Origin of the sequence: Actinoallomurus purpureus (assembly GCF_024055795.1) — a bacterium.
Lineage (GTDB): Bacteria > Actinomycetota > Actinomycetes > Streptosporangiales > Streptosporangiaceae > Actinoallomurus > Actinoallomurus purpureus.
The window spans coordinates 55,534-111,707 of the sequence record NZ_JAMXMY010000020.1 but is presented as its reverse complement, the minus strand read 5'-3'; the positions used below and the strand labels follow the sequence as shown (position 1 = coordinate 111,707).

The window sequence follows — 56,174 nt, the reverse complement described above, 5'->3', positions numbered from 1 at the left end:
CGTGGTTATCGTGGAACCGCGTTCGGTAGCAGAAGAGGGGAGGCAGCGGCGGCTCCTCTCCGACCAGACGGCCGGAGTCTCCACGCCGCGAACAGGATGAGCACACCGATCCCGCAGTGGCCAGGGGAACTGGTCCGGCTGGGCGACCGCGAAGTGTTCGTGCGCACGTCGTCCTCCCGGCGCGACGACGCCGATGCGGCGCTGTTCGTGCACGGGCTGGCCGGCTCCTCGGCCAACTGGACCGACCTCATGGGGCTGCTGTCCGACGAACTCGTCGGCGACGCCGTCGACCTGCCCGGATTCGGGCACTCGCCGCCGCCGCCCGACCGCGACTACTCCGTCGACGCCCACACCCTCATCGTCGCCCGGCTGATCGAGAAGCGCGGCCGGGGGCCGGTCCACCTGTTCGGCAACTCTCTCGGCGGAGCCATCGCGACACGGCTCGCGGGCACCCGTCCCGACCTGGTGCGCTCCCTCACGCTGATCTCACCGGCCCTGCCCGACCTGCGGCCGAGGTACGGCCCCGCGCGGATCCTGGCCACCACCGTCCCCGGAGTGGGGCCGTGGGCGCTCCGGCGGCTGGCCACGCTCCCCGCCGAGCAACGCGTGCAGGTCACACTGGAGATGTGCTTCGCGAACCCGGCCGGCCTGCATCCCGACCGGGTGATGGAACTCGTCGAGGACGTACGCCGCAGGGACGAGCTGAACCACAACGCCGAGGCGCTGATCGCGTCGTCGCGCGGCATCGTCACCGCCTACATGCGGCGCTCGCTGTGGCGCTACGCCGCCCGTGTCATCGCGCCGACGCTGGTGATCTACGGTCGGCACGACCGGCTCGTCGATCCGCGGATGGCCGCCCGCGCGGGGCGCGTGTTCAAGCGCTCCCGGGTGGTCGTGCTGCCCGACGTCGGCCACGTCGCGCAGATGGAGCGCCCCGAGGCGGTGGCGCGGGAGTTCCGGGCGCTGCTCGAGGACGCCCGCCTGCGCCTGCCCGACACCGCCGCGGGCTGACCTCCCGGAACCCGGCGTCGCCGGCGGCGGAGGGCACCCTGTGGGAATGCGCGGGCGCATGACAGAGTTGTCATGAGTTCAGGACGACGGCGTCCGCACCGAAATTCCAGCACGCGCAGGAGACAACCGTGTCGTTGCCACCCCTGGTAGAGCCCGCGAGCGAGCTCTCCGTCGACGAGGTCCGGCGCTATTCGCGTCACCTGATCATTCCGGACGTCGGGATGGCCGGGCAGAAGCGGCTGAAGAACGCCAAGGTGCTGTGCGTGGGCGCCGGCGGTCTCGGCTCACCCGCCCTGCTCTACCTCGCCGCTGCCGGCGTGGGCACCCTCGGCGTCATCGACTTCGACATCGTCGACGAGTCCAACCTGCAGCGCCAGATCATCCACGGGCAGTCCGACGTCGGCCGGCCGAAGGCGGAGTCGGCGGCCGCCTCGGTCCGGGAGATCAACCCGCTGATCAACGTGATCGTCCACAACGAGGCGTTGTCCAACGACAACGTGATGGACATCTTCGGCGGCTACGACCTGATCGTCGACGGCACCGACAACTTCGCCACCCGCTACATGGTCAACGACGCGGCCGTGCTGCTGGGCAAGCCGTACGTCTGGGGTTCGATCTACCGCTTCGACGGTCAGGCGTCGGTGTTCTGGGCCGAGCACGGCCCCTGCTACCGCTGCCTCTACCCCGAGCCGCCGCCTCCCGGCATGGTCCCGTCGTGCGCCGAGGGCGGCGTGCTGGGCGTGCTGTGCGCGTCGATCGGCTCCATCCAGGTCAACGAGGCCATCAAGCTGATCGCCGGGATCGGCGAGCCGCTCGTCGGACGCCTGATGATCTATGACGCCCTGGAGATGACCTACCGGAGCGTCAAGGTCCGCAAGGACCCCGAGTGCCCGCTGTGCGGCAAGAACCCCTCGATCACCGAGCTTCTCGACGACTACGAGGCGTTCTGCGGCGCGATCTCCGAGGAGGCCGCGGACGCGGCCAAGGACTCCACGATCACCGCCACCGAGCTGAAGGACCTGCTCGAGACCGGGGACATCTTCCTGGTCGACGTCCGTGAGCCCAACGAGTACGAGATCGTGAACATCCCTGGTGCCACGCTCATCCCGAAGGGCGAGTTCCTGTCCGGCGCGGCGCTCGAGCGGCTGCCCCAGGACAAGCGGATCGTGCTGCACTGCAAGTCCGGCGCCCGCAGCGCCGAGTGCCTCGCGATCGTCAAGGACGCCGGTTTCTCCGACGCCGTGCACCTCGGCGGTGGCGTGCTGGCGTGGGTCAACCAGGTCGATCCCTCCCAGCCGACGTACTGATCCGATCACGGCGTGACGCGGGACGGCGGATACTCCGTCCGGTGACGTCACGTCACAGGCCGAGGTGAGGCTCCGGGGGCGATGCCGCCCCTGGAGCCTTCTCGTGTGTCCCAGTGGTTCACCGGCGTCACAGTTCTGACCGGCTACGGGGGATGGCCCAGTAACCTTGTCAGATATGGCGCGAACCTCCGATCCGAGCTGGCCGACGACCGGGCCCGGCGGATGGGGGGCATGGCGCGAGCCGGACGAGCCACCACCACAGCCCGTGCCCTGGTACGCCCATCGCCGCCTCTGGCTGGTGGTGGCCGTGCTGACCACGGTCGGCTATGTCGTGGTCGGAGCCCTGTCGACCTCGCGGGTCTACTGGGAGTTCCACCGCAAGCCGACGGCCTGGGAGCTGTATCGCGCCGCCGCCGAGGAGGTCCGGAGCCGCTGGCGCACCTGGCCCGCCGAAAAGATCTTCCCGGAGTCCGTCCCGTACACCTCCGAACAGGGCGGAATCGAGCACGCCAGCCGGGTCGGCATCGCACCCGAGACGGGGTGCGCCACCGGCATCGACGCCGTCCCCGCCGCGGTCCTCGCGAAGTACGGCTGCCGGGCGCTGCTCCGGGCGACCTACGTCGACCAGATGCAGGGCATCGTCCTCACCGTGGGCGTCGTCGCCCTGGCCGACGATCGGACCGCGGGCCTGGCCGAAGAGGCCCTGTCACCCCCGGATCCCGACCGGCCGGGGCCGTTCCTGCACGCCCTGGCGTTCCCGCAGACGATCACCGCCCAGTTCGACGACGCCGCCCGGCAGTACGCCGCCGCGGGCCGGAGCGGGCCGTACGTCGTCCTCACCGTGGCGGGCCAGACCGACGGCCGGCCCGCCTCCGCCATACGCAAGCCGCACGGCGGCTGGTTCCTGCTCGCGCCGGAGGTCGGCCGGAACATCGCCGACGCCCTCGCGCTCCCCGTCCAGCCCGACTGCTCCGAGAAGCGGGAGTGGAAATGCTGAGGCGCGCCGTGACGGCCGGCCTGGCGCTGACGGTCGCACTGCTGCCGGCCACCGGACGCGCCGACGGCGTACGCGACCGGGAAAAGTGGGTGCTCGACGCCCTGGGGACCCCGCAGGCGTGGCGCACGACCAAGGGCAAGGGCGTCACCGTCGCCATCCTCGACACCGGCGTCGACGGTTCGCATCGCGACCTCTCCGGCACGGTGACCACGGGCCCCGACTTCATCAGGGCCGTCGCGCCCGACCCGGGCCGGCTCCACGGCACCTGGATGGCGTCCCTGATCGCCGCGCACGGGCACGGTGCGGGCGACGGGGTGATCGGTGTGGCACCCGAGGCCCGCCTGCTCTCCCTGCGGGTGATCGCCGACCCGGCCGAGAAGGGCTATCGGTCGTTCCGCGACACACCGGAGTACCGCTCGGCGCTCCCCAAGGCGGTCCGCTACGCGGCGGATCACGGCGCCGACGTGATCAACATGTCCCTCGGCGGTCCGAGCGCCGGCCGCGATGAGCGCACCGCCATCGCCTACGCGATCTCCAAGGGCGTCGTCGTGGTCGCCTCGGCGGGCAACGACGGCGACTCGAAGAGCCCCAACAAGGTCGACAAGGACGGGTTCACGCGGCTGTCCTACCCCGCCGCGTTCCCCGGTGTGATCGCGGTGGCGGCGGTGACGCGTCGCGGCGCCCCGGCGAGGTTCTCCGACCGCAACGCGAGCGTCCAGGTCGCGGCACCCGGCGCCGACGTCGTCGGCGCCGGCCCGGGCAACGGCTACTGGATCGGCGAGGGCACGAGCCAGGCGGGGGCGCTCGTCTCGGGCGTCGTCGCGCTGATCAGGGCGCGTCACCACGACATGCCCCCCGCGCTGGTCGCCCAGGCGATCACCGCGAGCACCAAGGGCCGTCCGGCGGCCGGGTACGACGAGAGGGTCGGCTTCGGCGAGGTGAACGCCGCCGACGCGCTGGCCGCCGCAGACCGGCTGCAGGGCTACCGGCTCGACGCAGGCGGCAAGACCGGCCGGTTCGACGACGGGCCGATGCGGCCGGTGCAGGTCGAGCAGCACCCGCCGGGCCTGGTCTTCCTGGGCGGCTGGGTCGGCATCGCCGCCATCTTCGGGTTCGCCGGCGCCCTCACGACGACCGTGCTGTACATCCGGCGCGTCCGAGTCCGCCGTGAGTCGGAGGCGGACGGTGCGGGCTGACCCCACGGATTTCGCCGAACGCGTCCTCGACGTCGTCGATCGCATCCCGCCCGGCCGCGTCATGGCGTACGGCGACATCGCCGAATACCTCGGCGAGGGCGGACCGCGGCAGGTCGGCCGGGTGATGGCCCAGTGGGGCGGCGGCGTGCCCTGGTGGCGCGTCATCCGGGCCGACGGAACGCCCCCGCCCGGCCACGAACAGCGCGCCTTGAAGCACTACCGCGCCGAGGGCACCCCGCTGCGCGGCGACCGCGTCGACATGCGCCTCGCCCGCTGGACCGGCGACGCCACCGAGCGCGCCTGAACGCGCATCGACGCGCCTGACCACAGCCGGCCCGGCGGTAGCGGCAGAGGGCGGGAAAACCGGAAAGGGCCGACACGGCCCGCATCGGATCAGACGGAACCGGCTGCCGGGCCGCCCCAAGCGCGTCAGCGCGGTCGATCTCGACGGCGAGGAGCCCGCAGCGGCGGCGAGGACTCCGTGGTGGAGGGGCTTCAGTCCGTCTCGCTGCGGAGAGCGGCCGCACGGGAGCGGGCGGCCGCCATGGCCTCGTGGTAGCGCGTCTCCCAGTCGGTTGCGTCCGCCGGGATCTCGGCGACGACCTGGCGCCCCAGCTCCCGCCCGCCCGCGACCTGCCGGACGAGCACGACCGTGACGCCGTCCCGCAGCTCCGTCGCGGCCTCCCAACGCGGTCCTCGGTCCGGGTCGGGCCGGCGGAAGACGGCCAGGAGGAGTGCGGCCAGTAGGACCGCGACAAGGAGCACGAGCGGGAGCGCCAGGACGCGCATCGGGATCCTCCTATCGGGTCGGGATCGCCACCCGGTCGTTGCCCGGGGCGTAGACCGTGATGCCCTGGGGGAGCGCCTTCAGCTTCTCGATCTCGGCGCACGTCGGGCACTTGTTGTAACCCTCCTGCCGGGCGCGGTTGGCCTCCGCATCGGCGCGGGCCTGCGCGACCTGCGCCTGCGACTCCGTCACCTTCGCGAACGCCGCCTGCGCGCTGTCCACGGCCCGCTGCACCGACGCCGGCAGCGTGATGCGCGCCAGGTTGAAGTGCAGGTTGGTCAGGAAGGGGAAGCCGAGGGTCTGCTCCAGATCCTGCTCGAGGCTCGTGTTGATGGCGGTCTGCACCTTGGCGATGTTGGCGTTGTTGCTCTGAACCTTCAGCGACGTCTGCTGCTGCTTGCCGCCGGAGTTGTTCTGCACGAGCGCGCAGGAGGAGACGAGCTCCGCGCAGCGGAAGCTGTTCACCTGGGTGCGGAGGTCGTTCTCGATCACGGGCCGGACGATCTGGTCGAGGAACCCGGACCAGCCCTCGTCTCCTTCGTAGGCGTACCGCGTCTTCCCGTCCGCACCGGTGAACTTGCGGGTGCCGAACTTGTCGTCGAACGTGCGCAGCGTGGCGTGGTCGAGGTTCAGGGTGAAGTAGAGCGTGCCCTCGATGCCCATGCTGACGCCGTCGCTGCTGGGCACCGTCACGACGTCCACGCCGGTGCGGTCCCCGCGGCCGGAGTCGGAGGTGATCGTGTAGAACCGCTGCTGCGCGGGGTACTTGTGCGTATGCGACCACCACCCGATCCAGGTCATGCCCGACCCGGGATCGATGATCTGACGAATTTTGTTGTTGTCGAGCATTCCGCCGTTGCGGACGACCGCGACCTCGCCTCCGGAGGTGCGCTCGAACGACCCGAGGAAGCCGTTGAGGGTCGGTACCGCGACGACGAGGAGCACCACCGCCGCCGCGATCGCCTTGGCCCGACTGATGCGTCCGGAGGGACGGGGAATCTTAGAGACAGGCACCAGTACTCCTGCAGAGCTCGTAAAACGGGATGAATCCGTATTTGAGACGCGATCCATTAGAACCCGGTTCCGAGCGCCGCATCCGTCCTTCTCCGTGACTCCGCCGCCGTTGTTGCCGGTACAAGGCGGGCATCGCGGGCGCCGTGCCGTCAAGGGCGGCGGCAATGAGTCAATGCCGGCGGCAAGGTGACCGTGGCCTCACAGAACCTTGGTGCCGTACATCTCGCCGAGGGGGTCGGCGAGCAGCTCGACGCGGGCGCCGTCGGGGTCGCGGAGGTACAGCGAGGATCCGCTCTCCGCCTGGTACGGGACGCCGGCCGCGTCGAGCCTGCCGCGCAGTCGCTCCCAGGTGGGGCGGTCGACCGAGATGGCGAGGTGGTGGAGACCGCCGAGCACCTCGGCGTACGGGCCGAGGTCGAGGCCCGGGAAGTCGAAGAAGGCCAGCAGGTTGCCGTTGCCGAGGTCGAAGAAGAAGTGGGTCGAGCCGTGGTAGTCGCGGTTATCGATGACCTCCGTCAGCGGGAACTCCAGGACCTCCTGGTAGAAGCGGATGGTCCGCTCGACGTCCGAGGACAGCAGCGCGACGTGGTGGACACCGGCCGCCGAGCTGGCCGGCCGGTCGGCGCGAAGATAGGTCTCGCGGATCCGGGCACGTTCCGCCTCGATCATGGTCAGGTCGACCATCGCACACCTCGCAGTTGAGAAGTTCCACTATCGGCCGCCCTACCCGGAGGTGTCCACCGGACACCGTCCGTCGCCGACCTAGAATCCGGCATATGCGGCGGACGAGCAGCACCGTAGTGGTGGTCGCGGGGGACGGTGCGGACAAGGTCGTGTCGGGGCTCGCGGCCCTGCACAATGTACGTGCCCTCGTCGCGGGTGACCGCACGCCCGCCGAGCTGACCAGGGCCGTCGCCGGTGCCGGTACGACGTACGTCGTGCACGACGCCGATCCACTCGCCGGCGTCCGTGACGCGTGGGTCGACTTCTTCGACCAGGCCGCCCCGCACGGCGGCCTGGAGGTCGCCATCGAGTCGGCGCTGGGCGGGCTGGCCGCCGAACGGCTACTGCTGCCGGACTACTACGTCGTCCTCGATCCGGAGGGCATGGCGCCGACCCGCCGGCACTGGTGGCTGGGCGTGCTGGCGGGGGCGGCGCCGAGCCGGGTCGTTCCGGCGGACGCGTCCGCCGCCGCGGTGGGTGACGCCCTCGCGCATCTCAGCGCCGGCCGCTGGTGGCCCGCCGACGTCTCCGGATGGCTGCGCGGCCTGCCCAAGGTCGTGCCGGACCGGGTGGGTCTGCGGCTCTCGTCGCCCACGTGAAGGACCTCACCCGGCCTCGACGGCAAGAGGTCACGGCAGTGGCCGGTCCCGTGATCACCCGGTTGTGACGCCGTCCGCCCCGGCCGGGCCGCGCAGGCAGGGGCGGAGGTCGCGGGGTGGTCTGACGCCGCCGAGGAGCAGGCAGAGGGCGGCGACGAGGAGTCCGCACAGGGTGGCGAGCAGGTGGCCCAGGGCCCAGATGGTGTGGTTGGAGATCACCGGCCAGACCACGCCGACGGCGAGCATCGTGATCCCGATCACGAGCCACCAGCCGCGCATCAGCAGCACGGCCGCGACGACCCCCGCGACCATCATGTAGCTCACCCCGACGTCGGTGGTGTGCGCGAGCCGGTGCGGCGCACGCCCCGACTCGATCGCGTGGAGTTCCACCAGCGCGGTGAGCAGGGTGCCGAGGACGTGGCCGGAGACGCAGATGAGGATCATGCGGGGCGGGCCGTACCGGCGTTCGGCCCAGGCGATCACGGTGACGAACAGGAGGACGTACAGGGTGAGGCCCGAGCCGCGGTTCGCGACCCACAGGGCGCTGTCGGCCAGCACGGCGAGCGGGGCGTGGCGCAGGCGGGACAGGCTGGTGCTGTTCACGCGGGTCAGCAGGTCGATGAGGCGGGGCGGGGTCGTCCGCTGGACCAGAGTGAAGGCGGTGAACACGGTGACGTAGGTGAAGGTCGCCGGTGCCGACAGGATCCAGGCGTGCAGCCACCGCGTGTACGGGGACAGGCGGTCCACGGCCCGTCGGGCGCCGCTCCACAGCAGACTGAGCCAGCACAGGAAGTACCAGGCCAGGGCCAGGATCAAGGCGACCAAGAGGATCATCGGCGCCTCCCGCGCACGTCCGCCGGACCACCACGATTCCATGCTCGCTCGGTGGGCCGGAAGGCGCGCCAGGCCGCGTGGGGAGCGGGGTCCGCAGTGAGACGGAAGAGCGGCCACATCGGCGACATGGCGCAACCCTGTCACGACCACCCTCGATGATCTGCTGCAATCACATATGTGTCAGCAGCGTCCTATCGGCTCGTGCGGCGCGCGGGTCCCGCGCAGTCGCCGCCGCCCGTGCTCGACGAGCACCAGCGACGGGTCGTCGCGCATGCCGGTGGGCCGCTGCTCGTGCTGGCCGGGCCGGGCACCGGAAAGACGACCACGATCGTCGAGACGGTCGTCGACCGTATCGAGAACCGCGGCGTGGACCCGGAGCGGGTGCTGGTCCTGACGTTCGGCCGCAAGGCGGCGGGGGAGCTGCGGGAGCGCATCACCGGCCGGATGCGGCGCACCACCCGGACGCCGCTGGCGCTGACCTTCCACTCCTACGCCTACGCGCTGCTGCGCCGCGAGGCTGTCCTGGACGGCGAGGAGCCGCCCCGGCTGCTGTCGGGTCCGGAGCATCTGCTCGAGGTGCGCCGGCTGGTCCACGGTGAGGTCGCGGACGGCGCGCCGGCCTGGCCGTCGCGGCTGCATGAGACGCTCAAGACGCGCGGGTTCGCCGAGGAACTGCGGGACTTCATCCTGCGGGCCGCCGAGCGCGGCCTCGGCCCGGCCGACCTGGTGACGCTGGGACGCGGCCACCACCGCGACGACTGGTACGCCGCCGGCCGCTTCCTGCACCGCTACGAGCAGCGCTTCGACGTGGACCCGATCATCGCGTACGACTACGCCGAGCTGATCCGGGCCGCCGCCGGGCTGCTCACCGACGAGGACGTACGACGGCGGGAGCGCGCGGCGTACGACATCGTCCTCGTCGACGAATACCAGGACACCGACCCGGCGCAGGAGTACCTCCTCCAGCAGCTCGCCGGGGGCGGCCGGGACCTGATCGTCGTCGGCGACCCCGACCAGTCGATCTACGGCTTCCGGGGCGCGGACGTGCGCGGCATCCTGGAATTCCCCCAGCGGTTCCGTACGGTGACGGGCGAGGAGGCGCCCGTCGTGTCCCTGCGGACCTGCCGCCGGATGGGCCCGGTGATCCTGGAGGCGTCCCGCCGGGTGGCGGGGCGGCTGCCGCTCGGCGCGCTCGCCGGCGAGCACCGGGAGCTCCTGCCGGTCGCGGCGGCCGACGATGAGGCCTCGGACACGCGGGCGGTGCGGGTCGTCGAGGCCGACAGCGCCAGCCAGGAGGCCGCGCTGGTCGCCGACGAGTTGCGCCGCGCCCACCTGCTGGAGAACATCCCCTGGTCCCGGATGGCGGTGCTCGTACGGTCCGCGGTGCGCCAGGTGCCGCCGCTGCGCCGGGCCCTGGCGGCCGCGGGCGTGCCCGTGGTCGTGGCCGGTGACGAGGTGCCGCTGGTCAACGAGCCCGGTGCGCGGCCCTTCATCGTGCTGCTGCGGGCGGCGCTGCGGCCCGCGCTGCTCGACGAGGAGGCCGCCGAGGAGCTCGTGCTCGGCCCGCTGGGCGGCGCGGACGCCCTCGGCCTGCGCCGGCTCCGCCGCGCCCTGCGCGATCTGAGCACCCTGTCCGGCGACGACAAGGCCGACGGGCTCCTCGTAGCGGCGCTGAACGACCCGCGCGAGCTGCTGCTGATCCATCCGAAGGTCCGCGCGCCGGCGGACCGCGTCGCCAGGCTCATCGCCCTGGCGCGGGAGACCGTCCGGGGCGGCGGCGGGGCCGAGGACGTCCTGTGGGCGGTGTGGCAGGAGAGCGGCCTGGCCGACCGGCTCCTCGAGCAGAGCGTCAGGGGCGGCGCCCGGGGCGCGGCGGCCGACCGGGACCTCGACGCGGTGGTCGCGCTGTTCGACATGGCCGCGCGGTTCACCGACCGGCTGCCGCAGGCGGGCCCGGAGGTGTTCCTCGACGACCTCGCCTCGCAGGAGATCCCCGGTGACACCCTGGCCGAGCAGGCCCCCCAGGGGGAGACGGTGCGCATCCTCACCGCGCACCGGTCCAAGGGGCTCGAATGGGACCTCGTCATCGTGGCTGGCGTGCAGGAGGGCGTCTGGCCCGACCTGCGGCTGCGCGGCTCGCTGCTGGGCAGCGAGGAGCTGATCGAGGCGGCCACCGGATTCGCCGACCCCGACTCCACTGGGGGGCGGCGGGGCGCAGCCACGGGGGTGGAGGCAGGGTGGCGGGGCGTGGCCACGGGGGTGGAGGCAGGTGCCTCGCTGGCCGCGAAGATGCTGGAGGAGGAGCGGCGGTTGTTCTACGTCGCGGTGACGCGGGCCCGGCGCCGGCTGGTCGTCACCGCCGTCGGCGGGGAGGACACCGAGGATCGCCCGTCGCGGTTCCTCCGCGAGCTGGTCCCGGACGCCACCGAACACGCGCAGCTGGACGAGCGCACCCGGTGGTTGTCCCTGCGCGCCCTCGTCGCGGACCTGCGCTCCACGGTCGCGGACCCGAAGACCCCGACGCCGCTGCGCCGGGCGGCGGCCGGGCACCTCGCCCGTCTCGCGCGCGCCGGCGTGCAGGGCGCCGACCCTCGCGACTGGTACGCCCTGACGGAGCTGTCCGACGACGGTCCCGCGTTCCGCGAGGACGAGAAACTGGTGCTGTCGCCGTCGCAGGTCGAGACGTTCGAGAAGTGCGGGCTGCGCTGGCTGCTCGCCGCCTGCGTGGGCGCGGAGGACGGCGGCGCGGGGGAGTTCGCGACGATGGGCCGGGTGATCCACGCGGTCGCCGAACTCGTCGCCACCGATGAGGCCGTGAACGACGTCGACATCGCCAAGCGGCTCGACGAGATCTGGGACGACCTGGACTTCCGTAGCGTCTGGTACTCCGAGAAACAGCGGAAACAGGCCGAGGAGATGGTCGGCAAGTTCATGGCCTGGCACGAGCGCGCCGACGCCCGCGACCTGGTCTCGATCGAAGAGCCCTTCAGCATCGACCTGGGCCGGGTCGAGATCCGCGGCCGGATCGACCGCGCCGAGCGCGACGGCGACGGCCGCGCCTGGATCGTCGACATCAAGACCTCCAACGCCGCCGTACGTGAGGACGACCTCGCCCGCCACCCGCAGCTCGGCGTGTACCAACTGGCCGTGATGCTCGGCGCGTTCGCCGACAAGGGCCTGATCGAGCCGGGCGGCGCCGAGCTCATCCAGGTCGGCAAGGCGTCCTACAGCGCACGGGTGCGCGTCCAGACGCAGCCGCCGCCGTCGGCGGACGAGGACCCGCAGTGGCCGCGCAAGCTCGTCGACCGCGTCGCGGAGGGCATGGCCAGTCCGGTGTTCGAGGCCCGCCGCGACGACCACTGCCGCACCTGCCCCGTCCGCGGCTCCTGCCCGGCGCACGACGCCGGCGGCCAGGTGACGCCGTGATCGGCTCCCGGAAGCGCGTGACCGGCCCGTACGACGGGGGGACACCATGATCAGCCCTCAGGAGCTGGCGCAGCGGCTCGGCGTGCCCGAACCGACGCCCGACCAGGCCGCCGTCATCGAGGCGCCGCTCGCCCCCATGGCGGTCATCGCCGGGGCGGGCTCGGGCAAGAGCGAGACCATGGCGGCCCGCGTCGTGTGGCTGGTCGCCAACGGGTTCATCCGGCCCGAGCGGGTGCTCGGCCTGACCTTCACGCGCAAGGCGGCGGCCGAGCTGGCCGACCGCGTACGCCGACGGCTCGACCAGCTGCGCGAGCATGAGGACCTCATCGACCCGGAGATCCTCGACGGCGAGCCGACCGTGTCGACGTACCACGCGTACGCCGCGCGGCTGTTCGGCGACCACGCCCTGCGCGCCGCGCTGGAACCGACGATGCGGCTCGTCACCCCGGCGGTGGCCTGGCAGATCGCGGCGCGCGTCGTCGACGCGTACGACGGGCCGATGGACACCGTGGAGTGGGGTCCCGACACCGTCACCAAGGCGGTGATGGCGCTGTCGGGGGAGCTGTCGGAGCACCTGCGCACCTCCGAGGACGTGCGCGAGGTCGGCGCCTGGCTGAACGAGCGGTACGCCGAGGTCAAGAAGCCGACGAAGAAGCACCAGGGCTCGATCGTCGCCGCCCACGCCGTACGCGAGCAGCTCATGCCGCTGGTGGAGGCGTACCAGCGGGCCAAGGCCAAACGGGAGGTGCTCGACCACGGCGACCAGATGGCGCTCGCGGCGCGGATCGCGGCCGAGCACCCGGAGGTCGGCCAGATCGAACGCTCCCGCTACGCCGCCGTACTGCTGGACGAGTACCAGGACACCAGCCACGCCCAGCTCGTCCTGCTGAAGTCGCTGTTCGCCGGCGGTCACGCGGTGACGGCCGTCGGCGATCCCTGCCAGTCGATCTACGGCTGGCGAGGCGCGAGCGCCGGCAACCTCCTGGGATTCGTCCGCGACTTCCCGCACGGCGAGCGGCCCGCGCCGATGCGGCAGCTGTCGACCAGTTTCCGCAACGGCGAGCGGGTCCTCGACGCGGCCGCCCGCATCCAGGGCGAGCTGCGCGAGGAGGCCAAGGACGTGCCCCGGCTGTGGCCCGGCGCGGCGCAGCAGGGGCGCGGGCGCGTCGAGTGCGCGCTGCTCGACACCGTCGAGGACGAGGCGGAGCGGCTGGCCGACCGCCTGGTCCGCCTGCTGCGGCAGCCGAAGGACATCGCCCCCGACGGGGAGCCGTGGGAGAAGACGAGCCGGCACGGACCGGGCCTCCAGCCGTCCGACATCGCGGTCCTGGCCCGCAAACGGGCGCAGTTCCCGCTGATCCGGGCGGCGCTGGAGGCACACGGCGTCCCGGTGGAGGTCGTCGGGCTCGGCGGGCTGCTCACCGTGCCGGAGGTGCAGGACGTCGTCGCCACCCTCAAGGTCGCGCACGACCCGACGGCGGGCGCCTCGCTCGCCCGGCTGCTCACGGGGCCGCGCTGGCGCCTGGGCCCCCGCGACCTGGTCGCCCTGGGCCGCCGCGCCCGCGAACTCGCCCGCGAAGCGGCCCGCGACCTGCACCCCGACGCCGGGGGGGAGGGCGACCGTCCCCTCTCCGACGCGCCCACCGACCCGCTCCGGCAGGTGGTCCAGGAACTGAACGACGAGAACGGCAGCCTCGTCGACGCCCTCGACGACCTCGGGCCGGCGGAGAAGTACAGCGCGGAGGGGCACGCCCGGCTCGAACGTCTCCGCGACGAGCTACGGATCCTGCGCCGCCACGTCGGCCTGCCGCTGCCCGACCTGGTCACCGAGGTGGAACGCACCCTGGGCCTGGACATCGAGGTGGCCTCCCGGTCCGGCCTGGACCCGGTGACCGCCCGCGCCGACCTCGACGCGTTCGTCGACGCCGCCGCGTCCTTCGCCGGCGATGCGGAGGATCCGACGCTGGGGGCGTTCCTCGCCTACCTCAAGGCCGCAGAGTCGGAGGAGTTCGGGCTGGAGGCGGGCCGGGTCGGCGAGACCAACAGCGTCAAGCTCCTGACCGTGCACGCCGCCAAGGGCCTGGAATGGGACGTCGTCGCCGTTCCCGGCCTGGTCTGGGGCCCGACGAAGGACGGCGCGCCCGGAGCCGGCTCGGTGTTCCCCGCCCGCCCGCAGAACTCCTCCCGGTGGACGACGAACGCCCGCGCGCTGCCGTACCCGCTCCGGGGCGACCAGGCCGACCTGCCGCCCCTGAGCGGCCTGCAGAAGGACGACGTCGAGGCGTTCAACGCCGCCACCGCCGACCGGGACGTGCGTGAGGAGCGCCGCCTGGCGTATGTCGCCGTCACCCGGGCCCGGCACCTGCTGATCGCGACGGGGTACCGCTGGGGCACCGCGAGCCGCCCGTTGCAGCCCTCGCCCTTCCTGGCGGAGATCCGCGAGGCCTGCGAGGGCGGCGCCGGCCAGGTCGGCTACTGGGCCGACGAGCCGGTGGGCGAGGAGAATCCGCTGCTCGCCGAGCAGGACACCGCGTCGTGGCCCGCCCCGCCGGAGGGCGAGCGCTACGACGCGGTCGCCGAGGGTGCCCGGATGGTCGACGACGCGATGCACGGCAGGCTACGCCTCGGGTACGTCCCGCTCCCGCCGCACGAGCGCCGCCGGGCCTCCGCCTGGGCCCGTGACGTGGAGCTGCTGCTGGCCGAGCGCGACCGGGCCCGCGGCGCGGACGGCCTCTCCGTCGAGCTGCCCGCCCACCTGTCGGTGTCGTCGCTGGTCACGCTGGCCCGCGATCCGGCCGCACTGGCCCGCCAGATCCGCCGGCCGCTGCCCCGGCCCCCGGCCCCGTACGCCCGGCGCGGCACCGCCTTCCACCGCTGGCTGGAGTCCCGCTGGGGCCAGCAACGGCTGCTGGACCTCGACGACCTGCCCGGCGCCTCCGACGAGGGCGCCGGAGGCGACGACGAACTCGGGACGCTGCGGGACGCGTTCGAGCGCAGCGCCTGGGCCGACCGTGAGCCGCACGAGGTCGAGGTGCCCTTCGAGACGATGGTCGGCGACCGGCTGATCCGGGGCCGGATGGACGCGGTCTTCCGTACCGACGACGGCGGCTACGAGGTCGTCGACTGGAAGACCGGCCGCCCGCCGACGGGTGACGAGGCGCGGGTGGTGTCCGTGCAGCTGGCCGCCTACCGCATCGCCTGGGCGGAGCTCGCGGACGTCCCGGTCGAGAAGGTCAGCGCCGCGTTCCACTACGTCGCGGCGAACCGGACCATCCGCCCCACCGACCTCCTCGACGCCGACGGCCTCGCCGCCCTCCTCGAGCGCATCCCCACGGCCTGACCGCCCCTTCGTTGACTTTCGGCGTGTCGCCCTTCCACCGGCTCCAGGAACGGCGACACGCCCGAAGTCAACGCGGGCCCCGGCCCCCTGAGGGCCGGGCGACCGTACGGTGCGCGGCGGCTGCTTTCGGACCAGGTCGGGACGCAAGGTGGCGGTCACAGACCGAAGCCGCCCGCGTCATCGAGGCGGTGGCGAAGGTCCTCGCCCAGTTCCAGGTCGGCCGCGGCCAGGGCCTCGTTGAGCTGTTCGACGGAGCTGACGCCGACGATCGGGGTGACCGGCGGGTCGCCGCCCATGAGCCAGGCCAGCACCACCTGGTTGACCGTGGCCCCGGTCTTGGCAGCCACCTCCTGGACGGCCGCCAGCCGTGCCGGCGTGCCCGGGTGGTCGTACACCGGGTGCAGCGGCCGGTCCGGGTGTGCGTACGCGCCACTGAGCAGCGGGCTGTAGGCCCACAGGCTCATGTCTGGCTCGTTCCGGGCGTAGTCGAGCGTCTCCGCGTCGACGTCCCCGAAAATGTGGGAGTCCGGGCGGGTGACGTCGAGGCGGGGGCGCAGGTAGGAATGGCGGAGCTGGAGGCAGGTGTAGCCGGGACGGTCCTGGGACCGCGCGAAGGCCCGCGCCCGCTCCACCTTCCACAGGGCGTGGTTGCTGGCCCCGACGACCCCGACCGTGCCCTCCTCGACGAGCGACGCGAAGGCGTCGACGGTCTCCTCGAGCGGTACGGTCCGGTCCTCGATGTGGGCCCAGTACACGTCGACGCGGTCGGTGCCGAGCCGGCGCAAACTGCCCTCGATCGCCGACCGGATCGCCGACGGCGAGAGCCCTTCGCCGCTCTCCCGCCAGCTCGTGCCGGGGACGGTGGGCTGCGCTCCGACCTTGGTGCTGATCACCACCTGGTCGCGGGCGCCGCGGTCGGCCAGCCACCGGCCGATCACCGTCTCGCTCTCCCCGCCCGCGCCGCCCTCCGCCCAGAAGGCGTAGTTGTCGGCCGTGTCGATGAGGGTGCCGCCGGCCTCGACGAAGCGGTCGAGGATGGCGAACGCCGTCTTCTCATCGGTCCGGGTGCCGAACCACATGGCGCCGAGGCACAGGGAGCCGACGGTCGTACCGTCGGCCAGGGTGGATCGTCGCATTGTCGCGTCCTCTCACGGAGCGGTCAGGGGGACGCGACCGACTCTGCAATCTGGAGCGCACTCCAGGTCAAGCCGGAGCCCACCTGGAGCTTGACCTGGAGTGCGCTTCAGGTGTGATCATCGGCAGTGTGACGTTCTATTCACCGGCGCAGGCGGCGGAGAAGACCGGCTTCAGCATCGACACTTTGCGCTATTACGAGCGGATCGGCCTGCTTGACCGGATCGACCGTACGGCCGCGGGCCGCCGCCGCTTCAGCAGCGACGACGTGGGGTTCCTCGGCATCCTGCGTTGTCTGCGCGACACGGGCATGCCGATAGCGGAGATGCGGCGGTACGCCGAGCTGGCGCGATGCGGCGACGAGACGCTCGGCGAGCGCATCGCCCTGCTGGAGGCCCATGACGAGCGTATCGACCGGCAGATCGAGACGCTCGGCGCCCAGCAGGAGCACGTCAGGGGCAAGATCCGCTACTACCGGGAGGCCGCCGGCGCGGAGTGATCCTTACTGGGCGGCCTCCGCGCGTTCGAGCGTCACCTGGCCGAGGCCGCCCGTGCCGTCGTAGGACCAGACCGCGAGCGCGATCGTGTTGACGCCGTTCGTCCGGAGCACTCCGGGCGGGAGCACGAAGTCGTGCTGCGGTCCGACGTCGGCGACGTACTGGCCGAGGTTCCAGCCGTTGACGAAGATCAGTGCCCGGGCGGCCTGCCCTCCCGTGAACCGCAGGACGAGCGGAGTGTCCTGCCCCTTGGGCAGCGAGAGCCGCACCCGCGTCCGGTACCACGCGATCCCCGGCGTAGGAGATCCGCTCGGTGCCGCCGTCCGCGCCCACGTACGGTCGGAGAAGGACGGGAGCGTCCATCCCGCCCGCTCGCCGTGCAGGCCCCCGTTGTTCAGCGGTCCACGAACCTCGTCGTTCCCGCCGCCCTGGATCCGCCAGGTGAGGGCCGCGTCGGAGCCGGTGAGGGAGGCCGCCAGCAGGCCGCGCGGGTTCTTGTGCGCGTCGTTGCTTCCGCCGTCCTCGTTGTGGCCCATGTTCCGGACCAGGACGGACACGACGTTGTGCGCGCCGAGCGCCTCCGGTGGGAGGGCGAAGTCCCGGCTGGAGTTCTGTCCGCCCGTCCCGGTCGACACCGTGCCGAGGAACGTCCCGTTGACCCACACCGACCACACGCCGGCCTTGCCGGTCCCGGCCGTCAGGGAGATGCCCGCCGCCGTACCGTCGAACCGTCCGCGATACCAGACGTCGCCGTGGTGGAAGCCGTAGTCGTCGGCGTACAGGACGGGCAGCGTCTTCGGCTGCGTGGGGTTGTCGGTCGTCTGGTGGTCGGCGGCGGTCCAGCCGGAGTCGTCGAACCCGGGAGCGGCCTCCGGGGTGTCCTCGTGGAGCCGCCAGGAGGTCAGGGCGGGAAGGTTCGCGGCGCGTGGTCCGGGCACCGCGCCCAGCAGCGACCCCGACGCCGTACGGGCCGTGCGCACCGGCCGGCCGTTCCACAGCACCGTTCGGACGCCGGGACCCGCGAACACCTCGAGCGGACCGGCCTGCTCGGTCTCGCCCGTGAGCCGCAACGTGGCGCCGTCGCGCTCGGCCGTCTTGACGAGGTACGGCCCGCGTACGAGGACCTTCCCGCCGGGCCGCCAGAACGTCGACGCGGTGTCGTCATCGGCCAGCAGCAGGTCGAGCGGGGCACGCCCGCCGCCGCTGATCCGCACCCGGGCGAGCCCGTCGTGCGTGTAGTTCAGCCGCAGATCGGACCCGGACCACGTCGCCTGTACGTCGCCCGCCAGGACGTCGACGCGCGGCTGCGAGGCGTACCGCAGGACGGTCTCGCCCGCCTCTCCCTTACGGCCGTGCAGTAGCGCGACGTCCCGGTCGCCGAGATCCTCATGCGTCATGATCTCGGACGTGGAGTAGACGAGGCGCTGGCGGTCCATCGTGTACCCGGCGGTCAGGATCTTGTAGTCCGGCCCGTTCACGTGGATCGCGGTCCCCGGCTGCTGCGGCACCGTGTACGTCCCGTCGGAGGTCTCGACGCGCAGGGTGGTCGCCTCGTCGGTGGTCTGCTTGATGTCCTCGTGCCGGAGGAAGTAGAAGGTCGTTCCGTCGTCGGGGTTCCGGTCGGCGTCGACGTGCACCGCCGCGCCGGAGTGCTCCGGCTGACCGGGCAGGTCGTCGGTCTTGCGCAACGGCTCGACGGACTGCACGAAGTACCCCTGCTGCTTCAGCACCGGGATCTTCGCGGTGAGCCGCCGGGACTCGTCGAACGCCGCGCCGTAGTCGTACGAGGTGTAGACGACGTTCGGGTCGGCCTGCCAGCCCCAGTTCGTCCCGCCGTACAGCATGTAGAGGTTCTGCAGCGTGAAGTGATTGTCGATGTTGTTCCCGTACGTGATGCGCTCGAACGACGGGCCGAACTTCGTCCGGTTCTCCTCGTACGACCCGCCGCCCCACGGCTGGAACCAGCCGCCCTGGAACTCCGCCCAGAACAGCGGCCGGTTCGGCCCCGTGAAGCTCCGCATGAACGAGTAGTCGGTCACCGACGTGCCTGGGTAGGTGTCGGAGGCGTACAGGTCGGGCGCGCCCGCTCCGGAGGCCCACTTGCCCTGGCGTTTCTTGTCGTTGTGGAAGATCGGGACCGTGATGCCGTCCGCCCTGGCCTGCTCGGCGAGCTGCGTCATGTACGTCGCGTCCGAGCCGTCGTACTCGTTCTCGACCTGGTAGAGGATGACGGACCCGGTCCCGTTGGTCAGCTGGTGCCGGGCGATGATCGGATCGATGTGCCCGAGCCACTCGCGGTAGGCCGCCGTGTAGTCGGAGGCGGCGCTGCGCGCCCGGCCCTTCTGCGTCAGCAGCCAGCCCGGGTACCCGCCGGCGTCCAGCTCCCCGTTGATGTACGGCCCCGGCCGGGCGATGACGTACAGGCCCGCCTGTTCGGCCATCCGCAGCAGCCGGTCCACGTCGCGCACGCCGCTGAAGTCGTACCGCCCCGGCGCGGGGGAGTGGTAAGCCCAGCTGAAGTACAGCGAGACGGTGTTGAACCCCGAGGCCTTGATCTTCTGCAGCATGTCCCGCCACAGGTCCGGGTTCGGCAGCCGGAAGTAGTGGAACTCCCCGGACCAGATGTACTCCCGCTTCCCGTCGATCAGCAGCGAGTAGTGGTCGTAGGCGATCGTGTGCCGAACCGGTCCCGCGTCGGTCCTCGCCGTGGCTGAGCCCATTGGAGTGGTAGCCGGCGCGCCGACCGGCGTGGACACGGCGGGGCTCCCGGAACCGACGGCCGGCGTCGAGGCGGCACCGGCGACCGACGTCGGCAGGACCGTGGAGAGAAGGGCGGCGAGAACGATGAGGAGCGGCAGGCGGCTTCCGCGCATGGGGTCTCCGGAGCTCAGGGGGCTGGCTCGGAACCTAGATGTGAAAACCTTTTCCGTCAACGGGTACGCCCGGTGGCTGCGGAAAGTGACGTACTGCTTACAAGGCGCTGTACATCGGCGTATCATGACGTACATGACCGCAGAGCCGATCGAGCCGGAACCGCACATTCGCCGGGTCGGAGTCCGTGAGTTGCAGAAGAACACCGCGGCGGTGATCCGGCAACTGACCGAGGCGGGGGAGGCCGCCGAGATCACCAACCGGGGGGAGGTCGTCGCGCGCTTGACGCCCGTTTCTCCGGACGAAGCGCTGATTCGCGCGATGGTCGCACGCGGCGAGTTGATCCCCGCTCCCCTGAACGAGAGCGTGGCCGACGTCGAGCCTCTTCCTGCCCTTGTGGACGGCCGTTCACTTGATGACGTGTTCGCGGTCATGAGAGAAGAGGAACGCTGGTGATCTACCTCGATACCTGCGCGCTGCTCAAACTCGTGCGGGAAGCCCCCGAGACCTCGGCCCTGCGTTCGTTCCTTCGCGCTCATCCCGACGACGCGCAAGTGAGTTCCGAACTGGCGCGAACCGAGATCGTGCGGGCCAACTGGCGCCTCAGTCATGATGATCAGGGCTGGCTCGTCGATGTCGAACAGACCGAAGAGGCGATCGGCAAGATCGGCGAGGCGATGAACCGGGTGAGTGTCCTGCCTGTCAGTTCTGAGATCCTGATGGGCGCGGCAGCGAGGAAGGAGCCCTTCCTCAGGACGCTCGATGCGATCCATCTGGCGACGGCGACACGGCTGGGTGGCAGGCTGACCGCGTTCGTCACCTATGACCAGAGACTCGCGGCGGCGGCGGCCGACGCGGGGCTCCCGATCGCCTCGCCGGCCTGAGGTCGAAATTACGGAGTCAGCGATCCGGCGCCCGGCCGAAGGTGATCAGGTGAGAGCTGCAGGGGATGAGGGCGGGGTCGGACTCGGCGATCCGGGCCGCCGTGACCGCCGACGCAACGAGCGGTGAGCCGGTCAGAGAGCCTCCGGTGTGCGTCGCGATCCCCTTGAGCACCGCCCATGTCGGCCCCTCGACCCCGAACAGGCGAACGTCCGTGAAACCGGCGTCGGTCGCCTCCGCCTGGAGTTCGGCCGCGGTGTGGAAGTAGGCGGTCGTGAAGCCGAACTCGCTCGTGTGACATCCCGAGGCGAGGACTTCCTGAGTGATCGCCGTGGCGGCCGGCGTGAGGCGAGCGGTCGCCGCCAGGTCGATGAGCTCCGCGTGCCGGCTGATCGCGGCGGCCGCCATCAGGGCGCCGGGCCGCAGGACCCGCCGCGCCTCACGGAGCGCCTGGACGCGGTCGGCGCGCTTTAGCAGGTGATAGAGGGGGCCGAGCAGGAGAACGGCGTCATAGGACCCGTCTTCCGCGCGGAGGGTGCGGGCGTCACCGAGCTCGGTGGTGCAGTCGCACACGGCTCGGGCCTGCCGCACGTGCCGTTCGACCGGGTCCACGAGATGAACTTCGAATCCGTCGGCCACCAGCCAGCGCGCGTGGATTCCCGGACCGCCACCGACGTCGAGCACCGAGGCGGGGGGTGCGGGCAGATGCCGCCGGAGCAGCTCCTGCGTCCGGAGGAACTCCAGCTCTCCCTGTCCACTGGAGGACAGGCGGGCGGATTCGTCGAAGGCCGAAGAGTAGTAGTCGATGATCTCTGGTGCGACCCTATGCCCCTCCATGGCCGGATTCTGCCGATCCTGGCGGTCGACCGCACGCGGGTTTTTTGATCGACGACCGACTGAGCTTCCCTGTGACCGCTGGCGAGCGGTCACAATGCTCGGTGATCGCGGTGGCGAAACGGGCATTTCGGTGCGGCGTGCGATCTGCGCGGCGGGTTGACCGAGCATTTCGCTCGCGGCTGCCATCGGTGAAGTACGGAACACGTTACGTATTGCGCTGAATTGGCCATATGCCGCCATCAGCGCTTTTTCGCCAACCCGTGTTGGTCCGCACCCGTCCAACACGCGTCCTCTACGACGGGAGACGGGAATGCGTCACCGGACATCGGTCTTGATCCTCGCCGCGGCACTGCTGCTCGGCGGATGCGGCACGACCGCGACCGGCGCGGGCGGGATCGCGGCGCCGTCCGCCTGGCCCGGTGAGTCCACGACACCGGCCGATTCGCCTCCCGGCACGCCGGAGCCGTCGGCTACAGAGGAGTCGTCAACGCCGACGACCCGGGCCGGCGCTGGTGGAGCGCACACGCACAAGCCGCACTCGCCGACGACGCATCGAACGGCCAACCGCGCGAAACGGCATCATTCGGCTCCTAAGCCGCCTGGCCATCCGGCCGGTGCGACGGCACTCTGTAATGACGGGACCTACTCGTATGCCGCCCACCACCAGGGCGCGTGCTCGCACCACGGCGGCGTGGCGGTGTTCTACCGGTGAGCGTGACCGACGAACAGGGCGGACCTTTCCCGGGTATCCGGGAAAACATGCGAAACGCTCGGTGATCGAATCAGTCAACGCCTATTCATGGCCGACGTACTCGAACATGGGTTTCGGGTGCATGAGGAAGTCGTGGTGGGAGATGTTCCACGCGTACGCGCCGGCGAGGGCGAAGGCCACGACGTCGCCGAGGGCGATCCGATCCACCGGGACCTGCCGGGCGAACACGTCCTTCGGCGTGCACAGCTGCCCGACCAGCGTCACCGCGTCACTCGCGCCCGGCCGCTTGCCCGTCGGAAGCACCGCGAACGGCTGGTCGTGGCCCTTCGTCACCGGGGTGCGCAGGTGATGGGTGCCGCCGCGCAGGACCGCGTACCACTCGCCGTGCGACCGTTTCAGGTCGAGGACCTCCGTGACGTACCACCCGCAGTACGCCGTCAGCGCGCGGCCCGGTTCGATCCGCAGCGTCTCCTCGGGCCGACGCAGCGACGCCAGGCCCGCGCCGTACGCCGCCCAGTCGAAGCGGGCGCCGGGGTTCCGGTAGTCGACGGCCATGCCGCCGCCCAGGTTGACCTCCTTCGGGCCGTCCATCCAGGTCCGCGCCCAGCCGAGGACCTGGGCGGCGACCTCCAGAAGCGGCTCGGCCTCCAGCCCCGACGCCAGGTGCGCGTGCAGACCGCGAAGCGTCAGCCAGGGTGCCTGCTCCAGGATGTCCAGGCAGGCGCCGAGGGCCTCGGGGTCCATGCCGAACGGGCCGCTCATCCGCAGGGCCGCCCCGCTGATCGCGACCGGCAGGTTGACCCGGAGTAGCACGTCCGTCTCCCGGCGCAGGGCGGCGAGGCGTTCCAGCTCGCGGGGGCTCTCGACGTGGATCCGGTCGACCCCGGTGCCGGCCGCGGACGCGAGTTCCTCGTCCGTCTTGCCCGGTCCGCCGAACGCCAGGCGCGCGCCGGGAAGGGCCGCCCGCACGTGGGCGAGTTCGCCGCCGGAGGAGACCTCGACGCCGTCCACGTACGGGGCGAGGGCGGTGAGGACGCGCGGGTCGGGGTTGGCCTTCGCCGCGTAGAAGATCTCCACCGGGGTCGCCGCACGGACCGAGGCGGCGTGGGCCCGGAGTCCGTCCAGGTCGTAGACGTAGGCGGGCAGCGGCGTCGACAGGGCGCGTTCCCGGACGGCCTCGGGGGGCGGCGCCGTCATGCGCGGGCCTCGGCGAGCGGGTTGGGCACCGGGACGTAGGTCGCCTGCCGGTCGGGGTCGCGGGCCCACCGGGTGCGCAGGTTGGCCTTTGCCGGCAGTGGGGCCCCGGCCAGTAGGGCCCGCAGCCGCGCCGCGCCGTCGGTCCCCGCCGGTGTCTCCTCGGCGCAGCGGGCCACGTGCCGCCGGACCACTCGCCAGAGCGCGGGTTCCAGCGACGGGCACAGGTCCGCGAGGGCGGCCAGGACCTCGGCCAGGTGGTTGACGAACAGGCAGTAGACGACGCGGTTCCAGCCGCGGTCGGGGTCGTAGGTGAGCGAGCGGGCGACGGGGCCGGGCAGGTCCGCGAGGAACGATTCCCACGGCTCCGGCAGGAGCTTGGTGCCCTCCAGGTCGCGGAACACCGCCCGGACCGGCACGCCGTCGCCGTCGACCACGATCAGGACGTTCTGCAGGTGGGGTTCGAGGACGACGCCGTGCCGCAGGTAGGCGTGCAGGACTGGGGGCACCACGTGTCCCACGTAGGCGTCCCACCAGGCCAGCACCCGGTCCGGCGAGGCGTCGTCGCCGAGCAGCGTGGACGCGGCGGCGGGGCCGTCGCCGTCCGGGTCGGCGATGGCGGCGGCGAGCAGCGGCGTGCCCGGCAGGCCGCGTACGCCGTCTCGCACGATCACACCGAGTCCTTCGCGAAGGCGGGTGCCGCCGACGGACACGGTCCGGTAGCCGGGTTCGGTCAGCAGCTCGCAGGGCAGCCCGTCGAACACCGGCCGCAGCGCCCGCGTCAGAGCCACCGCGCCGGACAGCTCGTACCAGGCGTTCTTGCGCACGCAGTTGGTGATGCGGACGTCGAGGCTGAACTTCAGGAAGGCGTCCGGGACGTACACGGTCCGCACGGAGGACGTCGGCGCCGCCTCCGGGCCGTACGGTCCGAGATCGACGATGGCGTCGGACTCGGGGCGGAGCAGGGAGAGCTGCCACGGGTGGGCGGGGAGGACGCGGTAGCCGGCGCGGACCGGCGGGCCGAGCCGGTCCAGCACAGAGACGTCGCCCTCCTCCAGGACCGCGTCCTCCCGGACGGCCAGCCAGTGCAGTGGGAAGCGGGCTCCGAGCTCGGGAGCGTAGTCGGGCCAGTCGGCTCCCTGACGGGACTTGGGCGAGGGATGGAACCGGTGGCCCGCGATCAGCGACTGCTCCGACCGCAGGAAGGGGTCGGCGGCGGCCGGCCTCCGGAGCCGGGCGATGAGGTCCATGGCGTCACGGCTGGCCGCCACCTGCGCGGCGAACTCCGGGTTCGCCGTCCCCGTCGTCAGTTCCAGCTCCCCGGCGATCAGGTCGGTGATACGCCGCCAGTCCACGGGCACCCAGCCGTCGCGTCGTTCCTCGATCGGACCGGCCAGCCGGGGGCTCATCAGCGGAGGTCGGCGCAGGCGGGCGCGCAGCGTGACACCGACACGGGGGAGCCGGGCCGTGACGTACGCCTCGCCGACCCGGATCTGCCGCTCGGGCGCGCAGAGCTCGCGGACCGCGCAGTTGAGCAGGGCGAGCACGGTGGCCTCGTCCGGGTCGACCCGCCCCGCAGGAGAGGGGCCGACGGTGGGACGGGTCGGGGAAATCGAGGGCACGGCTCGGGCGAGCGGTGTCACGTGGTCGACCTCTTCGGGTGCGGGGGCTTGAGGTAGTTCGGCCCGGGCGGGCCGTAGTGCTTGTTGATGTCCTGCGCGCCGGTGCGGTCCTTGCCGACCAGCGTCCCGGCGGTGACCATCGCCTTGACCGGCAGCCGGTCGGCGTCGAGCGTCCGCGCCCGCAGAAAGCCGGTGTCGTCGTACGCGTCCAGTGCGGCGCCGAGCCGGTCGCGGACGAGGCCCAGGCCCGTGCCGAGGTCGAGGAGCCCGCGCTCGGCGAGACCGAAGGCGAGCGCCCCGGCGCACAGGTGCACGGTGATCGTGGTGAGGACGCGGGCCAGGGCCTCCGGGTCGGTGGTCACCAGCCGCGGGTCGGCGAACTCCTCCTGCCCGGGGGCTCGGCCCAGCGCGCGGGCGAGCCGGCGCAGGTCGATGAGCGCCCCGTCGTTGTCCTTGATCATCAGATGCGGTGGATCGCCGGGCACGATCGACACGTTCTGCTGGTGTGCCTCCAGCGCGATGCCGTACCTCGCCGCCAGCATGACGTTCCAGTCGAACAGCACGGCGAGGTAGGCCCCGAAGAACCCGGCGACGTCGTCGGTCAGCTCCTCGATGACGTACGGGCCGTCCGGCGTCCGGGCGAGCAACGCCGCGACCGGCACGCCGTCGGCGGGCAGGCGCCGCACCAGGTAGCCGCGCAGCGGGTCGTCCGCGTGGCCGTACGTCTGTTCGTCGGCGAGCAGCACCGGCGGCCGCTCCCGCTCGATGACGGCCCGCAGCACGCGTTCGACGAGCGCGCCGTCGGCGAGGGTGCCGGGCACGATCACCCTGCGGTTGCGCAGGCCGAGCGTGCTGGTCGGCAGCGGGAGCTTCAGGTGCTCACGGGCGCCGATCGCCACCGTGCGCATCGACAGGGTCGGCCGGACCGTCACGGCCGGACCCGGAATCGTGGGGACCAGGCGGGCGGTCAGCGGATGCACGGGGAACACGTCATGGTCCGCGGGTAGCCCGAGGTCACCGGGGTCGGGCCACCAGGAGGGCCGGTCGCCGTGGCAATCCGAGCGCGGCACGCCGGTCCACGCGAGCCGGAACGCGGGCCCGAACTCCGGGGCGTAGGCCAGCAGGTCACGCTCGTCCAGGCCGAGACGGCAGCGGGCGGTCGGATACACCGGGTGGTCCACGGCGGCGGCGAGGGCGTCGTACCGGGCGACGCCGGCCGGGCGCGGGCGTACGGCCGCGTACAGGCGCAGAGCCCGCAGCGTCTCCCGGCACTCACGGTCGAACGCCGCGACGTCGTCGCGCGGGTCGGCCAGCGCACGCACGACGCCGAGCACCTCCTCGAGCCCGACGGTGTCGTCCACGACGCGCTCGGCGAGGAATCCGGGATACCGCCCCAACCGGCCGGGTGCCCCGGTCGGCTCCGAGCCGAGCACGACGACCCGGCCGCCGGGCAGGGTGAGCCGGTCGCCCTCGACGCGTCGTGACAGCCCGCCGTAGTCCTCGCGCAGCAGGGCGTCCAGGACCCGCGCGCCGAGGTACTCCTCCTGTCTGCCGCGGGAACCTCGCCCTTCGCGGGCGGCGGGAACGGGCGACGAGCCCGACCCCGGCGACGGCCCGGAGTTCGGCGGCGGCCCGGAACTCAGCGCGGGCGGGTAGCTCATACGGTGATCTCCCAGCGGTGCCGCGCGCGGAATCGCCGGATCGCCGCGTCGACGCGGGCGGCGTCCGGGCCGACGGCGCGGATCGTACCGAGGTAGTCGCGGTTCGTGCGGGTCAGCGTGATCGCGTCGCCGGTCGCGTGGACCGGCCAGTAGGCCACCCGTACGCCGTCGTCCTCGTACTCCTGCCGCTCGGGCGCCGCGGTGAGCGTGCCGGACCGGTCCGCGATCACCGAGTCGACCGCCGCGTGCCCGGTGGCGGCCGGCGGCTCCGGCAGCGGTTCTCCGAGGTGGGCGCGGAGCACCCATTCGAAGATCGGGACGCCGAGCAGCTCGCCGAGCAGGAAGTCGCAGTGGTCGCCGATGATCCGGTAGTTGATCTCGACGACCCGTGCCCGGCCCTCGTGGACGACGTACTCGGTGTGGCAGGCGCCGAAGCCGACCCCGAGCCTCCGGAGCGCGTCCAGGACCTGGTCGGCGCGGGGCGGCGGCGACCAGTCGAGGCGTTCCTCGACGAAGTGCGGCGGCGGTGACAGCGTCGTGCGAAACCCACCGAGGACCCGGCCGTTCAGCGTCTCCAGCGTGTGCAGGTCGCCGGGGAGGTACTCCTCGACGACGAGGGCGCCCGGCCGCCGGGCCCAGATCTCGCGGCAGCGCGCGGCCAGCTCGGCCGGGTCACGTACGAGGAAGACGTCCTCGCTGGCGACGCCCTCGCGCGGCTTGACGACCAGGGGGTACGGGGCGTCCGCGAGGGCGGGGGACTCCTGGCCCGGCAGGAGTTCGACGGCGAAGACGCCGCCCAGCGTCCGGCGCATGAGCGCCTTGTTCTTGGTGCGCAGCGCTGCCCGCCAGTCCTTGCCCGGCAGCCCGAAGTACTCCGCGGCCAGGGCGGTGGACGCCTGCAGGTGGTCGCTGTTGGAGAAGATCGCCGCCGGGGCCCCGTGCCGGGAGACGGCGTCGATGATCGCCCGGAAGTCTGTGACGTCGCACGGGATCGTCTCCTGGGGCCACGGCCGGTCGGTGAGGAGGGTCACGTCCAGGCCGAGTGACTCGGCCGCGGGCAGAAAGCCATGGGTAACGGAGTCGGTCCGCTTGCCCGCCACGATGTAGAGCCGCACGAGTCTCCCGAGCAGTCAGGTTAGGCTTACCTAAGTTGACGAGTGACCATAGTGGCGCGGGCGGGCCCCCGGCGCAACAGCCGCGCCCGCGCGTGTCGGCTTGCCGTACGCTCGCTCCCGATGACTCCTGTGCTGCGTGTGGAAGACGTGTGCTTCGTCCGGGATCACCGGGCGCTGCTCGACGACGTGTCGCTCACCGTCCACGAGGGCGAGCACTGGGCCCTCTTGGGCGCCAACGGCGCCGGGAAGTCCACGCTGCTCAGTCTCGTCGGCGCCTACCAGCACCCGACGAGCGGTGGGGTGGAGATCCTCGGTCACCGGCTCGGCCGGGTGGACGTCCGCGAGGTGCGCGCCTGGATCGGCCACGTGAACCCGCACCACCCGCTGCGGTCCGCCCGTACGGTGCACGAGGTCGTCCTCACCGGCGTCACCGGCAGCATCGAGCTCGTGCCGCACTGGAAGCCCGCGCCGGAAGACCTGGACCGCGCGGACGAGATGATCGACCTACTCGGCCTCGGCGCGCGCCGCGACGCGCGCTGGCCGACCCTCTCGCACGGGGAGCGCGGGCGCACCCTGATCGCCCGCGCCCTGATGCCCCGGCCGCGCGTCCTCCTGCTCGACGAGCCGGCCACCGGCCTGGACGTCGCCGCCCGCGAGCAGCTGCTGACCTCTATCGACGAGCTCCGGCGCGCGCAGCCGTCGCTGACCAGCGTTCTCGTCACGCACCATCTCGAGGAGCTGCCCGCCAGCACGACCCACGCGATCCTCCTGCGGCAGGGGCGGGTGCTGGCCTCGGGACCCGCCGACGACGTGCTGACCACCGAGCTGATCAGCGCGTGCTTCGACCACCCCATCACCATCGACAGGTCCGGCGGCCGCTGGACCGCGAGGACCGTTTCATGAGTCTGCTGACCCGGTGGTCCGGCCCCGGGATCCTCGGCGCCGAGCTGGTCCGCCGCTACGAGGAGCCGCACCGCCGCTACCACACCACCGAGCACCTCACCGAGGTCCTCGACCGGATCGACGAGCTGGCCGGCGAGGCCGACGACGCCGACGCCGTACGCCTCGCGGCGTGGTTCCACGACGCGGTGTACCAGCCGCTGCGCGCCGACAACGAGGAGCGCAGCGCCGTCCTCGCCGAGCGGATGCTCGCCGACACCGACCTACCGCCCGAGACGGTCGCGGAGGTCGCCCGCCTGGTCCGGATGACCGCCGCGCACGACCCGGAGCCCGGCGACCGCAACGGCGCCGTCCTGAGCGACGCCGACCTGGCCGTCCTGGCCGCCGACCCGGAGCGCTACGCCGCGTACGCCGCCGCCGTGCGCGAGGAGTACGCCGCGGTCCCCGACGAGGCGTTCCGGCAGGGCCGCGCCGACGTGCTGCGCGCCCTGCTCGACGCCCCGGCGCTGTTCCGTACGACACCGGGCCGCGAACGGTGGGAGGCCGCCGCCCGCCACAACCTGGAGACCGAGCTCATGCTGCTGGGCCGCGCCTGACCGGAGACTTCCGGCGGCGCAGACCCGCTCCGATGAGGCGGGTCACCAGTTCCTGGGAGCCGACCGGCGTCGCGCCCAGGCCGATCGCCGCGTCGTAGACCTCCGCCGGCACGTCGTAGTGGTCCCGGTCGAACGCCCGCCGCGGCACGCCCAGCCGCTCGGCGAACGTGTGCAGCTCCTCGTACGACATGTCGCTGACCATGTGCGACCAGAGCCGACCACGCGCAGGCCAGAGGGGGCGATCGATGTAGACGGTCACCGGGCTAGAGTGCCAGAGAACGTTTTTCCGCGAGAAAGCTGCTCATGGACGTACGTGCTTACATCGACGCGAATGCGAGCGGCTTCTTCGACGCGCTGAAGGAGTGGCTGGCGATTCCGTCGATCTCCGGCGACCCGGAGCGGCGCGACGACGTACGGCGCTCCGCCGCGTGGCTGGCCGAGCACCTGCGCGACACCGGCTTCCCGACGGTGGAGATCTGGGAGACCGGCGGCCTGCCGGCGGTGTTCGCCGAGTGGCCGGCCGAGGACCCCGACGCGCCGAAGGTCGTCGTGTACGGACACCACGACGTGCAGCCGGTCGAGCCCCTCGACGAGTGGGAGACCGCGCCGTTCTCGCCGGTGGAGAAGGGCGAGCAGCTCATCGGCCGCGGCACGTCCGATGACAAGGGGCAGATCTTCTTTCACACGCTCGGGCTGAAGGCGAACCTCGCGGCGAGCGGCCGCACCGCCCCGCCGGTGACGATCAAGATGCTGATCGAGGGCGAGGAGGAGTCCGGCTCGGCGCACTTCGCCGACCTGCTTCGCGCGAAGAGGGACCGCCTGACCTGCGACGCGATCGTCATCAGCGACACCTCGATGTGGTCCGCCGACGTGCCGTCGATGTGCACCGGCATGCGCGGCCTCACCGAGGCCGAGGTCTCGCTGTACGGCCCGTCGATCGACCTGCACTCCGGCTCGTTCGGCGGCGCGGTGCCCAACCCGCTGCACGCGCTCGCCCAGCTCCTCGCCGGCCTGCACGACGATCAGAACCGCATCACGCTCGACGGCTTCTACGACGGGATCGTCGAGCTCACCGACGAGGAGCGGGCGCTGTTCGCCAAGCTGCCGTTCGACGAGGCGGAATGGCTCGCCACCGCGGGAGGCAGCGGCGCCGCGTTCGGCGAAGAGGGCTTCACCACCCTGGAGCGGATCTGGGCCCGCCCGACCGCGGAGATCAACGGCATGTGGGGCGGCCACACCGGCCCCGGCGGGAAGACCATCGTGCCGCGCGAGGCGCACGCCAAGCTGTCGTTCCGGCTCGTCGCCGGGCAGGACCCGCTGCGGGTGCAGGAGGCGTTCCGCGCGTACGTCGCCGAGCACACCCCGCCGGGCGTCCGCGCGGAGGTCCACATCCCCGGACCCGGTGTCCGGCCGTGCTTCTCGCCGATCGACTCGCCGGGCGTGCAGGCGGCCAAGCGGGCGATGGAGAAGGCGTTCGGTACCGAGGTGCTGTTCACCCGCGAGGGCGGCAGCGGCCCGGAGGCGGACCTCGCCGACATCCTGGAGGCGCCGCTCGTGTTCGTCGCCGTCGGGCTGGACGAGGACCGCATCCACGCGCCCAACGAGAAGGTCGAGATGCCGCTTCTGCTCAAGGGCGCGGAGGCCGCCGCGTACCTCTGGGACGAGCTCGCCACCGGCCTCTGAGGGAGAGCCTTGCCGTGACCGAAATCCACGAGGCGCTCGACTGGCTGGCGCTCTCCCGCAGCACGCTCGACCGCAGGGGGGAGCGTCGCCGCGACGAGGCCTGGCTGGCCTCGGCCTGGGCCGATCCGCGCACCCGTGTCCTGGTGGTCGAGAAAGGCCGGGTGCTGGCCCGGCCCGGTCCGGCCCTCGTTCTGCTGAGCCGCGAGGAGGCCCCCGAGGGGGAGCGCTACCTGCTCGGTGTCGACGCCGATGGCGTCGCCTACTTCGCGGTCTCCGCCCCGCTGCCCGCGATCGAGGGCACGGAGCCCGCCGACCTGCGGATCGTGGGGGCCGCGCTGAGCGACCGGGACGCCGGCCTGCTCACCCAAGCCGTCGCCCTGCAGAACTGGCACGCGACCCACACGCACTGCCCGCGCTGCGGGGCCCTGACGACCCCCGCGTCGGCGGGCCACACCCGGGTCTGCACGGTCGACGGCTCGGAGCACTTCCCGCGCACCGACCCTGCCGTGATCATGCTGGTGCACGACGGCGAGCGGATCCTGCTGGCCAACGGCGCGCGGTGGCCGGGGAACCGCGTCTCGATCCTCGCCGGGTTCGTCGAGCCCGGCGAGTCGCTCGAGCAGGCGGTCGCCCGTGAGGTGCACGAGGAGGTCGGCGTCACCGTACGCGACTGCCACTACCTCGGCAGCCAGCCCTGGCCGCTGCCGCGCAGCCTGATGCTCGGCTTCTTCGCGACGGCCGACGCCGGGCAGGAGCTCCGCGTCGACGAGGACGAGATCCGCAGCGCGCACTGGTACACCCGCGCCGAGCTGAAGGCGGCGACGGAGTCGCAGGAGATCCGGCTGCCCGGCCGGGTCTCGATCGCCCGTCAGCTCATCGAGCGCTGGTACGGCGGGTCCCTTCCCGGCGACTGGTGACGCGCCGCCGCAGATCAGGTGTTCCGCACCCGGGCCACCGTCGTCGAGCTGGACGCGCTCCGCACCAAGATGGCCTACCAGGGCGCCCCGCGACGTCCGGACGGCGTGTACGACCTGCTCGTCGACGGCCGCCTGGCGGGCCGATCCGGTGTGACCGGCGGCAACGTCATGATGGTGGACATGGCCACCAGGTCCGCGGAGCCCCGGCCCGGCCCGGTCGGCACCCAGCTCCACCCGGACGCCGCCACGCACCGCCGCATCGGCGAACGCTTCGCCGAGCTGGCCTTCGGCGCCGGCGGGACGTTCGCCGCCCAGCGCGCCTGAACCGACGCGTCGACCTGTCCGGCCGCGCGTGGTGGCGCGCGTCGGGTGGTCAGATGAGGCTGCGCATCTCGTTCATGGAGAAGCAGCGCAACGTCTCGGTCTCGGCGTAACCGCGGCCGGCGACGAAGACCGCGAATTTGGCGGCGACCTCATCGTCGGGTGCCTCGATGAGGACGATTTGGTCGTACCGCCCCATGCTCAGGTAGGCGCCCAGGACCTTCCCGCCCATCTCCTCGAAACTCTTGGTGACCTCGGTGACCCGGTCGGGCAGCGTCGCCACCTCGCGGCGACCCAGGTCCGTCCACTTGCACAGCAGCGTGTACGTAGCCATGACGATGACCCCCCGATCAATGCGCTCATCAGGTCACATTCCCGCCCCAGATGCCGTCAACCCGGCGGCGGAACAGTCGGCCATCCGGGGGATCTTGGCTATAGTCGCGACTGGCATGAACTGACGCGAGGTGCCCCAATACGGGGAGAATCGGGAAGCCGGTGTGACTCCGGCACGGGCCCGCCGCGGTAACCGGGGAGCTGCCATCCACGCGCGTCAGCGCGGCCACTGGCCGTCAGGCTGGGAAGGCGGGTGGTCAAGCGTCGATCCGGAAGTCCGAAGACCGGCCTCGCTCCACCGGCCACCCCTTGGGGTGTACCTGACGCAGCGGGAGCCTGCCCATGAACGCCGACATCTATGACGTGATCCACCGCCGCCGCGATGTGCGTGCCGAGTTCACCGGCGCGCCGATCCCAGAAGACGTCCTGCACCGGGTCCTGGCAGCTGCGCACGCCGCGCCCAGCGTCGGGCTGTCCCAGCCATGGGATTTCATCGTCGTGAGCGACCCGGCCGTCCGGCGGGCCTTCCACGACCACGTCCAGTCCGAACGCGCTGTCTTCGCTGCCATCCTCACAGCCGCGGCCGCCGACCGCTTCACTCAGATAAAGATCGATGGAGTACTCGAGTCCAGTCTGTCGATCGTGGTCACCTACGATCCCGAGCGCGGCAGCCCGGCGGTCCTGGGCCGGCACGCCATCGCCGACGCGGGACTGTACTCGGTCTGCCTGGCCATCCAGAACCTGTGGCTCGCCGCCACCGCCGAGAGACTGGGTGTCGGCTGGGTGTCGTTCTACCGAGAACAGCATCTACGCCGCCTGCTCGACATCCCGGCGGGGATCCGCCCGGTCGCCTGGCTGTGCCTGGGCCCGGTAACCCATCTTGAAGCCACCCCGGATCTCGAACGGCACGGCTGGCGTCACCGTCGCACCCTGAGCGCCGCGATCCACCACGACCGCTGGTAACGGCCCTGAACTCCAGGCGCCAAGGGCAACGGCGATACGCGTCGACGCAAGTCCTCCTTGAACCGCCGCGCCGCCGAGGCGACCACCCGATCCAGCGGACCATCCGTCGGCGCTCGACGCTCTCACCGTGGCACCCCTGCCGGACCGCAGCGGAGAGCGAACGGACCCGGCCTGGTGCCGCCCCCCTCAAGGCGATACCAGGCCGGGAGTCTGGACTGGCTGCGCGGACCGTTCGGCGACGATCTAACCCATGCCGGGCGGGCCGTCAGCGAGGCGGCCATGCGCCCAGCTGGCCCCCGCACGGTCCTGGGCCGACTGGATCATCGGCATCCAGGCCGGAGTGGCGCGCTGCCTTTCGTCGGCCGTCTCCACTGCACGCATGCTGTCCAGCAGCTCGTTCAGCGTCGGAGTGTCGATGAGTACGGGATCGCGGGTGAAGCAGGCGATCGCGGTGAACATCCGACGCCAAGGAGACCAGAAGATCATCCAGCCGGGACAGTGGATCTGGACGTTCCTGGCGATGGCCGCCGACGATGCGTCCGGAACGCCGGTGGGCGTCGTGTCTGCAGTCGGTTTAGAAGCCGGCCGGTGGCGGCGGGCGAGCGGTGATGTCATTGTGTCGGTCCTGTCGGCTCGCCGACCCTGATGACCTTGGCGATCAGGCGGGCGGTATTGGTGATGTCTTCGGCCGGGCCGATCGGCTCGATCTCCGGGGATGGCGTCGGTGCGCCGTGCTGGGCCGGTCGCAGGCCGGGCCAGACCCAGCACCAGGCCAGCTGTCCTGCTTGCTCCCGAAGCAGGACTTCCTGGGCCAGGCCGTTACCGGTTGTGGCGCCCTTCGGATATGTCACATCGGTGTCGGGATTGCGGGCGATAAGGGCGGGAGGCGACACCGTCACCGTGAAGCCGTGGGTGCGCAGTGCGGCCGCCAGCCGTTGAAGGTGTTCCTCTGCAGCGTGCGGTGGGGGTGCGGTCATCGGATGCTCCTACTCGTCGCGTCGGCAGCCGCGTTTGTCCGGCTGCCGGAACGGCACGGGCAGAATCTCGGGGAGCCGGTGAGACTTCGCCCTGGGGAGGGGCAGGCGACCATCCGCGTTTTCGGTCATTCTTCGTGACCGACCAACGACCTTCCGCTGGTGGACGGGGTGTCAGCTCGCCTGTCCCAACTTGTTGGTACAGGTTGGCTCAAGGCGTCTGGCCCTGTCAAGGAACTTGTAGGTACCGTTGGGCACAAGTACCAGAGAGGGAGGGCTCCTTTGCCCCTTCAGGCCAGGTATGAGCAGATTGCCGCCGACCTGCGCGCCAGAATCAGCGCCGGTGAGTTCGCCGATGGCAAGCTGCCATCCGAACGTGAACTCGGCGAGCACTATGGCGCCAGTCGGAACACCATTCGCGGCGCGCTCGGGCAACTGGTGAATCTCGGCATCATCCGCTCGGTCAAAGGCCTCGGCTACGAGGTTCCGAGTCGAACGCCGTTGATCTACTACGCTACGGCGAGCGAGAAGGCCAAACGCCGCAGTAATGCCGAGCTCGACATCTGGTTCACCGACGTTCGGGAGCAAGGACGTGTCCCGAGCCAACGGCTCACCGTCCGGCATGGCTCCGCGCCGGCCGACATCACGACGTTGCTGAACCTCGACCCCGATGCCGAGTTCGCCATACGCGACCGCCTTCGATATGTCGATGACGAGCCCTGGGCGATCTCAACCGCGTACTGGCCGAAGGTGCTGTTCGCCGGCACCCCGATCATGGAAGAGCGGGACCTGCACCCCGGTCCGAACAGAATCGCGGCCGACCTCGGCTACCCGCAGCCGCGGCTGCATGACCGGATCACCGCCCGGATGCCGACCGCCGACGAGAGCCGCATCCTCGGCATGGATCCCGGCATCCCTGTCCATGTGCACACGCGCATCGGGTGGACCGGCTTGGATGACACCGCGATTCCCGTACGCGCCACCGTGAACATCCTGCCGGCCGATCGATGGATCATCGTGTACGAGGAGCGTGCGGATGACTGAGATCACCATCCTTCCCGCTCTGCCCGACGACCTACCCCATGTGCTGGAGATCCTGAACGACGCAGCCGAGTGGTTGAACAGCCAGGGAATCGTCCAGTGGCCCGCGTATTTTTCCTCGGATGATTTCCGTGCCTACTCCCTCAGCCGGCGCATCGAGGCCAACAGCGTCTTTCTCATCTGGACGACCGGGACGGCGGGCCCCGTCGCGACCTTCACGCTCGAACGCCACCCTGACCCGGCCTATTGGCGGGATGACGCGGACGCCTGGTATCTGCATCGTATGGCCGTCCGGCGGTCGCATGCCGGCGTTGGGCTGGGACGGCTGATCATCGACTGGGCGGTGGACCGCGCATGGCGACACGGGACGCCATTGCTCAGGCTTGAATGCTCCCGCCACAACGACCAATTGCAAGCGTATTACCGCAGCATCGGATTCCGGCAACTGTCCACCATCGTTATCGGTCACCGTCATACCGGTGCCCGATTCGAGATGACCACGCGGCCGATGCTGCAGGTCGCGGCTGTGCGTGACCTTACAGGTGACATCGTCCCCGGCGATGGGATGATCCTCATGAGTGACGAGCAACTACACCTGCTGGTCAACGAACTCGAGAAGATGCGGGTTCCACACGTGGCGCTCCATGAGGAGGCGAGAGGAACCCGTGTCGTATTTCCCTACGGGTCGCATCGCCATGAGGTCGTCGGTATCAATGATGGAGCGTTCGTGTGGGGCGTACACCGGCAGTACTGGCACCCGGCGAGCGACCCTCAAGGCGCGGCCAGGAAACTCGCCGAAGGTTTCTATGGTCCCTGATGCCTTAAGAGTGCCTGAGAGGTTGGACGGGGCGGGCTGCGGCCGGAGCGAGACCCGACATAATGCCTAAATTTCGCCGACGGGGGAGGGCCCCTTGTTTTGTGGTGTGCCCTCAGACGGCAAAATTCTCGTATGGCGGGACAGTGCAGAACGAGGACGGCCGCCCCGGCCGGAAAAGAGTCCCGTAATCCGCCCCGGTGAGGCATTCGAGCTCTTGGTGACCTGCCCCGACCGGCCCTGTGCCCCTTTGTCAGTCCTGGTGCCCATCGGGTGGCGGCTCACAGCAGACTGAGCGTCTCGTCCATTGAGAAGCAGCGCAACGTCTCGGTCTCGGCGTAGCCGCGGCCGGCGACGAAGACCGCGAATTTGGCGGCGACCTCATCGTCGGGTGCCTCGATGAGGACGATTTGGTCGTACCGCCCCATGCTCAGGTAGGCGCCCAGGACCGTCCACTTACAGAGCAGCATGTAGGTAGCCATGACGATGATCCCCCGATCAATGCGCTCATCAGGTCACATTCCCGCCCCCGATGCCGTCAATCCAGGGCTCGTGCGGCGGAGGCCGGAGGGCCTGAAAGGCCCAGGTGGTCGGGCCGCACGGCCAGTGGGCCCGATTCTTCGTCCGCTACTTATTGTGCAGCCGGGCGATGACTTCCTCGTAGTGCTGATTTTCGAGGACTTCTTCCCCGGAGGGGAGCATCACGAGGGCCATCAGGATAATGATAGGGAGAATAATTATCCAGATTGTCAAGGGCCAGAAGAGAGTCAAAGTCTCCGCACCGACCGGCATCGGCGCATTGGCGTTCAACGCCACGCTGGTGGCGGCCATACCGGTGTAATGCATGCCGCACACAGCCAATCCCATGATCGGCACTGCGGCGGCCATGGCCAATTTGCGTCGGACATTTTTGGTTATCCACAGCGCCGCGGTCGCCGCTCCAACCGCGATCACCACGGACAGCACCACAAGCGGGACGCTGTATCTGGTCGACCCCTGCATCCGCATCGCTGCCATGCCCGTATAGTGCATCGCCGCGACGCCGCATCCGGTAATCAGGCCGGCCAAGAGCAGCGTTCGCGGGCCGGGCGCGCCGTAACCGACCAGGAACACACCGACTCCAACAATCGCAACGGCAATGAGGAGGCTTGCGGCCGTCAACGGGACGTCCCACCTGACCAGCGAACCATGAACCGTGACCCCGAGCATCCCAGTGAAGTGCATGCCCCATATTCCGGTGCCGCCGATCGACACCGCTGACAAGGCCAGCCAGAAGTTTCGGGAAGCGCGCGTGCCGACCCGGGCTTGAGTGGTGCAGACCAGGCCCAGCCCGCAGCCGAGGCATGAGATCAGATAAGCGATCAGGGGTATGTACGTCCCGTTTTCCATGTGCCCCAAGCCGAACTGCCTCCAATGTGATCGCCGATAGTCAGGCACTGGACACCGCACGTAGCGGCGTGCATGACTGACTACATTCAGTTAGCGTTTTCGGTCACTGAGACATCTACTCGACGGATGACCAAAAATGCGCCCATACCTCAACACACGATCGAGGTTGATCACAAGAGCAGAGGCTGATCGGCGTCGGAATTGACAATCCGTGTGGCATGGGAGTCGGCAGGTACGTGGCCATGGCGATCCCCCGATCGGCGCGCTTGCAAGGTCACATTTCCGCACGTCACGCCATCAATCCCGTAGGTCTGGGGCAGGCGATCCCCGATCGCCACGCGACCGTTCCCGGGCTCTCCGGGGGGTCAGTCCTTCACGGAAGAACGTCCGGGGCTACCCCTTGACGATGCAACGGACGTGGGCGTAAACACATAGAAACACAGACGAAACGGCGGTGAACCAACACGTGATCGTCACACTGACGCTCAACCCGAGCCTGGACCGCACGATCGAGGTCGACCGCCTCGTCACGGGTGCGGTGATCCGCGCCACCTCCGTGCGGCTCGACCCGGGCGGCAAGGGGGTCAACGTCTCCCGCGCACTGCTGGCGAACGACGTGCCGACGGTCGCGGTGGTGACGGCTGGTGGGGCGGACGGGGACCAGCTCGTCCACCTGCTGGAAACCGACGGCATACCGCTCCGCGCGGTGCCGGTGGCAGGCCGGACCCGTTCGAACGTGACGATCGTCGAGCCCGACGGCGTCGTCACCAAGCTGAACGAACCGGGCGAGCCCCTGCCCCGGGCGGAGCTGGACGCCGTCGCCGACATGGTGCTCGCCGCGACCGAAGGCGCGAGCTGGGTGGTGACGTGCGGCAGCCTGCCGCCGGGCGTGCCCACTGAGATCTACGCCCGGTTGTGTGAGTTCTTCACCGCCGCCGGGGTGCGGGTCGCCGTCGACACCAGCGGGCCCGCCCTCCTTGCGGCACTGGAGGCGAAGCCCGTTCTCGTCAAACCCAACCGTGAGGAGCTGGCCGAGGCCGTCGGGCGCCCGGTCGGCAGCTTGGGCGACGTCATCGAGGCGGCGGAGGAGCTGCGCGATCGCGGCGCCCGGACCGTACTCGCGAGCCTCGGCGCGGACGGCGCCGTGCTCGTCGAAGAGGAAGGAGTGACGATCGGCGAGGCGCCGGTCGCCGCGCCGCGGAGCACCGTGGGCGCGGGCGACGCGCTGCTCGCCGGATTCCTGGCCGCCGGAGCACGGGGGGCCCCGGCGCTCGCCGAAGGGCTGGCGTGGGGGGCCGCCGCAGTGTGCCTGCCCGCCAGCCGGATGCCGCGCCCCGAGGACATCCGGCGCGACATTGTCCGCATCCATACGCGTCCGGACCTCGGCCGGTCGCTCATCGCCTGACCGACGTTACGCAGATCTCGACTCATTAGGAGGCCCTCATGGCCACTGCGTACACCCCCACCGTCACCGGAACCGGCATAAAGGCCCATATCCAGCGCCTGGGCGGCTACCTGGCCGGGATGGTGATGCCCAACATCGGGGCCTTCATCGCCTGGGGCCTGATCACCGCCCTGTTCATCCCGACCGGCTGGCTGCCCGACAAGCAGTTCGCCGCCCTCGTCGACCCGATCATCACGCTGCTCCTTCCGGTGCTCATCGGCTACACCGGCGGCCGGATGGTCCACGGCCAGCGCGGGGCCGTCGTCGGCGCGGTCGCCACCGTCGGCGTCGTCGTCGGGGCCAAGATCCCGATGTTCCTGGGCGCGATGATCCTCGGCCCGCTCGCGGCGTACGTGCTGAAGAAGGTCGACGAATTCACGGCCGACCGGACCAAGTCCGGCTTCGAGATGCTGGTGGACAACTTCACCGCGGGCATCATCGGCGGTGCCCTGGCCGTCTTCGGCGTCTGGGGCGTCGCTCCCATCGTCCGCCAGGTGACGTCGGCGGCGGGCAACGGCGTCGAGTGGTTGATCCACCATCATCTGCTGCCGTTCGCCTCGGTGCTGATCGAACCGGCCAAGGTGCTGTTCCTCAACAACGCGGTCAACCACGGCGTACTCGGACCGCTCGGCGTCGCCGAGGCCGTGAACCACGGCAAGTCGATCCTGTTCATGCTGGAGTCCAACCCCGGTCCCGGCCTGGGCGTCCTGCTGGCCTACCTGCTGTTCGGACCCAAGGCGCTACGGCCCAGCGTGCCCGCCGCGATCGTCATCCAGTTCCTCGGCGGCATCCACGAGATCTACTTCCCGTACGTGCTGATGAAGCCGCGGCTCATCCTCGCCTCCATCGCCGGCGGCGCCGCGGGCATCGGAACCTTCATGATCACCGGTGCCGGTCTGGTCGCCACCCCGTCGCCGGGCAGCATCTTCGCGTACGCGGCCGAGACTCCGAAGGGCGGTTGGTTCGGCGTCTTCGCGGGCGTGATCGTCGCCGCAGCCGTGTCCTTCGCCGTCGGCTCGGCGCTGCTGGGCTTCGGCCGGCTCGCCGAATCCGAGTCCGAGGCCGTGGAGGAGACCGCCGAAGATGGGAGTGCCGTGGTGAATGAGGAGCCGGCCCCGGAGAGCACGGCCGGTGACGTCGAGCGGCCCGCCGCCCGCCCCGAACCCCAGGAAGCGTGAGGAAGATGAACGGTAAGGACGTCAAGAAGCTCATCGTGGCCTGCGACGCGGGCATGGGCAGCAGCGTCATGCTGGCCAGCCAGCTGCGCAAGGAACTGCGGAAGTCCGCGGTCACCGTGGAGCACACCCCGGTCAACTCCATCCCCGGCGACGCGGACGTCGTGGTCTGTCACGCCGGGCTGGGCGCGCGGGCCAAGGCCTCGGCCCCGGACACCCCGATCATCACCTTCCAGGTGTTCCTGGGCGACCCGGCGGTGACCCGCCTGGTGAACGCGATCAAGAACGGGAGCGAGATCAATGCCTGACCTGCTCGATCGCGCCGCGATACGCCTGGATGCGGTCGCGGCCGACCGGGACGATGCGATCCGCCAATGCGGACACGCACTCGAGGGCGTGGGGGCGGTCGACGCCTCGTACATCGACGCGATGGTCGAACGGGAGCGTTCGGTCCCGACCTACGTGGGGGAGGGCGTGGCCATCCCGCACGGCACGCTCGCCGGCAAGGACGCCGTACGCCACGACGCGATCTGCGTGCTGCGCTTCCCCGACGGAGTCGACTGGGACGGGCACCTGGTGAAGCTGTGCGTCGGGATCGCCGCCAAAGGTGATGGGCACGTCCGGCTGCTCTCAGAGCTGGCCCAGATCCTGCTCGATCCGGACAGCGCCCGCGCGCTGCGAGAGAGCGCGAACGTCGATGAGGTGATCCGGCTGCTGCAGCCGGCCGCACAGGAGGTTCCCCAGTGAAGGTCGCCCGATTCCACGCCCCCGGAGACATCCGCCTGGAGGATGCGCCCGAGCCGTCGCCGGGGCCCGGTGAGGTCAAGATCCGGGTGCGGAACTGCTCCACCTGCGGCACCGACGTCAAGATCTCCAAGTACGGCCACCACCACATCCGCCCGCCCCGCGTCATGGGCCACGAGATCGCCGGCGAGATCGCCGAGGTCGGCGACGGCGTGACCGGGTGGCGGCCCGGGGACCGGGTGCAGGTGATCGCCGCGATCCCCTGCGGGCACTGCGAGGAGTGCCGTCGCGGGCACATGACCGTGTGCCCGAACCAGGAGTCGATGGGCTACCACTACGACGGCGGCTTCGCCGAGTACACCATCGTGCCCGCCAAGGTTCTGGCCGTCGACGGCCTGAACCGCATCCCCGACGGCGTCGGCTTCGCCGAGGCCTCCGTCGCCGAGCCGCTCGCCTGCGTCCTCAACGGCCAGGAGCTGGCCCGCGTGGGGGAGGGCGACGATGTTGTGGTGATCGGCGCCGGGCCGATCGGCTGCCTGCACGTCCGCCTGGCCCGCTCCCGCGGCGCCGCACGGATCTTCCTGGCCGACCTCAACGCCGAACGCCTGGCCATGTCCGCCGAACGGGTACACCCCGACGCCGCACTGACCGGTGCCGACGTCGTCGACCAGGTGCTGAAGCTGACCAACGGCCGCGGCGCCGACGTGGTCATCACCGCAGCGGCCTCCGGCGCCGCCCAGGAACAGGCCCTGCAGATGACCGCACGCCAGGGCCGGATCAGTTTCTTCGGCGGGCTGCCCAAGGACAACCCGATCATCGCCCTCGACTCCAACCTCGTGCACTACCGCGAGCTGACGATCGTCGGCGCCAACGGATCCAGCCCCGCCCACAACGCCCGCGCCCTGGACCTCATCGCCACCGGCGCCGTGCCCGTCACCGACCTGATCACCCACCACCTCCCCCTGACCGACGTGCTGAAGGGCATCGACATCGTGTCCCAAGGCACCGCGATCAAAGTCACCATCGAGCCCTGACGAGGAGCAGACATGTCGACGCGTACCGTGGCCATCGCCTCCCGCACCGGCCTGCACGCGAGGCCGGCGGCGCTGTTCGTCAAGGCCGCCGCCGACCAGGACGTGCCCGTGCGCATCCGCGTCGGGGACGGCCCGGCCGTACCGGCCGCCAGCATGCTCGCCGTGCTGTCCCTCGGCGCCGGGCACGGCACCGAGGTCACCCTCGAGGCCGACGGGCCGGGTGCCGACGCGGCCCTCGACTCGCTCGCGGCCCTGCTCGCCCGCGACCTGGACGCCGAGGAAGCGGCCGATGCCTGACCTCGACGCCCCGCCGCGAGTCCTGCACGGGATCGGAGTCGGGCCCGGCCTGGCCGCAGGCCCGGTGGCGCGGATGGCGTCCCCGCCGGCGCTGCCGGATCCGCGCCCGGTTCTTCCCGACCAACCTGCCCCGACCGACCTCCCGGTCAGCGACCCGGACCGCGAACTCGCCGACGCCGTACGGGCCCTGGAGGCCACCGAGGCCGACCTGCGGGCCCGCGCCGACGCGGCCACCGGCGAGGCCCGCGACATCCTGTCCGCGCAGGCGATGATCGCCGCGGATCCGACCCTGCGGGAGGGGGTGGCCGAGCGCGTACGGAGCGGGGACGACGCCCCGCACGCGCTGCGGTCCACCTTCGACCGGCACCGGGAGATCCTCGCCGCGCTCGGCGGGTACCTCGGCGAACGCGCGGCCGACCTCGACGACATCGCGCACCGGGCGATCGCCGCCGCGCTCGGCCGGCCGATGCCGGGCCTGCCGGCGCCCGGGCACCCATTCGTCCTGATCGCCGACGACCTCGCGCCCGCCGACACGGTCGGCCTCGACCCGGAGACCGTGCTCGCCCTGGTCACCGAGCGCGGTGGGCCGACCAGCCACACCGCGATCCTCGCCCGGGCGCTGGGCCTGCCCGCCGTCGTGGGCTGCGCCGGGATCCTGGACGTCCCGGACGGCACGCTGGTGACGGTGGACGGCACCTCCGGGCGGGTCGGCGCGGGTGTCGGCGAGGAGGAGGCGGCCGACGTACGCGCACGGGCGGCCGACGAGCGGAGCAGGCTCGCCGCCGGACGCGGCCCCGGGCGTACGGCGGACGGGCATCCTGTCGACCTCATGGTCAACATCGGGTCCGCCGCCGACCTCCGGGGAGCCGACCTCGACGGGGTCACCGGGGTGGGCCTGTTCCGCACCGAGTTCCTCTTCCTCGACCGCAGGGACGCGCCCGGCCTGGACGAACAGGTCACCGCGTACGCCGAGGTGTTCTCCCACTTCCCGGAGGGCACCGTCGTCGTGCGGACGCTGGACGCCGGCGCCGACAAGCCGCTGCCGTTCCTCGGCCTCCCGGAGGAGCCGAACCCGGCGCTCGGCGTGCGCGGCCTGCGGGTGGCGCGTGACCGGCCCGGCATCCTCGACACCCAGCTGGCGGCGATCGCGCGGGCCGCCGAACGGACGACCGCCGACGTGTGGGTCATGGCCCCCATGGTGTCGACGCCACCGGAGGCGGCGGACTTCGTCGCGCGGGCCCGCGCGTTCGGCCTGCGCACGGCGGGCGTGATGGTCGAGGTGCCGGCCGCCGCGCTGCGGGCCGAGCGCCTCGTCGAGGTCGCCGACTTCCTCAGCGTCGGGACCAACGACCTCAGCCAGTACACCCTGGCCGCCGACCGGCAGTCGGGAGCCTTGGCCGACCTGCTCGACCCATGGCAGCCGGCCCTGCTGCAACTCATCGCGACCTGCGCGGACGCGGGCCGGCGCAGTGGCAGATCCGTCGGGGTGTGCGGCGAGGCGGCCGCGGATCCCGCCCTCGCGCCGGTGCTGGTCGGCCTGGGTGTCACGAAGCTGTCGATGAGCCCGCGCAGCGTGCCCGCCGTACGCGCCCGTCTCGCCGCGTACGAGCGCGCCGAGTGCGAGGAACTGGCCCGGCGTGCGCTCGACGCCGCCGACGCCGCCGCGGCCAGGGCCGCCGTGCTCACCGCGGGGCCCTGACTCCGGCACCGAAAGAATGCCCTCCGTCGTCACGGGGGGCATTCTTTTTGTGTCCGGCGGTCATTGCATTAGGGCGGCTTAAATTCGCGATCCGGAAATGCGTCTTCTCAAATATCGTTATGCGGCATTTAAGTAGCAGATAAAGTAGCGTCGTCGTTTTCTGGCTATAAATGAGGTGTCAGCAAAACTCGTCGAGGAGGAATTCGATGAACCGAGCACGTGCAGGTCTGGTCGCACTCGCGGGAGCCGCGATGGTCGGGACCGGAGTGCTTCTTCCGGCCGGGCCGGCGACCGCGAGGGTGGTCACGGTTACGGGCGATCTGCTCGATACCTGCCCCGACTCCGGTGTGACCGTCCCCTACAAGGCCGACCGATGCAAGTTCGTCCCGGAGAGCCAGGAGTCGTTCCAGTCGGACTTCCACGTCCCGCAGAACGACGAATACGCCTGGAACTGCACGACCGCCGCGCAGGACCACCAGTACCAGGTCACCGACACCGTCGAGGAGTCGAACAGCTTCGGGATCAGCGGAGGCCCCAAGTTCAAACTGGGGGAGGCCATCGAGATCGGGGTGGAGGCCAGCTACGGCCACGTCTGGAACAAGGGCAACTGGACCTGGAACGGCGACACCCACCACGTCCAGCCCGGCAACGTCGGCTGGCTCGAGCTCTCCACGGAGATGCTGAAGGTCAACGGTCACTGGCAGATCAACTACGGGGACCGGGTGAAGACCTCGGATGACGGCGACGCGCACTACGAGTGGTACGTCGGGGGCTCGGTGACCGACGACAAGGACGCCGGCACGCACAACGTGACGTTCAAGGAACGCCCCATGACCGACGACGAGAAGAACCGGGTCTGCGGCGACAACGGCCAGGGCCCGGGCCAGGGTTCGCCGGGCCTGCGCAGGGAGGTCGTGAACATGGTGGTCACGCAGGACGCGGCGGGCAACGTGCGCAAGTGACCGCGGGAGCCGGGCGGCCGGACGACGGCCGCCCGGCTCCTTCGCACGCTCGGGAATGGAGATGAGAAATGAGCATCCGCATGGCCGGGAAGCCGCGGTTGGTGGCGGTCTTCGTCATCGCCGCCGCGAACGTCGCCACGCTCACCACCGCCGTCGTCGCTTTGCCGGCGACCGCCGCGCACGGGAACAGGACCGGTGGCTCCGAGCGGCAGGTCGAATACCGGAAGAGTGCCATCGTCGACGAGATCTCGCAGGTCATCGCCGATTATTCGCCTGGCACAAAGAAGATCCGGCGAGAAGGCCGGTAGTACAGTTTCGCCATGGCCAAGATATTGGTGGTGGAAGACGACGCCGACGTCCGGACCGCTCTTGTACACGACCTGACCGAACGCCGTCACTCCGTCCGCAGCGTGGGGGCGGCCTGGGAGGCGCTGCGGGATATCTCCGACCGGCCGCCCGATGCCGTTCTGCTGGATCTGGGGCTGCCCGATCTCGACGGTTTCGAATTGCTCAAGATGCTGCGGGCGGTATCCGAGGTTCCGGTCATCGTGGTGACGGCTCGTGACGACGACCAGGAAGTCGTCCGACTGCTGAATGCCGGGGCGGACGATTATGTGGTCAAGCCGTTCACGATCGATCAGCTCGAGGCACGGCTCGGCGCCGTTCTCCGGCGTGCGCGGGGTGGCGGCGGCTCCACGGTCATCGAGGTCGGCGGTCTGCGCATCGACGTCGTCCGGCGCGAGGTGAAACTGGATTCGCGGCCCATCGACTTGACGCGGCGAGAGTTCGACCTGCTGGCCTTTCTCGCCTCGCGGGCCGGCGAGGTCGTATCCCGCGCCGACCTACGGACCGAGGTGTGGCAGCAGCCGTACGGCGACGACCAGACCATCGACGTTCACCTTTCCTGGCTGCGTCGCAAGCTCGGCGAGACCGCCGCGGCCCCGCGCTACCTCCACACGGTGCGCGGGGTCGGGTTCAAACTCGTGGATCCGACGTGAGGCGTTCCCTCGCGCTCGTCGCGCTGGCGGTGACCTCGATGGTCGCGCTGGCCTTCCTGATCCCGTCCGCCCTGGTCGTACGGGACGCGGCCGCGGACCGTGCGGTCATCCGCGCCCAGCGCCGGATCGGCGCGGTCCTCCCGGTCGTGGCGGCCTCCGGCGACCCGGCGGCGGTGGCCCGGGCGATCGCGGGCGCGTCCGCCGGTGGCCGGGACCGCATCGGCGTGACGATGCCCGGGGGAGCACGGGTCGGACAGCGGTCGGCGGTCTCCCCGGCGCTCATCGCGCGGGTCCGCGACCGAGGACAGGCCCTGCAGACGAGCGTCGCCGGCGGGCCGGCGGTCCTGCAGCCCGTCCCTGTCGGGAACGCGGGCATGGCCGTCGTGGAGGTCGACGTGGGCGTCGGCCGGCTGCCGCCGGGCGTCGTACCGGCCTGGAGCGTGATGACCCTGGTCGCCGTGTTCCTGGTGGCGTGTTCGATCCTCGCCGCCGATCGGCTGGGGCGGAGAGTCGTCGGCTCCGCGCGGCGGCTGGCGCGCGCGGCGGCCCGGCTCGGCTCCGGTGACGTGACCGTCCGCATCCGGCCGGAAGGGCCTCCGGAACTCGAGGAGGCCGCGTACGCCTTCAATGCCATGGCGGATCAGATCGCGCAGCGGCTCACGGCCGAACGCCAGTTCGCGGCCGATCTGTCGCACCGACTGCGCACGCCGCTGACCGCGCTACGACTCAACATCGACCGTCTCGGCCAGGGACCGGAGATGCGGAAGGCCCGCCTGGCGATGACCCGCATGGAGCAGGAGATCGACATCGTCATCAAGACCGCGCAGCGTCCCGGCGGGGAGCACGCGACGACCACGTGCGATGCGACCGAGGTGGTGCGGGACCGTGTCGCGTTCTGGTCGGTGCTGGCCGAGGACCAAGGGCGCGACTGGCGGCTGGACGGGTTCGATCACCCGGTGCCGGTTCCGGTCGGCCAGGGTGAGCTCGCGGCGGCCCTGGACGCCGTGCTGGGGAACCTGTTCCACCATACGCCCGAGGGCACGGAGTTCGCGGTGACGATGCGGACCGGCCCCGACCGGGTCGGCGTCCTGGTCTCCGACGCGGGGCCGGGGATCGCCGATCCGCAGTTCGCGCTCCAGCGGGGCAGGTCCGGAGGCGGCTCCACGGGGCTGGGCCTGGACATCGTGCGCCGGTTGGCGGAGTCCACCGGCGGCGAGCTGCGCATCGGCCGATCGGCCTTGGGCGGCGCGCAGGTCGGCATCTGGCTGCGGACGACGGGGGCGCAGCGGAAACGACGCAGGCGCGGAAGGGGACCCCGGTTGCGGCCGGGCCGGCCGACCGATCACACGCTCCCGTGAGCCCGCTCCATCCCGGTCGTGAGCCCGGTCGATCCCCTTGAGTCCCATCAGTTCCACGCCGTCTTGAGCACGGCCACCTCGTCGGCGACCGCGCAGCCGGGCGGCACCGCCAGGAAGGCGATGTTGCCGTTGACGTCCGGGCTTCGCCCCTGGATCGTGTCCTGACAGGTCGCGTCCGCCCGGACCGCCGTGATCTTGAAGAAGCGGCCGATGTCGCGGGTGCCGTCGCCGATCTGCTGGATCGGGGAACTCCACTGCCCGTCCCGGCTCTGCACCGGGCCGTTGTCGGTGAGGTAGAACCGCCCGTCCGGGGCGTAGACGAAGATGCGCAGGACGTCGCCCCGGAGGTCGCCGACGCGTCCGTGGACCAGCACTCCGGCCCGGCCGTTGACCTTGGCCTGATCCGGGGGAGCGGTGATCGTGACGGTCGGGGCGGCCGTCGTCGTGGGTAAGGCAGCGGGCCGGGACCGGGTCGGCGTGGGGCGGGGACGGATCGACGCCTGCGGTGGTCTCGGACTGGGCGTGCGACTCGCGGCGGCGGGCGTGGTGCTCGCCGTTGGCGGCGACGGCTGGGCCACCACCGGCAGGGCTTGGTGGGTCTCGCCCCCCGTTGCGTAGATCTCCTGGATGCCGCAGTAGGAGGTCACCATGGCGCCGGAGGTGACGAGCAGCCAGACCGCGGCGTACTTCCGTTTTCCGCCGAGTGGCCTGCTGCGACGTCTGTGGCCGGGCCGGGGAGAACGCGTCATGTTCGGCCTCCGCTTCCGCGTAGGCGCCACCGGTCGATGCCCGTTTGGTTGTCTTCCGGTTGCTTCTACTTTTGTTTATCGCGTTTTGTGTTGGTTGTCAACGGCGTCGTCAGTCGCCGCAAGGTAACCGGTAATACGCGTCCCAAGCCCGCAGGGGTTCAGCGTGTGGTCCGCGTCACACGCGTACGACCTCAGGGCCTTCCGCGGCGAGGTCCGCGGCCAGCCCGGCGTCCAGGCCCGTGTCCGTGATCAGGACGCTGACCTCGGACAGCGCGGCGAATCGCGCGAGGTAGTCGTTCCCGACCTTGGTGTGGTCGACGAGGACCACGGTGCGCCGCGCGGCCTCCATCATCGACTCCTTCATCGCGGCCTCGGCCGGGTCGGGTGTCGTCAGCCCCGCCTCCACGGAGCATCCGTTGGTCCCCATGAACGCCACGTCGACGCGCAGCCGGTCGAGCGGCCGCATCGCCCAGTCGTCGACCGTCGCGAGCGTGCGCCCGCGGACCCGGCCGCCCAGCATGATCACATTCAGGTTGGACCGTGTGGCGAGGACGGTCGCCAGGGGCGGCGAGTTGACGATTACGGTCAGCTCCCGGTCGCTCGGCAGTACCTGGACCAGGCGTCCGGTCGTCGAGCCCGCGTCGATGATGATCGATCCGTCGGCCGGCAGTTCGGCGAGAGCAGCCTTGGCGATGCGCTCCTTCTCGGCCGTCATCACCGCGTCGCGCGCCGCGAGTGCGGGCTCGAAGCCGAGCCGCTCGACGGGTATGGCTCCGCCGTGCACGCGGCGCAGCGCGCCCGCCCGCTCCAGGACCGTCAGATCCCGGCGGATGGTCTCCATCGTGACGCCGAAGTCCTCCGCAAGCGTCATGACGTCGACCCGGCCGGCCTCGCGGGTGCGGCGGAGAATCTCCTGCTGGCGTTCCTCGGCGTACATGCTGTCGGTGGTACCGCCATCAACGTGCCCCGTCAAGCGAAGGGGTCGCCACCGCCGCTGCGGGACGTCCGGGCCGGCGCGGCACGCTCCGGCTTCACGTGGCCCAGGCGGCCTTAGGGAGCGCTTAAGGCGCCCATAAGGGTCCAAGGAGGGGGCGGCCGATATAACGGATCGGCCCCCCTCCCCGTCGGCTGTCCAGGCGGAATGCACTTTGTTGACACCTTGTTTTAAGGCGGTTAGTGTCCGAGATAACTGACAGGAAGCTTTCCTGTCAGACGCCTTCGGGGGAGGCTGCCACACTCCGCTCCGGACCGAAGGGAAGCACCGTGCTCCATCGCGTCGACCCCGCGCGCTCGCACCGGTCCCTCGCCCCATCCCTCTGCGCTCTTCTCGTCCTCGTCGCCGCCCTCGTAAGCGGCCCGGCTCCCGCCAGAGCCGCGGGCGAGCCCGTCAACATCTGGCTGACCACCACCGACGACTCCGGCGGCCGCCACGTCACCCGCGGCCTGCAGCAGCAGACGCCGATCTCCTTCGGAAGCACCGGTGGCAGCGCGAACCAGACCATCACCGTGGACGAGAACACGGCGTACCAGCGGTTCACCGGCGCCGGCGCCTCGTTCACCGACACCGCCGCCTGGCTCATGAACGGCAGCGGCGCGCTCAGCTCCGCCACCCGTACCCAGGTCATGCAGAAGCTCTTCGACCCCTCCGCCGGCATCGGGCTGAGCTTCCTGCGGAACCCGATGGGCGCCTCCGACCTCGCGCGCTACAGCTACTCCTACGACGACATGGCCGCAGGGCAGACCGACGCCGGACTCGCGCACTTCTCCATCGCCCATGACCTCGCCGACATCGTGCCCCTCACGAAACAGGCCCGGCAGCTCAACCCGGCCCTCACGGTCATGGGCACGCCGTGGAGCGGCCCGGCCTGGATGAAGGACAACGGCGACTTCAACAACCCGGGCTGGCTGCAGTCCCAGTACTACGCGGCCTACGCCCAGTACTTCGTGAAGTACCTCCAGGCGTACGAGGCCCAGGGCGTGCACGTGGACCTCGTCTCCGCGCAGAACGAGCCGACCTGCTGCAACGGCTACCCGTCGATGAGCTGGAACGGCTCGGGCCTGAACTACTTCACCAAGACGAACCTGCTGCCCGCGCTGCACGCGGCGGGTCTGTCCACCAAGGTGCTCGCCCTCGACTGGAACTGGGACGCCTACGGCGGCTACGGCGCCCCCGTCGTCGACGACTCCACCATCCGGAACGACTCCCTCTTCGGCGGGATCGCCTGGCACGGCTACGGCGGGAACGTCGGCGAACAGACCACGGTGCACAACCAGTACCCCTCCGTGGACGCCTACGACACCGAGCACTCCGGCGGCACGTGGGTCGGCGACCAGCAGAAGGAGGACATGCACAACATCGTCGACTACACCCGCAACTGGGGGAAGAGCGTCGTCAAGTGGTCCCTCGCCGTCGACCAGAACATGGGCCCGCACAACGGCGGCTGCGGCACCTGCACCGGGCTGGTCACCGTGCACAACGGCGACGCCCGCAGCGGGCAGGTCGACTACACGATCGAGTACTACGACCTCGGCCACCTCACCAAGTTCGTCCGGCCCGGCGCGTACCGGATCGCGTCCACCGCGAACAGCGCCGTGCCCAACGTCGCCTGGCGCAACCCCGACGGCTCGAAGTCGCTGATCGCCTACAACGACAGCGGCGCCGCCCAGTCCGTCAAGGTGAACTGGAGTGGCCAGTCCTTCGTCTACACGCTGCCCGCCCGGACCACCGCGACATTCACCTGGAACGGCACCCAGAGCGGCGGCGGCAGCGCCACCGGCCAGATCACCGGCATCGGCGGCAAGTGCGTCGATGTCGCCGGCGCGAGCAGCGCCAACGGCGCCGCCGTCCAGCTGTACGACTGCAACGGCACCGCGGCGCAGCAGTGGACGGTCGGCACGGACGGCACGATCCAGGCCCTCGGGAAGTGCATGGACCTCATCTCGGCCGGCACCGCCAACGGCACCCAGGTCCAGCTCTACGACTGCAACGGGACCGGCGCCCAGCAGTGGACCCGCGGAACCGGGTCGTCCCTCGTCAACCCCGCCTCGGGCCGGTGCCTGGACGCCACCGGCGTCAGCTCCGCCAACGGCACCCGGCTGCAGATCTGGGACTGCGGTGGCGGCACCAACCAGCAGTGGACGCTCCCCGGTTCCTGAGCCCCACCTGAACCTCTCCGCACGGGCTCCCGGGCGACCGCCCGGGGCCCCTGGTCGCGGGCGACCGCCCGTGACCCCTCCGTCGGCGTAAGCCGAAGACCCCATCAGGAGGATCCCGCATGTCCCGTCCCCGCCTGAAGGCGCTGATCGCGGCCGCGATACCCGTCGCCGGCCTGCTGTTCGGCGCGAGCCCGGCATACGCCGCCTCGGCGAACCCCGGCCCCGGCTTCCCCGCCCACTACGCCGCCCCGTACGTCGAGACCTGGGGGTCGACGTCGGCGATGGCGAACGCCCAGTCGGCCACCGGGCTGAAGTACTACACGCTCGCCTTCGTCATCGGCGGAGGCGGCTGCAACGCGACGTTCAACGGCGACACGGCCATCGACAACAGCGGCTGGCTGACCGCCATCAACAACCTGCGCGCCTCCGGCGGTGACGTCATCGCCTCCTTCGGCGGCGCCTCCGGCACCGAACTCGGCCAGGCGTGCGGCTCGGTGTCCACGCTGCAGGCGCAGTACAAGAAGGCCATCGACACGCTCAACCTGACGCGGATCGACCTCGACATCGAGGGCGCGGCGCTGGACGACACGGCCGCGAACGACCGCCGCAACCAGGCCCTCGCCGCACTCCAGCAGCAGTACGCGGCCGCGGGCAAGCACCTGGACGTCGACTACACCCTGCCGGTCGACCCCAGCGGCCTGCTGTCCGACTCGCTGAGCCTGCTGAACAACGCCAAGAGCCGCGGCGTCACCGTCAACGCCGTCAACATCATGACGATGGACTACGGCCCGTCCATGGACATGGGGCAGGCCGCCATCAACGCGGCCACCGCGCTGCACAGCCAGCTCGGTCAGATCTGGACGTCGAAGACCTCTGCCCAGCTGTGGGCGATGGAGGGCAACACCCCGATGATCGGGGTGAACGACTCCACGAACGAGGTCTTCACGACCGCCAACGCCTCCTCCCTGGAGAGCTTCGCCGCGAGTAACGGCATCCAGGAACTCGCCTACTGGGCGCTGGGCCGGGACAAGGCCTGCGCGAGCAACGGCACCCTGTCCGACACCTGCAGCGGAACCTCCCAGAGCGCCTACCAGTTCGCCCGCACCTTCAACGCCATCACCGGAACCGGCGGCGGCACGCCCCCGCCCACCGGTCCCACCGGCCAGATCACCGGTTACGGCGGCAAGTGCGTGGACGTTGCGGGTGCGAGCAGCGCGAACGGTACCGCCGTCCAGCTGTACGACTGCAACGGCACGGCGGCGCAGCAGTGGACGGTGGGGTCGGACCAGACGCTGCAGGCGCTCGGTAAGTGCTTGGACGTGACCGCGGCCGGTACGGCCAACGGCACGCAGGCGCAGTTGTACGACTGCAACGGCACGGCCGCGCAGAAGTGGCAGGCGGGTTCGAACGGATCGCTCGTCAACCCCAACTCCGGGCGCTGCCTGGACGCCACCGGCCCGAGCTCGGCCAACGGCACGCGGCTGCAGATCTGGGACTGCGCCGGCAGCGCCAACCAGAAGTGGACCCTCCCGAGCTGACCCGGCGCTCCATTCCACCTCTTCCACCACGAAAGGGAAAGCGATGTCCTCGTCATCCCGCCGACTCAGGCCGGGCCGGCTGCTGCTGGCAGCCCTGCTGGTCACCGGGCTGGGCGGTACCGCCGCCGTGGCCGCGGGCGGCAGTCACTCCACGATCGTCCCGGCCGCGGCGGCCGCCGCCACCGCCACCTTCACGGACGACTTCAACGGCGCCGCCGGATCGGCCGTCGACTCGAGCAAATGGCGCCCGGAGACCGGCGACAACGTCAACAACCACGAGCGGGAGTACTACACCAGCGGCACGCACAACGCCGCTCTCGACGGCCAGGGCAACCTGGTCATCACAGCCCGCAAGGACAATCCGGGCGGCTACAACTGCTGGTACGGAACCTGCCAGTACACCTCCGCCCGGCTGTCGACCGCGTCCACCTTCACCCAGGCGTACGGCCACTTCGAGACTCGGATGAAGATCCCGAAGGGCCAGGGCATGTGGCCGGCCTTCTGGATGCTCGGCAACGACATCGGCAGCGTCGGCTGGCCGACCAGCGGCGAGATCGACATCATGGAGAACGTCGGGTTCGAGCCGAGCGCCGTGCACGGCACGATCCACGGGCCGGGCTACTCCGGCTCGAACGGCATCGGCGCGGGGTACACCCTGCCGGGCGGCGCGCACTTCTACGACGCCTTCCACACCTTCGCGGTGGACTGGGCGCCGAACTCGATCAAGTGGTCCGTCGACGGCAACGTCTACGAGACCCGCACTCCGGCCGACCTCAACGGCAACCGCTGGGTGTTCGACCACCCCTTCTACATCATCGTCAACCTCGCCGTGGGCGGCTACTGGCCGGGCGACCCCGACGGCAGCACCACCTTCCCGCAGCAACTGGTCGTCGACTACGTGCACGTCACGACGAGCTCCACCGGCGGCGGGACCACCGGCCAGATCACCGGGTACGGCGGCAAGTGCGTGGACGTTGCGGGTGCGAGCAGCGCGAACGGCACGGCGGTGCAGTTGTACGACTGCAACGGGAGCTCGGCGCAGCAGTGGACGGTGGGGTCGGACCAGACGTTGCAGGCGCTCGGTAAGTGCATGGACGTGACCGCGGCCGGTACGGCCAACGGCACTCAGGTGCAGTTGTACGACTGCAACGGCACGAGCGCGCAGAAGTGGCAGGCGGGTTCGAACGGATCGCTCGTCAACCCCAACTCCGGGCGCTGCCTGGACGCCACCGGCCCGAGCTCGGCCAACGGCACGCGGCTGCAGATCTGGGACTGCGCCGGCAGCGCCAACCAGAAGTGGACCCTCCCGAGCTGAGGCGGCCAGGAGCGATGCTCCTGAGCTGAGGCTCTCGAGCTGAGATCCGCCTCTCTTCACGCGGGGAGGACGGCACCGGGCGTGCCGTCCTCCCCGCACGGGTATGAGGAATGGGATTTCGGGGGGACCACTCACTTGACTTCCTCCCCCTCCTGGGGGAGGGGGATTCCCATCGGCCTTGCGGCCGATCCGGTTTACGCCGGGCGCCTCGCGGCGCGGGGTTTCTGTTTCAGCGCCGGCTGCGGAAGGGAGGACCCTTGCCGTCTTACACCAGCTCCACAGACATCGCCGGGGTTGTCCCCGGCTACGGCTCGACCAGCCGCAAGGATGTTCTTGGCCGCGTTGATGTCCCGGTCGTGCCGGGTGCGGCAGGTGGGGCACGTCCAGTGCCGGGTGGAAAGGCTCAGCTTGGCGAGCAGGTGCCCGCAAGCCGAGCAGGTCTTGGAGGACGGGTACCAGCGGTCGATGACCACAAGGGTGCGCCCGGCGCGTTCGGCCTTGTACTCCAGCTGCCTGCGGAACTCCCCCCATCCCGCATCGCTGATCACACGGGCCAGCCTGCGGTTCTTGACCATGTTGGTGACCGCGAGGTCTTCGATGACGATGGTGTCGGCTCTGCGGACGAGGTCGGTGCTGGTGCGGTGCAGGAAGTCGTTCCGGGCGTTGCGGACCTTGCGGTGAGCGCGGGCGACCTTGGCCTTGGCCTTACGCCGGTTCATGCTCCCACGCTGGCAGCGGGCCATGCGCCGCTGATAGCGGGCCAGGTTGCGGGCCTTGCGCTCCAGATGCCGGCGGTTGGCGATGCGCTCCCCGTCCGAGGTCACCGCGAAATCCTTGATGCCCAGGTCGACGCCGATGGCGTGCCCGGCCTCGTCCATGGGCTCGGGGGCGTCGGTGTCGACGGCGAACGTCACGTACCAGCGGCCGTCCGCCTCGCGCGAGATGACGACCATGGTGGGGTTGAGCGTGGACACCTCGACGTCCTCAAAAGACCACACGAACCTCAGCGGCGCGGTGGTCTTCGCCATGTACAGCTCGCCGTTGTTCATGCGGAACGCCGAGCGGGTGTAATGCGCGGACTGACGCGAATTGCGATTCTTAAAACGCGGGTACTTCGCGCGACCGGCGAAGAAGTTCGCGAACGCCGCGTGCTGATGCCGCAGCGTCTGCTGCAACGGAACCGACGACACCTCCGACAGAAACGCCAGATCCTCGGTCTTCTTCCACGCGGTCAAAGCGGCGTCGGTCTGCTTGTAGGAGGTCTTCTGGCCCCGCTGGTGATACGCCGCGTGGCGTTCGGTGAGGGTCTTGTTCCACACCAGACGCACACACCCGAACGTGCGGCTGAACACCGCCGCCTGTTCGGGGTCCGGGTAAGCCCGGCACTTGTACGCTGTCCGCATGCCCGCGACCTTACAGATGACGTACGTTCGCGTAAAGTGGTTCGTCGGATTCCGGTGGACTCTGTTCTTGGACCGCCCCGGCTACGCGGGACCGCTCCCGGCGGAAGGCCTGAAGGCCGGGGCATCCGTCGGAGAACTAGGTGAAGGCGGCACGCGCTTATCCGATCACCGCGCACACGACGGATGTGCGGATCGAGCAGGTCGAGATACCGGCCCCCGGACCGGGCGAGGTTCTCGTGCAGATCACCGCGGCGGGCGTGACACGGCTGGACCACTCCGTGGCGGCGGGAGGCCCCTCCACGATGGGCCTGCTGCCGCTCACGCTGGGCAGTGAGGGCGCCGGTCTCGTCGTCGCCGACCCCGGGGGGCGCTGGCCGGCCGGGACGCGTGTGATGTTCTTCGCCGGAGCCGGCGGCGTCACCGCCGACGGGACGATGGCCGAGTTCGCCGTGGTGCCGGTCCGGAACCTCGCCGTGATCCCGGTCAACGTGTCCGACGAGGTGGCGGCGGCGGTTCCGATCGCGTACCTCACGGCCCTCCTCGCCCTGCGTACGGGCGTCTTCGAGCCCGGGACGTGCGTCTTCGCACCGGGCATCGGCGGCAGCGTCGGCA

Annotated in this window: 55 protein-coding genes and 1 riboswitch (1 of these 56 running past the window's edge); of the genes, 35 read left to right on the top strand and 20 right to left on the bottom strand. The window is 70.9% G+C overall.

The features are described from left to right. Window positions 1-96: 96 nt before the first annotated feature. The 5 genes from NE236_RS31425 (at window position 97) to NE236_RS31405 (ending at window position 4,815) form a co-directional block, all read left to right on the top strand. Window positions 97-1,011: an alpha/beta fold hydrolase gene (locus NE236_RS31425; protein ID WP_252845828.1), complete on the top strand. Its 915-nt coding sequence runs from the start codon at window positions 97-99 to the stop codon at window positions 1,009-1,011. A 128-nt stretch (window positions 1,012-1,139) separates the two neighbouring features. Continuing rightward, window positions 1,140-2,318, top strand: a complete 1,179-nt coding sequence (moeZ, locus tag NE236_RS31420) for an adenylyltransferase/sulfurtransferase MoeZ (RefSeq protein ID WP_252845827.1) — start codon at window positions 1,140-1,142, stop codon at window positions 2,316-2,318. Window positions 2,319-2,493: 175 nt separating this feature from the next. After that, the gene (locus NE236_RS31415) at window positions 2,494-3,315 is read left to right on the top strand and encodes a hypothetical protein (protein ID WP_252845826.1); all 822 of its coding nucleotides are present in this window, start codon (window positions 2,494-2,496) and stop codon (window positions 3,313-3,315) included. Further along, a complete protein-coding gene (locus tag NE236_RS31410) occupies window positions 3,309-4,511 on the top strand; it encodes a S8 family serine peptidase (RefSeq protein WP_252845825.1) in 1,203 nt (400 codons plus the stop codon). The genes NE236_RS31415 and NE236_RS31410 overlap by 7 nt, the downstream gene beginning before the upstream one ends. Beyond that, window positions 4,501-4,815, top strand: coding sequence for an MGMT family protein (locus tag NE236_RS31405; RefSeq protein WP_308209177.1), 315 nt, complete (start codon window positions 4,501-4,503; stop codon window positions 4,813-4,815). Before NE236_RS31410 ends, NE236_RS31405 begins: the two co-directional genes overlap by 11 nt. A gap of 191 nt (window positions 4,816-5,006) precedes the next feature. On the opposite strand, the gene NE236_RS31400 is transcribed toward NE236_RS31405, so the two are convergent. The 3 genes from NE236_RS31400 to NE236_RS31390 form a co-directional block, all read right to left on the bottom strand. Continuing rightward, complete coding sequence (locus NE236_RS31400; protein WP_252845824.1) at window positions 5,007-5,300, bottom strand: hypothetical protein; 294 nt, start codon at window positions 5,298-5,300, stop codon at window positions 5,007-5,009. Window positions 5,301-5,310: 10 nt separating this feature from the next. Then, window positions 5,311-6,312, bottom strand: coding sequence for an SPFH domain-containing protein (locus tag NE236_RS31395; RefSeq protein ID WP_252845823.1), 1,002 nt, complete (start codon window positions 6,310-6,312; stop codon window positions 5,311-5,313). Between the two features lie 198 nt (window positions 6,313-6,510). Continuing rightward, window positions 6,511-6,996 carry a VOC family protein gene (locus tag NE236_RS31390; RefSeq protein ID WP_252845822.1) on the bottom strand — a complete coding sequence of 162 codons (486 nt, stop codon included), beginning with the start codon at window positions 6,994-6,996 and terminating at the stop codon, window positions 6,511-6,513. Between the two features lie 92 nt (window positions 6,997-7,088). Here NE236_RS31390 and NE236_RS31385 point away from each other — a divergent pair, with 92 nt between their 5' ends. Further along, window positions 7,089-7,634, top strand: coding sequence for a hypothetical protein (locus NE236_RS31385; RefSeq protein ID WP_252845821.1), 546 nt, complete (start codon window positions 7,089-7,091; stop codon window positions 7,632-7,634). Between the two features lie 54 nt (window positions 7,635-7,688). On the opposite strand, the gene NE236_RS31380 is transcribed toward NE236_RS31385, so the two are convergent. Then, window positions 7,689-8,468 carry a rhomboid-like protein gene (locus NE236_RS31380; protein WP_252845820.1) on the bottom strand — a complete coding sequence of 260 codons (780 nt, stop codon included), beginning with the start codon at window positions 8,466-8,468 and terminating at the stop codon, window positions 7,689-7,691. 177 nt (window positions 8,469-8,645) lie between these two features. On the opposite strand from NE236_RS31380, the gene NE236_RS31375 reads away from it, so the two are divergent. Both NE236_RS31375 and NE236_RS31370 read left to right on the top strand, forming a co-directional pair. Beyond that, entirely contained in the window at window positions 8,646-11,894 is a 3,249-nt protein-coding gene (locus tag NE236_RS31375; RefSeq protein WP_252845819.1) for an ATP-dependent helicase, read from the top strand. A gap of 46 nt (window positions 11,895-11,940) precedes the next feature. Beyond that, window positions 11,941-15,234, top strand: coding sequence for an ATP-dependent helicase (locus NE236_RS31370; RefSeq protein WP_252845818.1), 3,294 nt, complete (start codon window positions 11,941-11,943; stop codon window positions 15,232-15,234). Between the two features lie 155 nt (window positions 15,235-15,389). Here NE236_RS31370 and NE236_RS31365 read toward each other — a convergent pair whose 3' ends face one another. Further along, complete coding sequence (locus NE236_RS31365; protein WP_252845817.1) at window positions 15,390-16,370, bottom strand: aldo/keto reductase; 981 nt, start codon at window positions 16,368-16,370, stop codon at window positions 15,390-15,392. A gap of 128 nt (window positions 16,371-16,498) precedes the next feature. Here NE236_RS31365 and NE236_RS31360 point away from each other — a divergent pair, with 128 nt between their 5' ends. Further along, entirely contained in the window at window positions 16,499-16,867 is a 369-nt protein-coding gene (locus NE236_RS31360) for a MerR family transcriptional regulator (RefSeq protein ID WP_252845816.1), read from the top strand. A gap of 3 nt (window positions 16,868-16,870) precedes the next feature. Here NE236_RS31360 and NE236_RS31355 read toward each other — a convergent pair whose 3' ends face one another. Then, a complete protein-coding gene (locus NE236_RS31355; RefSeq protein WP_252845815.1) occupies window positions 16,871-19,738 on the bottom strand; it encodes a glycoside hydrolase family 35 protein in 2,868 nt (955 codons plus the stop codon). Between the two features lie 133 nt (window positions 19,739-19,871). Between NE236_RS31355 and NE236_RS31350 the strand changes: the two genes are divergently transcribed. Next, window positions 19,872-20,192 (top strand): type II toxin-antitoxin system Phd/YefM family antitoxin, encoded by a 321-nt coding sequence (locus NE236_RS31350; protein ID WP_252845814.1) that lies wholly within the window; start codon window positions 19,872-19,874, stop codon window positions 20,190-20,192. Then, window positions 20,189-20,620, top strand: coding sequence for a type II toxin-antitoxin system VapC family toxin (locus NE236_RS31345; RefSeq protein ID WP_252845813.1), 432 nt, complete (start codon window positions 20,189-20,191; stop codon window positions 20,618-20,620). The genes NE236_RS31350 and NE236_RS31345 overlap by 4 nt, the downstream gene beginning before the upstream one ends. 16 nt (window positions 20,621-20,636) lie before the next feature. On the opposite strand, the gene NE236_RS31340 is transcribed toward NE236_RS31345, so the two are convergent. Then, a complete protein-coding gene (locus NE236_RS31340) occupies window positions 20,637-21,455 on the bottom strand; it encodes a class I SAM-dependent methyltransferase (protein ID WP_252845812.1) in 819 nt (272 codons plus the stop codon). Between the two features lie 310 nt (window positions 21,456-21,765). Between NE236_RS31340 and NE236_RS31335 the strand changes: the two genes are divergently transcribed. Beyond that, window positions 21,766-22,167 (top strand): DUF3761 domain-containing protein, encoded by a 402-nt coding sequence (locus NE236_RS31335; RefSeq protein ID WP_252845811.1) that lies wholly within the window; start codon window positions 21,766-21,768, stop codon window positions 22,165-22,167. An 81-nt stretch (window positions 22,168-22,248) separates the two neighbouring features. On the opposite strand, the gene NE236_RS31330 is transcribed toward NE236_RS31335, so the two are convergent. From NE236_RS31330 to NE236_RS31315, 4 genes are read right to left on the bottom strand one after another with little or no spacing between them, the layout of a single operon-like run. Then, window positions 22,249-23,364 carry a type III PLP-dependent enzyme gene (locus NE236_RS31330; RefSeq protein WP_252845810.1) on the bottom strand — a complete coding sequence of 372 codons (1,116 nt, stop codon included), beginning with the start codon at window positions 23,362-23,364 and terminating at the stop codon, window positions 22,249-22,251. Beyond that, complete coding sequence (locus NE236_RS31325) at window positions 23,361-25,004, bottom strand: IucA/IucC family protein (RefSeq protein WP_252845809.1); 1,644 nt, start codon at window positions 25,002-25,004, stop codon at window positions 23,361-23,363. The genes NE236_RS31330 and NE236_RS31325 overlap by 4 nt, the downstream gene beginning before the upstream one ends. Then, window positions 25,001-26,644: an IucA/IucC family protein gene (locus tag NE236_RS31320; protein WP_252845808.1), complete on the bottom strand. Its 1,644-nt coding sequence runs from the start codon at window positions 26,642-26,644 to the stop codon at window positions 25,001-25,003. Before NE236_RS31320 ends, NE236_RS31325 begins: the two co-directional genes overlap by 4 nt. Then, window positions 26,641-27,759, bottom strand: coding sequence for a siderophore biosynthesis protein (locus NE236_RS31315; RefSeq protein WP_252845807.1), 1,119 nt, complete (start codon window positions 27,757-27,759; stop codon window positions 26,641-26,643). Before NE236_RS31315 ends, NE236_RS31320 begins: the two co-directional genes overlap by 4 nt. Before the next feature lie 120 nt (window positions 27,760-27,879). Between NE236_RS31315 and NE236_RS31310 the strand changes: the two genes are divergently transcribed. Then, a complete protein-coding gene (locus NE236_RS31310) occupies window positions 27,880-28,662 on the top strand; it encodes an ABC transporter ATP-binding protein (RefSeq protein ID WP_252845806.1) in 783 nt (260 codons plus the stop codon). Next, window positions 28,659-29,255, top strand: coding sequence for an HD domain-containing protein (locus tag NE236_RS31305; protein WP_252845805.1), 597 nt, complete (start codon window positions 28,659-28,661; stop codon window positions 29,253-29,255). The genes NE236_RS31310 and NE236_RS31305 overlap by 4 nt, the downstream gene beginning before the upstream one ends. Here NE236_RS31305 and NE236_RS31300 read toward each other — a convergent pair. Then, window positions 29,233-29,514, bottom strand: coding sequence for a DUF4031 domain-containing protein (locus NE236_RS31300; protein WP_252845804.1), 282 nt, complete (start codon window positions 29,512-29,514; stop codon window positions 29,233-29,235). The two genes, NE236_RS31305 and NE236_RS31300, sit on opposite strands and share 23 nt — an antisense overlap. A 44-nt stretch (window positions 29,515-29,558) precedes the next feature. Here NE236_RS31300 and NE236_RS31295 point away from each other — a divergent pair, with 44 nt between their 5' ends. Genes NE236_RS31295 through NE236_RS31285 form a run of 3 tightly spaced genes read left to right on the top strand, consistent with a single transcriptional unit; the run spans window position 29,559 to window position 32,179 of the window. Further along, window positions 29,559-30,938: a dipeptidase gene (locus tag NE236_RS31295; RefSeq protein ID WP_252845803.1), complete on the top strand. Its 1,380-nt coding sequence runs from the start codon at window positions 29,559-29,561 to the stop codon at window positions 30,936-30,938. A 23-nt stretch (window positions 30,939-30,961) separates the two neighbouring features. Beyond that, window positions 30,962-31,855, top strand: coding sequence for an NAD(+) diphosphatase (nudC, locus tag NE236_RS31290; protein ID WP_252845917.1), 894 nt, complete (start codon window positions 30,962-30,964; stop codon window positions 31,853-31,855). 18 nt (window positions 31,856-31,873) lie between these two features. Beyond that, window positions 31,874-32,179: a hypothetical protein gene (locus tag NE236_RS31285; protein WP_372494462.1), complete on the top strand. Its 306-nt coding sequence runs from the start codon at window positions 31,874-31,876 to the stop codon at window positions 32,177-32,179. Window positions 32,180-32,228: 49 nt separating this feature from the next. Here NE236_RS31285 and NE236_RS31280 read toward each other — a convergent pair whose 3' ends face one another. Then, window positions 32,229-32,510, bottom strand: coding sequence for a GYD domain-containing protein (locus tag NE236_RS31280; RefSeq protein ID WP_252845802.1), 282 nt, complete (start codon window positions 32,508-32,510; stop codon window positions 32,229-32,231). A 111-nt stretch (window positions 32,511-32,621) separates the two neighbouring features. Next, a riboswitch (cobalamin riboswitch) is annotated at window positions 32,622-32,816 on the top strand. Between the two features lie 35 nt (window positions 32,817-32,851). Here NE236_RS31280 and bluB point away from each other — a divergent pair. After that, window positions 32,852-33,472, top strand: a complete 621-nt coding sequence (gene bluB / locus NE236_RS31275; RefSeq protein WP_252845801.1) for a 5,6-dimethylbenzimidazole synthase — start codon at window positions 32,852-32,854, stop codon at window positions 33,470-33,472. Between the two features lie 243 nt (window positions 33,473-33,715). On the opposite strand, the gene NE236_RS31270 is transcribed toward bluB, so the two are convergent. Then, window positions 33,716-34,087, bottom strand: coding sequence for a hypothetical protein (locus NE236_RS31270; RefSeq protein ID WP_252845800.1), 372 nt, complete (start codon window positions 34,085-34,087; stop codon window positions 33,716-33,718). Beyond that, complete coding sequence (locus tag NE236_RS31265; protein WP_252845799.1) at window positions 34,084-34,449, bottom strand: hypothetical protein; 366 nt, start codon at window positions 34,447-34,449, stop codon at window positions 34,084-34,086. The genes NE236_RS31270 and NE236_RS31265 overlap by 4 nt, the downstream gene beginning before the upstream one ends. Before the next feature lie 279 nt (window positions 34,450-34,728). Between NE236_RS31265 and NE236_RS31260 the strand changes: the two genes are divergently transcribed. Both NE236_RS31260 and NE236_RS31255 read left to right on the top strand, forming a co-directional pair. Continuing rightward, on the top strand, window positions 34,729-35,490 hold the full coding sequence (locus tag NE236_RS31260; RefSeq protein WP_252845798.1) for a GntR family transcriptional regulator: 762 nt from the start codon (window positions 34,729-34,731) through the stop codon (window positions 35,488-35,490). Then, window positions 35,483-36,304 (top strand): GNAT family N-acetyltransferase, encoded by an 822-nt coding sequence (locus tag NE236_RS31255; RefSeq protein ID WP_252845797.1) that lies wholly within the window; start codon window positions 35,483-35,485, stop codon window positions 36,302-36,304. The genes NE236_RS31260 and NE236_RS31255 overlap by 8 nt, the downstream gene beginning before the upstream one ends. Window positions 36,305-36,582: 278 nt before the next feature. Here the strand turns inward: NE236_RS31255 and NE236_RS31250 are convergent, their stop codons facing one another. Both NE236_RS31250 and NE236_RS31245 read right to left on the bottom strand, forming a co-directional pair. Beyond that, window positions 36,583-36,783, bottom strand: a complete 201-nt coding sequence (locus NE236_RS31250) for a GYD domain-containing protein (RefSeq protein WP_252845796.1) — start codon at window positions 36,781-36,783, stop codon at window positions 36,583-36,585. Window positions 36,784-36,928: 145 nt separating this feature from the next. Next, on the bottom strand, window positions 36,929-37,690 hold the full coding sequence (locus NE236_RS31245; RefSeq protein ID WP_252845795.1) for an MHYT domain-containing protein: 762 nt from the start codon (window positions 37,688-37,690) through the stop codon (window positions 36,929-36,931). A 454-nt stretch (window positions 37,691-38,144) separates the two neighbouring features. On the opposite strand from NE236_RS31245, the gene pfkB reads away from it, so the two are divergent. The 11 genes from pfkB (at window position 38,145) to NE236_RS31190 (ending at window position 47,401) form a co-directional block, all read left to right on the top strand. Next, complete coding sequence (gene pfkB, locus NE236_RS31240) at window positions 38,145-39,095, top strand: 1-phosphofructokinase (protein ID WP_252845794.1); 951 nt, start codon at window positions 38,145-38,147, stop codon at window positions 39,093-39,095. Window positions 39,096-39,133: 38 nt separating this feature from the next. Further along, entirely contained in the window at window positions 39,134-40,312 is a 1,179-nt protein-coding gene (mtlA, locus tag NE236_RS31235) for a mannitol-specific PTS transporter subunit IIC (RefSeq protein WP_252845793.1), read from the top strand. Window positions 40,313-40,317: 5 nt separating this feature from the next. Beyond that, window positions 40,318-40,617, top strand: coding sequence for a PTS lactose transporter subunit IIB (locus NE236_RS31230; RefSeq protein ID WP_289851106.1), 300 nt, complete (start codon window positions 40,318-40,320; stop codon window positions 40,615-40,617). Further along, the gene (locus NE236_RS31225) at window positions 40,610-41,056 is read left to right on the top strand and encodes a PTS mannitol transporter subunit IIA (protein WP_252845791.1); all 447 of its coding nucleotides are present in this window, start codon (window positions 40,610-40,612) and stop codon (window positions 41,054-41,056) included. Before NE236_RS31230 ends, NE236_RS31225 begins: the two co-directional genes overlap by 8 nt. Beyond that, a complete protein-coding gene (locus tag NE236_RS31220) occupies window positions 41,053-42,087 on the top strand; it encodes a zinc-dependent dehydrogenase (protein ID WP_252845790.1) in 1,035 nt (344 codons plus the stop codon). The genes NE236_RS31225 and NE236_RS31220 overlap by 4 nt, the downstream gene beginning before the upstream one ends. 12 nt (window positions 42,088-42,099) lie before the next feature. After that, window positions 42,100-42,384, top strand: a complete 285-nt coding sequence (locus NE236_RS31215; protein WP_252845789.1) for an HPr family phosphocarrier protein — start codon at window positions 42,100-42,102, stop codon at window positions 42,382-42,384. Beyond that, window positions 42,377-44,083 carry a phosphoenolpyruvate--protein phosphotransferase gene (gene ptsP / locus NE236_RS31210; RefSeq protein ID WP_252845788.1) on the top strand — a complete coding sequence of 569 codons (1,707 nt, stop codon included), beginning with the start codon at window positions 42,377-42,379 and terminating at the stop codon, window positions 44,081-44,083. The genes NE236_RS31215 and ptsP overlap by 8 nt, the downstream gene beginning before the upstream one ends. 206 nt (window positions 44,084-44,289) lie before the next feature. Next, the gene (locus NE236_RS31205; protein WP_252845787.1) at window positions 44,290-45,045 is read left to right on the top strand and encodes a hypothetical protein; all 756 of its coding nucleotides are present in this window, start codon (window positions 44,290-44,292) and stop codon (window positions 45,043-45,045) included. 68 nt (window positions 45,046-45,113) lie between these two features. Further along, entirely contained in the window at window positions 45,114-45,353 is a 240-nt protein-coding gene (locus NE236_RS31200) for a hypothetical protein (protein ID WP_252845786.1), read from the top strand. Between the two features lie 12 nt (window positions 45,354-45,365). Continuing rightward, window positions 45,366-46,043: a response regulator transcription factor gene (locus NE236_RS31195; protein ID WP_252845785.1), complete on the top strand. Its 678-nt coding sequence runs from the start codon at window positions 45,366-45,368 to the stop codon at window positions 46,041-46,043. Then, on the top strand, window positions 46,040-47,401 hold the full coding sequence (locus NE236_RS31190; RefSeq protein ID WP_252845784.1) for a sensor histidine kinase: 1,362 nt from the start codon (window positions 46,040-46,042) through the stop codon (window positions 47,399-47,401). Before NE236_RS31195 ends, NE236_RS31190 begins: the two co-directional genes overlap by 4 nt. 47 nt (window positions 47,402-47,448) lie before the next feature. Here NE236_RS31190 and NE236_RS31185 read toward each other — a convergent pair whose 3' ends face one another. Both NE236_RS31185 and NE236_RS31180 read right to left on the bottom strand, forming a co-directional pair. After that, the gene (locus NE236_RS31185; protein ID WP_252845783.1) at window positions 47,449-48,150 is read right to left on the bottom strand and encodes a hypothetical protein; all 702 of its coding nucleotides are present in this window, start codon (window positions 48,148-48,150) and stop codon (window positions 47,449-47,451) included. A 175-nt stretch (window positions 48,151-48,325) separates the two neighbouring features. Beyond that, window positions 48,326-49,087 (bottom strand): DeoR/GlpR family DNA-binding transcription regulator, encoded by a 762-nt coding sequence (locus NE236_RS31180; protein WP_252845782.1) that lies wholly within the window; start codon window positions 49,085-49,087, stop codon window positions 48,326-48,328. A 326-nt stretch (window positions 49,088-49,413) separates the two neighbouring features. Between NE236_RS31180 and NE236_RS31175 the strand changes: the two genes are divergently transcribed. From NE236_RS31175 to NE236_RS31165, 3 genes are all read left to right on the top strand, one after another. Then, window positions 49,414-51,306, top strand: a complete 1,893-nt coding sequence (locus NE236_RS31175) for a ricin-type beta-trefoil lectin domain protein (protein WP_252845781.1) — start codon at window positions 49,414-49,416, stop codon at window positions 51,304-51,306. Window positions 51,307-51,425: 119 nt separating this feature from the next. After that, window positions 51,426-52,844, top strand: coding sequence for an RICIN domain-containing protein (locus tag NE236_RS31170; RefSeq protein WP_252845780.1), 1,419 nt, complete (start codon window positions 51,426-51,428; stop codon window positions 52,842-52,844). A gap of 43 nt (window positions 52,845-52,887) precedes the next feature. Continuing rightward, the gene (locus NE236_RS31165) at window positions 52,888-54,159 is read left to right on the top strand and encodes an RICIN domain-containing protein (protein WP_252845779.1); all 1,272 of its coding nucleotides are present in this window, start codon (window positions 52,888-52,890) and stop codon (window positions 54,157-54,159) included. Between the two features lie 194 nt (window positions 54,160-54,353). Here NE236_RS31165 and NE236_RS31160 read toward each other — a convergent pair whose 3' ends face one another. Further along, a complete protein-coding gene (locus NE236_RS31160; RefSeq protein ID WP_252845778.1) occupies window positions 54,354-55,562 on the bottom strand; it encodes an RNA-guided endonuclease InsQ/TnpB family protein in 1,209 nt (402 codons plus the stop codon). A 140-nt stretch (window positions 55,563-55,702) separates the two neighbouring features. Between NE236_RS31160 and NE236_RS31155 the strand changes: the two genes are divergently transcribed. Beyond that, window positions 55,703-56,174, top strand: partial view of a quinone oxidoreductase family protein gene (locus tag NE236_RS31155; protein WP_252845777.1) — the 5' end (the start) only. Its footprint extends 530 nt past the window's final position; only the first 472 of its 1,002 coding nucleotides appear in the window; the start codon lies at window positions 55,703-55,705; its stop codon lies beyond the right edge, outside the window.

Excerpts from the sequence above, each read along its gene's own strand:
- NE236_RS31390 (WP_252845822.1), bottom strand. The coding sequence starts at position 6,996 with ATGGTCGACCTGACCATGATCGAGGCGGAACGTGCCCGGATCCGCGAG.
- NE236_RS31415 (WP_252845826.1), top strand. The coding sequence starts at position 2,494 with ATGGCGCGAACCTCCGATCCGAGCTGGCCGACGACCGGGCCCGGCGGA.
- NE236_RS31215 (WP_252845789.1), top strand. The coding sequence starts at position 42,100 with ATGTCGACGCGTACCGTGGCCATCGCCTCCCGCACCGGCCTGCACGCG.
- NE236_RS31425 (WP_252845828.1), top strand. The coding sequence starts at position 97 with ATGAGCACACCGATCCCGCAGTGGCCAGGGGAACTGGTCCGGCTGGGC.
- NE236_RS31255 (WP_252845797.1), top strand. The coding sequence starts at position 35,483 with ATGACTGAGATCACCATCCTTCCCGCTCTGCCCGACGACCTACCCCAT.
- NE236_RS31305 (WP_252845805.1), top strand. The coding sequence starts at position 28,659 with ATGAGTCTGCTGACCCGGTGGTCCGGCCCCGGGATCCTCGGCGCCGAG.
- NE236_RS31385 (WP_252845821.1), top strand. The coding sequence starts at position 7,089 with ATGCGGCGGACGAGCAGCACCGTAGTGGTGGTCGCGGGGGACGGTGCG.
- NE236_RS31350 (WP_252845814.1), top strand. The coding sequence starts at position 19,872 with ATGACCGCAGAGCCGATCGAGCCGGAACCGCACATTCGCCGGGTCGGA.
- NE236_RS31310 (WP_252845806.1), top strand. The coding sequence starts at position 27,880 with ATGACTCCTGTGCTGCGTGTGGAAGACGTGTGCTTCGTCCGGGATCAC.
- NE236_RS31230 (WP_289851106.1), top strand. The coding sequence starts at position 40,318 with ATGAACGGTAAGGACGTCAAGAAGCTCATCGTGGCCTGCGACGCGGGC.
- NE236_RS31205 (WP_252845787.1), top strand. The coding sequence starts at position 44,290 with ATGAACCGAGCACGTGCAGGTCTGGTCGCACTCGCGGGAGCCGCGATG.
- NE236_RS31170 (WP_252845780.1), top strand. The coding sequence starts at position 51,426 with ATGTCCCGTCCCCGCCTGAAGGCGCTGATCGCGGCCGCGATACCCGTC.
- ptsP (WP_252845788.1), top strand. The coding sequence starts at position 42,377 with ATGCCTGACCTCGACGCCCCGCCGCGAGTCCTGCACGGGATCGGAGTC.
- NE236_RS31200 (WP_252845786.1), top strand. The coding sequence starts at position 45,114 with ATGAGCATCCGCATGGCCGGGAAGCCGCGGTTGGTGGCGGTCTTCGTC.
- NE236_RS31245 (WP_252845795.1), bottom strand. The coding sequence starts at position 37,690 with ATGGAAAACGGGACGTACATACCCCTGATCGCTTATCTGATCTCATGC.
- NE236_RS31355 (WP_252845815.1), bottom strand. The coding sequence starts at position 19,738 with ATGCGCGGAAGCCGCCTGCCGCTCCTCATCGTTCTCGCCGCCCTTCTC.
- NE236_RS31340 (WP_252845812.1), bottom strand. The coding sequence starts at position 21,455 with ATGGAGGGGCATAGGGTCGCACCAGAGATCATCGACTACTACTCTTCG.
- bluB (WP_252845801.1), top strand. The coding sequence starts at position 32,852 with ATGAACGCCGACATCTATGACGTGATCCACCGCCGCCGCGATGTGCGT.
- NE236_RS31160 (WP_252845778.1), bottom strand. The coding sequence starts at position 55,562 with ATGCGGACAGCGTACAAGTGCCGGGCTTACCCGGACCCCGAACAGGCG.
- NE236_RS31365 (WP_252845817.1), bottom strand. The coding sequence starts at position 16,370 with ATGCGACGATCCACCCTGGCCGACGGTACGACCGTCGGCTCCCTGTGC.
- NE236_RS31265 (WP_252845799.1), bottom strand. The coding sequence starts at position 34,449 with ATGACCGCACCCCCACCGCACGCTGCAGAGGAACACCTTCAACGGCTG.
- NE236_RS31295 (WP_252845803.1), top strand. The coding sequence starts at position 29,559 with ATGGACGTACGTGCTTACATCGACGCGAATGCGAGCGGCTTCTTCGAC.
- NE236_RS31270 (WP_252845800.1), bottom strand. The coding sequence starts at position 34,087 with ATGACATCACCGCTCGCCCGCCGCCACCGGCCGGCTTCTAAACCGACT.
- NE236_RS31280 (WP_252845802.1), bottom strand. The coding sequence starts at position 32,510 with ATGGCTACGTACACGCTGCTGTGCAAGTGGACGGACCTGGGTCGCCGC.
- mtlA (WP_252845793.1), top strand. The coding sequence starts at position 39,134 with ATGGCCACTGCGTACACCCCCACCGTCACCGGAACCGGCATAAAGGCC.
- NE236_RS31380 (WP_252845820.1), bottom strand. The coding sequence starts at position 8,468 with ATGATCCTCTTGGTCGCCTTGATCCTGGCCCTGGCCTGGTACTTCCTG.
- NE236_RS31195 (WP_252845785.1), top strand. The coding sequence starts at position 45,366 with ATGGCCAAGATATTGGTGGTGGAAGACGACGCCGACGTCCGGACCGCT.
- NE236_RS31400 (WP_252845824.1), bottom strand. The coding sequence starts at position 5,300 with ATGCGCGTCCTGGCGCTCCCGCTCGTGCTCCTTGTCGCGGTCCTACTG.
- NE236_RS31250 (WP_252845796.1), bottom strand. The coding sequence starts at position 36,783 with ATGGCTACCTACATGCTGCTCTGTAAGTGGACGGTCCTGGGCGCCTAC.
- NE236_RS31410 (WP_252845825.1), top strand. The coding sequence starts at position 3,309 with ATGCTGAGGCGCGCCGTGACGGCCGGCCTGGCGCTGACGGTCGCACTG.
- NE236_RS31165 (WP_252845779.1), top strand. The coding sequence starts at position 52,888 with ATGTCCTCGTCATCCCGCCGACTCAGGCCGGGCCGGCTGCTGCTGGCA.
- NE236_RS31180 (WP_252845782.1), bottom strand. The coding sequence starts at position 49,087 with ATGTACGCCGAGGAACGCCAGCAGGAGATTCTCCGCCGCACCCGCGAG.
- NE236_RS31370 (WP_252845818.1), top strand. The coding sequence starts at position 11,941 with ATGATCAGCCCTCAGGAGCTGGCGCAGCGGCTCGGCGTGCCCGAACCG.
- NE236_RS31330 (WP_252845810.1), bottom strand. The coding sequence starts at position 23,364 with ATGACGGCGCCGCCCCCCGAGGCCGTCCGGGAACGCGCCCTGTCGACG.
- NE236_RS31225 (WP_252845791.1), top strand. The coding sequence starts at position 40,610 with ATGCCTGACCTGCTCGATCGCGCCGCGATACGCCTGGATGCGGTCGCG.
- NE236_RS31185 (WP_252845783.1), bottom strand. The coding sequence starts at position 48,150 with ATGACGCGTTCTCCCCGGCCCGGCCACAGACGTCGCAGCAGGCCACTC.
- NE236_RS31320 (WP_252845808.1), bottom strand. The coding sequence starts at position 26,644 with ATGAGCTACCCGCCCGCGCTGAGTTCCGGGCCGCCGCCGAACTCCGGG.
- NE236_RS31335 (WP_252845811.1), top strand. The coding sequence starts at position 21,766 with ATGCGTCACCGGACATCGGTCTTGATCCTCGCCGCGGCACTGCTGCTC.